General features: G+C 68.3%; 55 protein-coding genes, 1 pseudogene and 1 riboswitch (2 of these 57 cut by a window edge). Of the genes and pseudogenes, 33 read left to right on the top strand and 23 right to left on the bottom strand.

Going from position 1 to position 56,489, the window contains the following annotated elements:
* From GVL05_RS04565 to GVL05_RS04525, 9 genes are all read left to right on the top strand, one after another.
* Positions 1 to 810: the 3' portion of a CoA-acylating methylmalonate-semialdehyde dehydrogenase gene (locus tag GVL05_RS04565; protein WP_200849151.1), read on the top strand. The gene continues 702 nt to the left of window position 1, outside the view; the window shows 810 of its 1,512 coding nt (coding positions 703-1,512); the start codon falls outside the window, past its left edge; the stop codon is at positions 808 to 810.
* 8 nt (positions 811 to 818) lie between these two features.
* Positions 819 to 1,751, top strand: coding sequence for a 5-deoxy-glucuronate isomerase (iolB, locus tag GVL05_RS04560; RefSeq protein WP_159571691.1), 933 nt, complete (start codon positions 819 to 821; stop codon positions 1,749 to 1,751).
* Between the two features lie 17 nt (positions 1,752 to 1,768).
* Positions 1,769 to 3,676 carry a 3D-(3,5/4)-trihydroxycyclohexane-1,2-dione acylhydrolase (decyclizing) gene (iolD, locus tag GVL05_RS04555; RefSeq protein WP_200849156.1) on the top strand — a complete coding sequence of 636 codons (1,908 nt, stop codon included), beginning with the start codon at positions 1,769 to 1,771 and terminating at the stop codon, positions 3,674 to 3,676.
* A 50-nt stretch (positions 3,677 to 3,726) separates the two neighbouring features.
* Positions 3,727 to 4,653: a sugar phosphate isomerase/epimerase gene (locus GVL05_RS04550; RefSeq protein ID WP_159571685.1), complete on the top strand. Its 927-nt coding sequence runs from the start codon at positions 3,727 to 3,729 to the stop codon at positions 4,651 to 4,653.
* A gap of 50 nt (positions 4,654 to 4,703) precedes the next feature.
* Positions 4,704 to 5,735: a Gfo/Idh/MocA family protein gene (locus GVL05_RS04545; protein ID WP_123294146.1), complete on the top strand. Its 1,032-nt coding sequence runs from the start codon at positions 4,704 to 4,706 to the stop codon at positions 5,733 to 5,735.
* A gap of 3 nt (positions 5,736 to 5,738) precedes the next feature.
* A complete protein-coding gene (locus GVL05_RS04540) occupies positions 5,739 to 6,608 on the top strand; it encodes a sugar phosphate isomerase/epimerase (protein WP_123938993.1) in 870 nt (289 codons plus the stop codon).
* Positions 6,605 to 7,717, top strand: a complete 1,113-nt coding sequence (locus GVL05_RS04535; protein WP_159571682.1) for a transaldolase family protein — start codon at positions 6,605 to 6,607, stop codon at positions 7,715 to 7,717. Before GVL05_RS04540 ends, GVL05_RS04535 begins: the two co-directional genes overlap by 4 nt.
* A 146-nt stretch (positions 7,718 to 7,863) precedes the next feature.
* A complete protein-coding gene (locus GVL05_RS04530) occupies positions 7,864 to 9,057 on the top strand; it encodes a Gfo/Idh/MocA family protein (protein ID WP_123340671.1) in 1,194 nt (397 codons plus the stop codon).
* A gap of 122 nt (positions 9,058 to 9,179) precedes the next feature.
* Complete coding sequence (locus GVL05_RS04525; protein ID WP_159571679.1) at positions 9,180 to 9,587, top strand: tautomerase family protein; 408 nt, start codon at positions 9,180 to 9,182, stop codon at positions 9,585 to 9,587.
* A 167-nt stretch (positions 9,588 to 9,754) separates the two neighbouring features.
* On the opposite strand, the gene GVL05_RS04520 is transcribed toward GVL05_RS04525, so the two are convergent.
* From GVL05_RS04520 to GVL05_RS04505, 4 genes are all read right to left on the bottom strand, one after another.
* Positions 9,755 to 10,513, bottom strand: a complete 759-nt coding sequence (locus GVL05_RS04520; protein ID WP_123294141.1) for a GntR family transcriptional regulator — start codon at positions 10,511 to 10,513, stop codon at positions 9,755 to 9,757.
* Between the two features lie 95 nt (positions 10,514 to 10,608).
* Positions 10,609 to 11,067 carry an SRPBCC family protein gene (locus GVL05_RS04515; protein WP_123340673.1) on the bottom strand — a complete coding sequence of 153 codons (459 nt, stop codon included), beginning with the start codon at positions 11,065 to 11,067 and terminating at the stop codon, positions 10,609 to 10,611.
* A 92-nt stretch (positions 11,068 to 11,159) separates the two neighbouring features.
* Positions 11,160 to 11,798: an exonuclease domain-containing protein gene (locus GVL05_RS04510; RefSeq protein ID WP_123294211.1), complete on the bottom strand. Its 639-nt coding sequence runs from the start codon at positions 11,796 to 11,798 to the stop codon at positions 11,160 to 11,162.
* A gap of 64 nt (positions 11,799 to 11,862) precedes the next feature.
* Complete coding sequence (locus tag GVL05_RS04505; RefSeq protein WP_132099571.1) at positions 11,863 to 12,327, bottom strand: hypothetical protein; 465 nt, start codon at positions 12,325 to 12,327, stop codon at positions 11,863 to 11,865.
* Positions 12,328 to 12,461: 134 nt separating this feature from the next.
* Between GVL05_RS04505 and ychF the strand changes: the two genes are divergently transcribed.
* A complete protein-coding gene (gene ychF, locus GVL05_RS04500) occupies positions 12,462 to 13,535 on the top strand; it encodes a redox-regulated ATPase YchF (protein ID WP_123313302.1) in 1,074 nt (357 codons plus the stop codon).
* 27 nt (positions 13,536 to 13,562) lie between these two features.
* Here ychF and GVL05_RS20105 read toward each other — a convergent pair whose 3' ends face one another.
* From GVL05_RS20105 to GVL05_RS04490, 3 genes and pseudogenes are all read right to left on the bottom strand, one after another.
* On the bottom strand, positions 13,563 to 13,994 hold the full coding sequence (locus GVL05_RS20105; protein ID WP_235035851.1) for a tyrosine-type recombinase/integrase: 432 nt from the start codon (positions 13,992 to 13,994) through the stop codon (positions 13,563 to 13,565).
* A gap of 30 nt (positions 13,995 to 14,024) precedes the next feature.
* Positions 14,025 to 14,543, bottom strand: coding sequence for a tyrosine recombinase XerC (gene xerC, locus GVL05_RS20100; RefSeq protein WP_235035850.1), 519 nt, complete (start codon positions 14,541 to 14,543; stop codon positions 14,025 to 14,027).
* 168 nt (positions 14,544 to 14,711) lie between these two features.
* A pseudogene (locus GVL05_RS04490) lies at positions 14,712 to 15,861 on the bottom strand (IS3 family transposase).
* 576 nt (positions 15,862 to 16,437) lie between these two features.
* Here GVL05_RS04490 and GVL05_RS04485 point away from each other — a divergent pair.
* Both GVL05_RS04485 and GVL05_RS04480 read left to right on the top strand, forming a co-directional pair.
* Positions 16,438 to 17,397 carry a hypothetical protein gene (locus tag GVL05_RS04485; RefSeq protein ID WP_159571662.1) on the top strand — a complete coding sequence of 320 codons (960 nt, stop codon included), beginning with the start codon at positions 16,438 to 16,440 and terminating at the stop codon, positions 17,395 to 17,397.
* Between the two features lie 199 nt (positions 17,398 to 17,596).
* Positions 17,597 to 17,932, top strand: a complete 336-nt coding sequence (locus GVL05_RS04480) for a hypothetical protein (RefSeq protein ID WP_159571659.1) — start codon at positions 17,597 to 17,599, stop codon at positions 17,930 to 17,932.
* A gap of 687 nt (positions 17,933 to 18,619) precedes the next feature.
* On the opposite strand, the gene GVL05_RS04475 is transcribed toward GVL05_RS04480, so the two are convergent.
* The gene (locus tag GVL05_RS04475) at positions 18,620 to 19,123 is read right to left on the bottom strand and encodes a hypothetical protein (protein ID WP_159571656.1); all 504 of its coding nucleotides are present in this window, start codon (positions 19,121 to 19,123) and stop codon (positions 18,620 to 18,622) included.
* 486 nt (positions 19,124 to 19,609) lie between these two features.
* Positions 19,610 to 20,698, bottom strand: a complete 1,089-nt coding sequence (locus tag GVL05_RS04470) for a hypothetical protein (RefSeq protein WP_159571653.1) — start codon at positions 20,696 to 20,698, stop codon at positions 19,610 to 19,612.
* An 801-nt stretch (positions 20,699 to 21,499) separates the two neighbouring features.
* Here GVL05_RS04470 and GVL05_RS04465 point away from each other — a divergent pair.
* The 3 genes from GVL05_RS04465 (at position 21,500) to GVL05_RS04455 (ending at position 23,757) form a co-directional block, all read left to right on the top strand.
* A complete protein-coding gene (locus GVL05_RS04465; protein ID WP_159571650.1) occupies positions 21,500 to 21,994 on the top strand; it encodes a hypothetical protein in 495 nt (164 codons plus the stop codon).
* Entirely contained in the window at positions 21,984 to 22,829 is an 846-nt protein-coding gene (locus GVL05_RS04460; protein ID WP_235035849.1) for a hypothetical protein, read from the top strand. Before GVL05_RS04465 ends, GVL05_RS04460 begins: the two co-directional genes overlap by 11 nt.
* A 538-nt stretch (positions 22,830 to 23,367) precedes the next feature.
* Positions 23,368 to 23,757 (top strand): DUF2510 domain-containing protein, encoded by a 390-nt coding sequence (locus tag GVL05_RS04455; RefSeq protein ID WP_159571644.1) that lies wholly within the window; start codon positions 23,368 to 23,370, stop codon positions 23,755 to 23,757.
* A 30-nt stretch (positions 23,758 to 23,787) separates the two neighbouring features.
* Here the strand turns inward: GVL05_RS04455 and GVL05_RS04450 are convergent, their stop codons facing one another.
* Positions 23,788 to 24,267: an XRE family transcriptional regulator gene (locus GVL05_RS04450; protein WP_235035848.1), complete on the bottom strand. Its 480-nt coding sequence runs from the start codon at positions 24,265 to 24,267 to the stop codon at positions 23,788 to 23,790.
* 86 nt (positions 24,268 to 24,353) lie between these two features.
* Here GVL05_RS04450 and GVL05_RS04445 point away from each other — a divergent pair, with 86 nt between their 5' ends.
* Together GVL05_RS04445 and GVL05_RS04440 are read left to right on the top strand one after the other, a co-directional pair.
* Positions 24,354 to 24,818, top strand: a complete 465-nt coding sequence (locus GVL05_RS04445) for a phage tail protein (RefSeq protein ID WP_123294134.1) — start codon at positions 24,354 to 24,356, stop codon at positions 24,816 to 24,818.
* A gap of 277 nt (positions 24,819 to 25,095) precedes the next feature.
* Complete coding sequence (locus GVL05_RS04440; protein ID WP_146249716.1) at positions 25,096 to 25,413, top strand: hypothetical protein; 318 nt, start codon at positions 25,096 to 25,098, stop codon at positions 25,411 to 25,413.
* 79 nt (positions 25,414 to 25,492) lie between these two features.
* Here the strand turns inward: GVL05_RS04440 and GVL05_RS04435 are convergent, their stop codons facing one another.
* Complete coding sequence (locus tag GVL05_RS04435) at positions 25,493 to 25,780, bottom strand: hypothetical protein (RefSeq protein ID WP_111084949.1); 288 nt, start codon at positions 25,778 to 25,780, stop codon at positions 25,493 to 25,495.
* Between the two features lie 271 nt (positions 25,781 to 26,051).
* Positions 26,052 to 26,663 carry an HD domain-containing protein gene (locus GVL05_RS04430; RefSeq protein ID WP_159571639.1) on the bottom strand — a complete coding sequence of 204 codons (612 nt, stop codon included), beginning with the start codon at positions 26,661 to 26,663 and terminating at the stop codon, positions 26,052 to 26,054.
* A gap of 137 nt (positions 26,664 to 26,800) precedes the next feature.
* On the opposite strand from GVL05_RS04430, the gene GVL05_RS04425 reads away from it, so the two are divergent.
* The 3 genes from GVL05_RS04425 to GVL05_RS04420 are packed head-to-tail and all read left to right on the top strand — an operon-like array spanning position 26,801 to position 29,463.
* The gene (locus GVL05_RS04425; RefSeq protein ID WP_159571636.1) at positions 26,801 to 27,622 is read left to right on the top strand and encodes a hypothetical protein; all 822 of its coding nucleotides are present in this window, start codon (positions 26,801 to 26,803) and stop codon (positions 27,620 to 27,622) included.
* Entirely contained in the window at positions 27,619 to 27,999 is a 381-nt protein-coding gene (locus GVL05_RS20095; RefSeq protein WP_235035847.1) for a dockerin type I domain-containing protein, read from the top strand. Before GVL05_RS04425 ends, GVL05_RS20095 begins: the two co-directional genes overlap by 4 nt.
* A gap of 6 nt (positions 28,000 to 28,005) precedes the next feature.
* Entirely contained in the window at positions 28,006 to 29,463 is a 1,458-nt protein-coding gene (locus tag GVL05_RS04420; RefSeq protein ID WP_235035846.1) for an amidase family protein, read from the top strand.
* Between the two features lie 82 nt (positions 29,464 to 29,545).
* Here the strand turns inward: GVL05_RS04420 and GVL05_RS04415 are convergent, their stop codons facing one another.
* Positions 29,546 to 30,322, bottom strand: coding sequence for an isocitrate lyase/phosphoenolpyruvate mutase family protein (locus tag GVL05_RS04415; RefSeq protein ID WP_159571633.1), 777 nt, complete (start codon positions 30,320 to 30,322; stop codon positions 29,546 to 29,548).
* A 141-nt stretch (positions 30,323 to 30,463) separates the two neighbouring features.
* On the opposite strand from GVL05_RS04415, the gene GVL05_RS04410 reads away from it, so the two are divergent.
* From GVL05_RS04410 to GVL05_RS04400, 3 genes are all read left to right on the top strand, one after another.
* The gene (locus GVL05_RS04410; RefSeq protein WP_235035845.1) at positions 30,464 to 31,732 is read left to right on the top strand and encodes a hypothetical protein; all 1,269 of its coding nucleotides are present in this window, start codon (positions 30,464 to 30,466) and stop codon (positions 31,730 to 31,732) included.
* Positions 31,733 to 32,166: 434 nt separating this feature from the next.
* Positions 32,167 to 33,099, top strand: coding sequence for a DUF4041 domain-containing protein (locus GVL05_RS04405; protein WP_235035844.1), 933 nt, complete (start codon positions 32,167 to 32,169; stop codon positions 33,097 to 33,099).
* Between the two features lie 176 nt (positions 33,100 to 33,275).
* Positions 33,276 to 34,463: a MalY/PatB family protein gene (locus tag GVL05_RS04400; protein WP_228504723.1), complete on the top strand. Its 1,188-nt coding sequence runs from the start codon at positions 33,276 to 33,278 to the stop codon at positions 34,461 to 34,463.
* A 9-nt stretch (positions 34,464 to 34,472) separates the two neighbouring features.
* Here GVL05_RS04400 and GVL05_RS04395 read toward each other — a convergent pair whose 3' ends face one another.
* Positions 34,473 to 34,658, bottom strand: coding sequence for a hypothetical protein (locus GVL05_RS04395; protein WP_159571624.1), 186 nt, complete (start codon positions 34,656 to 34,658; stop codon positions 34,473 to 34,475).
* Positions 34,659 to 34,708: 50 nt separating this feature from the next.
* On the bottom strand, positions 34,709 to 35,197 hold the full coding sequence (locus GVL05_RS04390) for a GNAT family N-acetyltransferase (protein ID WP_159571621.1): 489 nt from the start codon (positions 35,195 to 35,197) through the stop codon (positions 34,709 to 34,711).
* A gap of 68 nt (positions 35,198 to 35,265) precedes the next feature.
* On the opposite strand from GVL05_RS04390, the gene GVL05_RS04385 reads away from it, so the two are divergent.
* Positions 35,266 to 36,150, top strand: a complete 885-nt coding sequence (locus GVL05_RS04385; RefSeq protein WP_159571618.1) for a LysR substrate-binding domain-containing protein — start codon at positions 35,266 to 35,268, stop codon at positions 36,148 to 36,150.
* 54 nt (positions 36,151 to 36,204) lie between these two features.
* Here the strand turns inward: GVL05_RS04385 and GVL05_RS04380 are convergent, their stop codons facing one another.
* From GVL05_RS04380 to GVL05_RS04365, 4 genes are read right to left on the bottom strand one after another with little or no spacing between them, the layout of a single operon-like run.
* Complete coding sequence (locus GVL05_RS04380; RefSeq protein WP_111084959.1) at positions 36,205 to 36,459, bottom strand: hypothetical protein; 255 nt, start codon at positions 36,457 to 36,459, stop codon at positions 36,205 to 36,207.
* Positions 36,456 to 36,938: an FBP domain-containing protein gene (locus tag GVL05_RS04375; RefSeq protein ID WP_123673093.1), complete on the bottom strand. Its 483-nt coding sequence runs from the start codon at positions 36,936 to 36,938 to the stop codon at positions 36,456 to 36,458. The genes GVL05_RS04380 and GVL05_RS04375 overlap by 4 nt, the downstream gene beginning before the upstream one ends.
* A 40-nt stretch (positions 36,939 to 36,978) precedes the next feature.
* Positions 36,979 to 37,716, bottom strand: coding sequence for a M48 family metalloprotease (locus GVL05_RS04370; protein WP_111084961.1), 738 nt, complete (start codon positions 37,714 to 37,716; stop codon positions 36,979 to 36,981).
* Positions 37,717 to 37,729: 13 nt separating this feature from the next.
* Complete coding sequence (locus GVL05_RS04365) at positions 37,730 to 38,104, bottom strand: BlaI/MecI/CopY family transcriptional regulator (protein ID WP_111084962.1); 375 nt, start codon at positions 38,102 to 38,104, stop codon at positions 37,730 to 37,732.
* 96 nt (positions 38,105 to 38,200) lie between these two features.
* Positions 38,201 to 38,303, top strand: a riboswitch (glycine riboswitch).
* A 151-nt stretch (positions 38,304 to 38,454) separates the two neighbouring features.
* Here GVL05_RS04365 and gcvT point away from each other — a divergent pair.
* Genes gcvT through gcvP form a run of 3 tightly spaced genes read left to right on the top strand, consistent with a single transcriptional unit; the run spans position 38,455 to position 42,891 of the window.
* Positions 38,455 to 39,573, top strand: coding sequence for a glycine cleavage system aminomethyltransferase GcvT (gene gcvT / locus GVL05_RS04360; protein ID WP_159571615.1), 1,119 nt, complete (start codon positions 38,455 to 38,457; stop codon positions 39,571 to 39,573).
* Between the two features lie 4 nt (positions 39,574 to 39,577).
* Positions 39,578 to 39,955: a glycine cleavage system protein GcvH gene (gcvH, locus tag GVL05_RS04355; RefSeq protein WP_123938974.1), complete on the top strand. Its 378-nt coding sequence runs from the start codon at positions 39,578 to 39,580 to the stop codon at positions 39,953 to 39,955.
* Positions 39,952 to 42,891 (top strand): aminomethyl-transferring glycine dehydrogenase, encoded by a 2,940-nt coding sequence (gcvP, locus tag GVL05_RS04350; protein ID WP_159571612.1) that lies wholly within the window; start codon positions 39,952 to 39,954, stop codon positions 42,889 to 42,891. Before gcvH ends, gcvP begins: the two co-directional genes overlap by 4 nt.
* Here gcvP and GVL05_RS04345 read toward each other — a convergent pair.
* Positions 42,888 to 44,885 carry a S9 family peptidase gene (locus GVL05_RS04345; protein ID WP_159571609.1) on the bottom strand — a complete coding sequence of 666 codons (1,998 nt, stop codon included), beginning with the start codon at positions 44,883 to 44,885 and terminating at the stop codon, positions 42,888 to 42,890. The genes gcvP and GVL05_RS04345 overlap by 4 nt on opposite strands.
* Positions 44,886 to 45,191: 306 nt before the next feature.
* Here GVL05_RS04345 and GVL05_RS04340 point away from each other — a divergent pair, with 306 nt between their 5' ends.
* From GVL05_RS04340 to GVL05_RS04320, 5 genes are all read left to right on the top strand, one after another.
* Positions 45,192 to 46,817: an ABC transporter substrate-binding protein gene (locus GVL05_RS04340; protein ID WP_159571606.1), complete on the top strand. Its 1,626-nt coding sequence runs from the start codon at positions 45,192 to 45,194 to the stop codon at positions 46,815 to 46,817.
* A gap of 228 nt (positions 46,818 to 47,045) precedes the next feature.
* Entirely contained in the window at positions 47,046 to 47,975 is a 930-nt protein-coding gene (locus GVL05_RS04335; protein ID WP_123938970.1) for an ABC transporter permease, read from the top strand.
* Positions 47,965 to 48,915, top strand: a complete 951-nt coding sequence (locus GVL05_RS04330; RefSeq protein ID WP_123938969.1) for an ABC transporter permease — start codon at positions 47,965 to 47,967, stop codon at positions 48,913 to 48,915. The genes GVL05_RS04335 and GVL05_RS04330 overlap by 11 nt, the downstream gene beginning before the upstream one ends.
* Positions 48,912 to 50,654: an ABC transporter ATP-binding protein gene (locus GVL05_RS04325; RefSeq protein ID WP_131878322.1), complete on the top strand. Its 1,743-nt coding sequence runs from the start codon at positions 48,912 to 48,914 to the stop codon at positions 50,652 to 50,654. The genes GVL05_RS04330 and GVL05_RS04325 overlap by 4 nt, the downstream gene beginning before the upstream one ends.
* A 62-nt stretch (positions 50,655 to 50,716) precedes the next feature.
* Positions 50,717 to 51,223 (top strand): PH domain-containing protein, encoded by a 507-nt coding sequence (locus GVL05_RS04320; protein WP_133936894.1) that lies wholly within the window; start codon positions 50,717 to 50,719, stop codon positions 51,221 to 51,223.
* 181 nt (positions 51,224 to 51,404) lie between these two features.
* Here GVL05_RS04320 and GVL05_RS04315 read toward each other — a convergent pair whose 3' ends face one another.
* From GVL05_RS04315 to GVL05_RS04305, 3 genes are read right to left on the bottom strand one after another with little or no spacing between them, the layout of a single operon-like run.
* The gene (locus GVL05_RS04315; RefSeq protein ID WP_123294114.1) at positions 51,405 to 53,549 is read right to left on the bottom strand and encodes a dipeptide ABC transporter ATP-binding protein; all 2,145 of its coding nucleotides are present in this window, start codon (positions 53,547 to 53,549) and stop codon (positions 51,405 to 51,407) included.
* Positions 53,542 to 54,480, bottom strand: coding sequence for an ABC transporter permease (locus tag GVL05_RS04310; protein ID WP_123340697.1), 939 nt, complete (start codon positions 54,478 to 54,480; stop codon positions 53,542 to 53,544). Before GVL05_RS04310 ends, GVL05_RS04315 begins: the two co-directional genes overlap by 8 nt.
* Positions 54,481 to 54,483: 3 nt before the next feature.
* Positions 54,484 to 55,464 carry an ABC transporter permease gene (locus tag GVL05_RS04305; RefSeq protein WP_159571603.1) on the bottom strand — a complete coding sequence of 327 codons (981 nt, stop codon included), beginning with the start codon at positions 55,462 to 55,464 and terminating at the stop codon, positions 54,484 to 54,486.
* Between the two features lie 256 nt (positions 55,465 to 55,720).
* Here GVL05_RS04305 and GVL05_RS04300 point away from each other — a divergent pair, with 256 nt between their 5' ends.
* On the top strand, positions 55,721 to 56,489 hold the 5' portion of the coding sequence (locus GVL05_RS04300) for an ABC transporter family substrate-binding protein (protein WP_159571600.1). It continues 950 nt past the right edge of the window; 769 of the gene's 1,719 nt are visible here — the first part of the coding sequence; it begins with the start codon at positions 55,721 to 55,723; its stop codon lies off the right edge, out of view.

The following is a 56,489-nucleotide window of genomic DNA, read 5'->3' as shown; positions in this document are numbered from 1 at the left end:
CCGATCGCGCAGTACGTCTACGAGACCGGCACGAAGCACGGCAAGCGCGTGCAGGCCCTGGGCGGCGCGAAGAACCACATGCTGGTGCTGCCGGACGCCGACCTCGACCTGGTCGCGGACAACGCCATCAACGCGGGCTTCGGCTCCGCCGGTGAGCGCTGCATGGCGATCTCGGTCGTCGTCGCCGTCGAGCCGGTGGCCGACGAGCTCATCCAGAAGATCAAGGACCGCGCGGCCACCCTGCGCATCGGCGACGGTCGTCGCGGATGCGACATGGGCCCGCTCGTCACGAAGCAGCACCGTGACAAGGTCGCCTCGTACATCGAGGTCGCAGAGCAGGACGGTGCGGTGGTTGTGGTGGACGGCCGCACCGTCCGACCCGACGGCGACGAGAACGGCTTCTGGCTGGGCCCGACGCTGATCGACCAGGTCCCCACCACGAGCCGCGTCTACACCGAGGAGATCTTCGGCCCGGTGTTGAGCGTCGTCCGCGTCGCCACGTACGAAGAGGGCCTCGAGCTCATCAACAGCGGTGCGTACGGCAACGGGACCGCCATCTTCACCAACGACGGCGGCGCTGCCCGTCGATTCCAGCGCGACGTGCAGGTCGGCATGATCGGCATCAACGTCCCGATCCCCGTGCCGGTCGCGTACTTCTCGTTCGGCGGCTGGAAGAACTCGCTGTTCGGTGACCACAAGGCGTACGGCGCCGACGGCGTGAGCTTCTTCACCCGCCAGAAGGCGATCACGAGCCGCTGGCTCGACCCGTCGCACGGCGGCATCAACCTCGGCTTCCCGTCGAACAACTGAGCCGCAGCATGGCGAACGAACAGCACGAGCACGACCAGTGGTTCATCCCGAAGGGGAGCCGGCCGGAGGCCGGCTGGACCGACGTCGTCGACGGCCGCATCGCAGGATGGGCGCACACCGGGCTCCGGACCGGCACCCTGACGGACGGTGACCCGACCGGTACGCGCGAGTTGCGCCTCCCGGCCGACGCCGTGGAGCGCATCGTCGTGCCGCTCGCCGGGTCGTTCCACGTGACCTACGCGGGCGCCGCCGGGGACGGCGAGCAGACCCTGCAGGGGCGCGCGAACGTCTTCGAGGGCCCCACCGACGTCCTGTACCTCGGATCGGGCACCGCGGCGACGATCACCGGCGCAGGCCGGTTCGCGGTCGCCGAGGCGCCCACCGACACCGTCAAGCCGACCACGTACGTGGCCCGGCAGGACGTGCCGGTGGAGCTCCGCGGCGCCGGGCAGTCCAGCCGCCAGGTGCACAACTTCGGCACGCCTGCGGCCCTCGACGCGGACAAGTTCATCGTGTGCGAGGTGATCACGCCGGCCGGCAACTGGTCGTCGTACCCGCCGCACAAGCACGACACGAACGTGCCGGGCGAGGAGTCGAACCTCGAGGAGATCTACTACTACGAGTCCGCGGTCGCACGCGGCCTCTCCGCTCCGGCCACCGCCGACCCGTTCGCACTGCACCGCACGTACGCCTCGGACGACCGTCCGATCGACGAGTTCCGCGAAGTGCGCACCGGCGACGTCGCGCTGGTGCCACACGGCTGGCACGGCCCCGCCGTCGCTGCTCCGGGCTACGACATGTACTACCTCAACGTGATGGCCGGGCCCGACCCGGAGCGCGTCTGGAACATCACCGACGAACCAGCCCACGGCTGGGTCCGCCAGGCCTGGGCGAGCGAGCAGCTCGACCCGCGCCTGCCCTACGAAAGGAAGCACGCGTGACCACCAACACGCGCCGGATGACCGTCGGCCAGGCGCTCGTCGAGTTCCTGGCCAACCAGTGGACCGTCGACGGCGACGTCCGCGAACGCACCATCCCGGGGATCTTCGGCATCTTCGGGCACGGCAACGTCGCCGGCGTCGGACAGGCCATCAAGCAGCTCCACGTCGAACAGCCCGGCCTGCTGCCGTACCACCAGGCGCGCAACGAGCAGGCGATGGTGCACGAGGCCGTCGGCTTCGCCCGCATGCACCGCCGCCGTGCGACCTTCGCCGCGACGGCGTCGGTCGGCCCGGGCGCCGCGAACATGCTCACCGCCGCTGCGCTCGCGACGACGAACCGCCTGCCCGCTCTGCTGCTGCCGTCGGACACGTTCGCGACACGGACCACCGACCCGGTGCTCCAGCAGATCGAGCTGCCGCACGACACCTCGATCCAGGTGACGGACGCGTTCCGTCCGCTGTCGCGCTACTTCGACCGCGTCGAGCGCCCCGAACAGCTGTTCTCGATCGCCCTCGCCGCGATGCGCGTGCTCACCGACCCGGCCGAGACCGGTGCCGTGACGATCGCCCTGCCCGAGGACGTGCAGGCCGAGGAGTTCGACGTCCCCGTCGCGTTCCTGCAGCCGCGCGAGTGGCACATCCGTCGGCCGCTGCCCGAGCACGGGCCGCTGGCACGTGCGGTCGCCGCGATCCGGGGCGCGCAGCGTCCGGTGATCGTCGCGGGCGGTGGCGTGCTGTACTCCGGCGCGGAGCACGAGCTCGCCGCCTTCGTCGAGGCCACCGGCATCCCGGTCGGTACCTCGCAGGCCGGCGGCGGCTCGCTCGTCTGGGACCACCCGCAGTACCTCGGTGGCATCGGCGCGACCGGCACGGCCGCCGCGAACGCGGTCGCCGCGCAGGCGGACGTCGTGATCGGGATCGGCACGCGCTACAGCGACTTCACGACCGCGTCGCGGACCGCGTTCCAGAACCCGGACGTCACGTTCGTGAACGTCAACGTGGCCGCGTTCGACGCGTACAAGCACGGTTCGCAGCTGCCGCTGATCGCGGATGCCCGGGAGGCCCTGGTCGTGTTGACCGCGGCGCTCGCGTCGTCCGGGTCGTCACCCGCAGAGCCCGCGTTCGTCGTCGACGCCGCCTACGCTGCGGAGATCGCGTCGCTGAAGGCGGCGTGGGACGCGGCCGTCGACGGCGCGTTCGCGCCGTCCGGCGCCGACCTGCCCGGTCAGCCGGAGATCATCGGCGCCGTGCAGTCGGTGTCCGATCCGCGCGACGTCGTCATCCAGGCGGCCGGCTCGCTGCCCGGCGACCTGCACAAGCTCTGGCGTGTGCAGGACGCCCTCGGCTACCACGTCGAGTACGCGTTCTCGTGCATGGGCTACGAGATCGCCGGCGGCATCGGCGTCCGTCGTGGCGCCCCGGACCGCGACGCGATCGTCATGGTCGGCGACGGCAGCTACCTCATGCTGCACACCGAGCTCGTCACCGCCGTGGCCGAGGGCATCAAGATCATCGTCGTGCTCATCCAGAACCACGGGTACGCGTCGATCGGGCACCTGTCCGAGACCGTCGGGTCCGAGCGCTACGGCACGAAGTACCGCTACCTGGACGAGACCCAGTCGTTCGACAACGGCGACCCGCTGCCGGTCGACCTCGCGGCGAACGCGCGGTCGTACGGCGTCGACGTGATCGAGGTCCAGCCCGGCCCGGACAGCATCGAGGACCTCAAGGCCGCGGTGCGCCAGGCGAAGGCGAACGACCACACCACCCTCGTGCACATCAACTCGGACCCGCTGGTCTACGCCCCCGAGGGCGACGGCTGGTGGGACGTGCCGGTGGCGCAGACCTCGACGCTGTCGAGCACGCAGACCGCCCGCGCCGAGTACGAGCAGCAGGTCGCCGCACAGCGCCCGCTGCTCGGCTGAGCACCACCGTCCACCACACGCACCACACCCAGAAAGCAGACGACGACGTCATGACCGACACCGCCACCGCCACCGACGCCATCCGGATCGGCACCGCTCCCGACTCGTGGGGCGTCTGGTTCCCCGACGACCCCAACCAGGTGCCGTGGAAGCGCTTCCTCGACGAAGCGGCCGCAGCCGGGTACGAGTGGATCGAGCTCGGACCGTACGGCTACCTGCCGACCGACCCGTCGCAGCTGTCGGACGAGCTCGAGTCGCGCGGGCTGAAGCTGTCCGCCGGAACGGTGTTCACCGGGTTCCACAAGGGCGAGGACCAGTTCCAGCGTGCCTGGGACCAGGCCGTGGCGGTCGCGGGTCTGGCGGCGAAGCTCGGCGCCCAGCACCTCGTGACGATCCCGGACCTGTGGCGCTCGGACGCCACAGAGGAAGTCCTCGAGTCGCGCACCCTGACCGACGAGCAGTGGGACCGCCTCGGCAAGGGCCACGACCAGCTCGGCAAGGCGCTGTTCGAGGAGTACGGCGTCCATCAGCAGTTCCACACCCACGCGGACAGCCACGTCGGCACCTACAAGGAGACCGTGCGGTTCCTGTCGGAGACTGATCCGGCGTACACGAACCTCTGCCTCGACACCGGGCACTTCGCGTACTACGGCGGCGACAACCTCAAGCTCATCGCCGCGCACCCGGAGCGCATCGGCTACCTGCACCTCAAGCAGGTCGACACCGACCTGCTCTTCGACGTGCTGAAGAACGACGTCCCGTTCGCCACCGCCGTGTCGCAGGGGATCATGACCGAGCCGCCGCACGGCACCCCGGAGCTCGCCCCGATCATCGAAGCCGTCGCGAAGATCAACCCGGACGTCTTCGGCATCGTCGAGCAGGACATGTACGGCTGCTCGGTCGACGCCCCCGGCCCGATCGCCGAGCGCACCTTCCAGCACATCTTCGGTTCCACGTCCGCCGCCCGCGTGTCCTGACCGGCCCCAGCAGCCGTCCACGCAGCGTCATCTACCCCAGGAGCACCGCCATGAGCACCACTGACAACCTCCGCGTCGCCGTCGTCGGCGCGGGCGCCATGGGCAGCGACCACATCCGTCGCATCACCTCGACCATCGCCGGCGCCGACGTCGTCGCGATCGTCGACCCCGACACCGGCCGCGCGACCGCCGCCGCGGCGAAGGCGCCCGGCGCGATCACCGCGGCCTCGTTCGAGGAGGCGCTCGACGCCACCCCGATCGACGCCGTCATCGTCGCGACGCCCGGCTTCCTGCACGAGCCGGTCCTGGTGCCGGCGATCGAGCGCGGTCTCGCCGTCCTGTGCGAGAAGCCGCTGACGACCTCGGCCGAGGACTCGTTGCGGATCGTCGAGCTCGAGCAGGCGACGTCCGACCGTCCGAAGATCCAGGTCGGCTTCATGCGCCGCTTCGACAAGGGCTACCAGGAGCTGCGCGCGCTGCGGGAGTCCGGGGCCAACGGCGCCCTGCTCGCGCTGCACCACGCGCACCGCAACCCGACCACGCCGCCGAACTTCAGCGAGTCGATGCTCATCCACGACTCGGTGATCCACGAGATCGACATCATCCCGTTCATCACGGGCGAGGCGATCACGAGCGTCGAGGTCAAGAAGCCCCGCAAGAACTCGCTCGCGCCGGCCGACCTGCCCGAGCCGCAGTTCGTGCTGTTCACCACCGAGTCCGGCACCATGGCGATCGTCGAGATCAACGTGAACGCCCAGTTCGGCTACCAGGTCACGACCGACGCGGTGTTCGAGTCCGGGGTCGCGTACATCGGTCGCGAGACCTCGCTCAACCTCGTGTCGCAGGGCGTCTCCGGCCAGGGCGTCACCCCGTCGTTCGTCGAGCGCTTCGGTGCCGCGTACGACGAAGAGGTGCAGCGCTGGGTCGACGCCGCGCGCACCGGTGGCATCGACGGCCCGAGCGCCTGGGACGGCTACACGGCGTCGGTCGTCGCCGAGGTCGCCGTGCGTGCGCAGCAGTCCGGTGCGCTCGAGCCGATCACGTACGCCACCGCGAAGCCCGCGTTCTACGAGACGGCCTGATCGATGCCGAAGATCGCGCTCGACCCCACGCCGTACCACCACGACCTGTCGCTGCTGGAGTTCCCGCAGAAGGTCGCCGATCTCGGCTACGAGTACCTGCAGCTCACCCCGCACAAGGACTTCATCCCGTTCTACCGGCACCCCACGGCCGACGACGACCTCGTCGACGCGTTCGCCGCGGCGTGCACGACGGCCGGGGTCCAGGTCGCGTCGGTCCTGCCCGTCCTGCGCTGGGCCGGCCCGGACAAGGAGGCCCGCGAGGCCGCCGTCAAGAAGTGGAAGCGGGTCATCGAGATCACGAAGCGCCTGGGCGTGGACACGATCAACACGGAGTTCTCCGGCCGCCCCGAACGCGCTGAGGAGTCCGAGGACCAGTTCCACTGGGCGATGGAGGAGCTCCTGCCGATCATCGAGGACTCCGGCATCCGGGTCCTCATCGACCCGCACCCCGACGACTTCGTCGAGGACGGGCTCGAGGCGCTCCGCGTGATCCGCGGGCTGAACTCGAAGAGCATCGGCTTCGTCTACGTCGCCTGCCACACGTTCCACTACGGCGGCAACATGGACGAGATCATCGACGCCGCGGGCGATTCGCTGCAGCTCGTGCACGTCGCCGACGCGTACGACCACCACCGGTCGCACGGCCTGCGCTACATCACCAACCCGCCCGGCAACCCGGTCCGCGTGCACCAGCACCTGCCGGTCGGCCAGGCGGACGTCGACTTCGACGCCTTCTGGGCCGCCCTCGACCGGGTCGGCTTCACGGCGCGCGAGGACACCGTCGCGGTGTCGAGCGTCTTCGCCGAGGACGAGAACGCCGACGAGGTCTCGCGCTTCCAGCTCGACACGATCAAGAAGGGACTCACACGATGACCGACACCCTCTCGTCACCGGCGACCACCGACGCCGACGTCCGACCCGTCACGCTGCAGGCCGCGTCGCAGACCGTGACCGCCCTGTGGAACGACTCCGCCGACCCGCGCGAACTGTCCACCGCGATCCACGAGTACGGCGCCGTCGGGGCGACCTGCAACCCGGTGATCGCGTACACCTGCATCAAGCAGGACCCGGAGACCTGGGTGCCGCGCATCCGCGAGATCGCCGCGGAGCACCCGACCGCGGGGGAGTCCTGGATCGGTTGGAAGGCCGTCGAGGAGCTCTCCATCGCGGCGGCCGAGCAGCTGCTGCCCGCGTTCGAGGCGTCCGGCGGCCGCAACGGTCGCCTGTCGATGCAGACCGACCCGCGGTTCCACCGCGACGCCGACGCCCTGGTCGAGCAGGCCGTGCGGTTCTCGCAGCTCGCCCCGAACATCATCGTGAAGATCCCCGCCACCAAGGTCGGCATCGCCGCGATCGAGGAGGCCGCGTACCGCGGGGTCTCGATCAACGCGACGGTGTCGTTCACGGTGCCGCAGGTCGTCGCCGTCGGTGAGTCCATCGAGCGTGCGCTCGACCGTCGTGCCGCCGACGGGCTGCCCGACCAGGAGTTCGGCCACGTTGTCACGCTGATGGCCGGCCGGTTCGACGACTGGCTGAAGACCGTCGTCAAGCGGGACCACGTCATGGTCGACCCCGGCATCCTCGAGTGGGCCGGCGTCGCCGCGGTGAAGAACGCCTACCGGGTGTTCCAGGAGCGTGGCTTCCGGTCGCGCGTGCTCGTCGCCGCCTTCCGGAACGCCTTGCAGTGGTCGGAGTTCCAGGGCGGGGACCTCGTCGTCTCGCCGCCGTTCCAGTGGACGAAGGACATCAACGCGAACGCGTTCCCGTTCCGTCCGGACGCCATCCACGACGAGGTGCCGGCCGACGTCATCGCGGCTCTGCGCGCGGCGACGCCCGAGTTCGCGCGCGGGTACGACGTCGACGGCATGACGATCGACGAGTTCGACCGGTTCGGTGCCACGGTGACGACGCTGCGCCAGTTCCTCGACGCCGACGCGCAGCTCGACGCCCTGGTGCGGGACATCATCTTCCCGCCGAACTGAGCCGAGCCACTTCGTGAGCAGAAGACGTCGGGTCGCCCCAGTTGACCCGACGTCTTCTGCTCACGGTCTTTGTACTGACAAACCACGAACGATCCCGTACGATGGTTGGCGCGCTCCAATCGGCGCCCACGAACGAAGGAGTTCCCATGGACAGCATCGGTGTCGGCCTCATCTCGGTCGGCTGGATGGGGCGGCTGCACTCCCGCGCCTACCGCGCCCTGCCGGACCACTTCCCGGAGCTCGGCGTGCAGCCCCGGCTCGTCGTCGCCGCGGACCCGATCGAGGCCGCACGCGACCAGGCCGTCACCCGCCTGGGCTACGAGCGGGCGGTCGCCGACTACCACGAGGTCCTCGCCGACCCAGCCGTCGACGTCGTGTCGATCTGCTCGCCGAACTTCCTGCACCGCGAGATGGCGGTCGCCGCTGCCGAGGCCGGCAAGCCGTTCTGGATCGAGAAGCCGATGGGCCGCTACGCCAGCGACTCCCGGCAGATCCACGAGGCCGTCCAGCGCGCGGGCGTCATCACGAGCGTCGGGTTCAACTACCGGCACGCCCCCGCGATCGAGCGGGCGCGCGAACTCGTCCGCAGCGGCCGCCTCGGTCGCATCACGAACGTGCGCGGCTCGCTGCTCGCCGACTACTCGTCCGACCCCGCGGCGCCGCTGACCTGGCGCTTCGAGCGGGAGCGTGCCGGTTCGGGCGTGCTCGGCGACCTGCTGTCGCACGGCCTCGACCTGGCGCAGTACGTCGTCGGCCGGATCGCCAGTGTGAGCGCGCTCGCCGAGACCTTCATCCAGGAGCGCCCGAAGCCAGCCGCGGGCATCGTCGACCGGAGCGCCGCCGCCACCGGCGACCTCGGCCGCGTCGAGAACGAGGACTACGCAGCCCTGCTCTTCCGCTTCGAGGACGGCGCCGTCGGCACCATGGACTCGAGCCGTGTCATGCGGGGGCCGCACGCCGAGTACACGCTCGAGATCTACGGCACCAGGGGTTCGGTGCGGTGGGACTTCCAGCGTCTCAACGAGCTCGAGGTGTACCTCGACGGCCAGGAGGTCGACGGCTACGCCACGCACTACGTCGCCGCGGGTGACGGCGAGTTCGCGCGCTTCCAACCCGGCGCCGGCACGGCCATGGGCTACGACGACCTGAAGACGATCGAGGCCGCCCAGTTCATCGCGAGCGTCCGTCGCGGGGAGCAGCTCGCCCCGTCGGTCGCTGACGGGCTGGCTGCTGCGTCCATCGTCGAGGCGGCGGAAGCGTCCCTCGCCGACGGTGCGTGGCACGACGTCGCGCGTGTCGACGGACCGCTCACCTACGCGGCGGCGACCCCCGTGCTCTAGACGGTCGCGGACGACGGACGGGAGGCGCGGTGCCAGCTGGCGCTGCGCCTCCAGTCCGTCTGTTGCTGCGTCTCGATCCATGTTAGTTTGTCAGGACAAAGTCCCGAACTGCAGGAGGCACCATGCCGCTCGTCCGTATCGACCTCGCCACCGGCCGCACGCCGCAGGCAGTGCGCGCCATCGCCGACGCGATCCACCGGGCCATCGTCGACGTGTACGCGATCCCCGTGCGCGACCGGTTCCAGGTGATCACCGAGCACCCGGCGCAGCAGATCATCGCCGAGGACGCCGGCCTCGGGTTCGAGCGCACCGAGGGCGTCGTCATGATCCAGGTCTTCACGCAGCGCGGGCGCACCGACGAGGCGAAGACGACGCTGTACGCGGCGATCCACGACGCCCTGGCGGCGATCGGTGTCGCGTCCGAGGACGTCTTCATCGGCTACGTCGAGAACGGCCCGCAGGACTGGTCGTTCGGCTTCGGCCGCGCCCAGTACGTGACCGGCGAGCTCGGCGTGCCCGCGCCAGCCTGAGCGGGGGTCCGTCCGTCTGCCGGTCCTGCGCCCGCTCGCTCCGTCTGCCGGTCCCGAGGTTCCGAAATCTCGGCATCTCGAGGCGTCCAGCGGCCATCCGTGGAACCTCGGCGTCACGCGTGCGGCAGTTCGTGGAACCTGGACGTCACGCGGTCAGCGCGAACTGCCTACTTGTCGACGAGGGTGACCTCGAACGAGTAGCGGTCGGGGCGGTAGCAGTGCACGCCGTACTCGACCGCGCGGCCCGAGGCGTCGTACGCGGTGCGGCTCATGGTGAGCACGGGGTCGCCGTCCTCGATCTCGAGCAGACCGGCTTCTTCGTCGGTGACCGCGCGGGCACCGATCCGCTGCTTCGCCACCCGCATCGTCACGCCGCGACCGCGGAGCAGCTGGTAGAGCCCGTGGTCCTGCAGGTCCTGGTCGGTGATCTCGAGGAACTCGGGCGGCAGGTAGTTCTCGAGGATCGCCATCGGGACGTCCTCGGCGAACCGCACGCGGCGGATGTGCGCGACGATCGTGCCGGGCTCGATGCTGAGGGCTGCGGCGACCTCGTCCGAGGCAGGGACGTCGTTGCGCTCGAGGAGCTTCGTCGCCGGTGCCTGTGACCCCTGGGCCAGGTCGTCGTACAGGCTCGTGAGCTCGACCTTGCGGGTCACCGGGCCGTGCACGACCTGTGTGCCGATGCCGCGGCGGCGGACGAGCAGGCCCTTGTCGACGAGGTCCTGGATCGCCCGGCGGATCGTCGGGCGGGACAGCCCGAGGCGTTCGCCGAGCGCGATCTCGTTCTCGAGACGGGCGCCGGGAGGCATCACACCGGAGCGGATCGACTCCTCGATGCGCGAGGCCACCTGGAAGTAGAGGGGCATGGGACCCGACCGGTCCAGGTCCATGAACAGGTCGGACGGCAGCTGGCCTTCGTTGGTCATCGCGGTCCTTCGGGGAATTGCGGGTTCGGCATCGATGCCGAGGGATTGTCGTGACAATACCACCGGGTGCCCTGCTCCCCGGTGTGCCACTCCCGTCAGTGCTCGACCGCGGCCTTCAGCTTGGCGAGGCCCTTCTCGAAGTCGCCGCCGAGGAACTTGTCCATGTTGACGAACACCCCCATCACGCGCGACATCAGGTTCTGCGGGCTCGTCATCGACCAGACGACCCGCGTGCCGTCGGTCGCTTCGTGCAACCGGAACGCCACCGCGCTCGACGACTTGAACGGTGCGGTGAACTGCAGGTCGACGTCGACCTCGGTGGCATCGACCCGTGTGATCGCCATGGACCCGGCGCCGGCCTTGCGGTTGCCCTTCCAGGCGTACGTCGAGCCGACCGTCCCCGGTTGGCCGGTGTACGTCCGCTGCAGCGCGGGATCCTGCCCCTCCCACGGCGACCACTCGACCCAGCGGTGCAGGTCTGCCAGGTACGGGGTGATGTCCGCGGCGCGAGCCGTGATGACGGTCTCGCGTTCGATCGTGGTGGGCGCAGCCATGCGCTGAGCGTAGTGCTGCTGTCGAGGCCGCGACAGGGACCTTCGGCTCGGCCGGCTCGGCCGGCTCGGTCGGCTCGGCCGGCTCGGCCGGCTCAGTCGGCGAAGACCATCGGGCGGTTCGACAGGCGGGGCTGCGGCGTCGAGGCCTTGGGCTTCTCGGCACGGGCACGGACCGGGGCGATCGTCACGCGGGTCGCCGCACCCAGGGCCTCGACCGTGTCGGTGCCGTGGTGGCCGGCGGCGTGGATGACGATCGCGGCGCACGCCTCGGCATCGGCGGCGGCATCGTGGTGCTGGAAGCCCTCGAACCCGGCGGCCATGGCAGCCACGGGCAGTCGGTAGGAGTCGAGCGTGTAGGTCTTGCGGGCCACCGCGAGCGAGCACATCGAGTGGTGCTCGGCGAGGTCGATGCCCGTTGCCGAGCACCCACCGGCGATGACGCCCATGTCGAACCGGGCGTTGTGCGCGACCAGGACGTCACCCTCGGCGAAAGCCACGAGGTCGGGGTACTGCTGCTCCCACGTCTTCGCGCGGACGACGTCCTCGGCGACGATCCCGTGGATCCGGGTGTTCCACTCGAGGAACGCGTCGTGTCCGAACGGTGGGCGGATGAACCACGACGCCCGGTCGACGACCCGGCCCGCGCGGACCTTGACCAGTCCGACGGAGCACGCACTGGCGGGCGAGCTGTTCGCGGTCTCGAAGTCGATCGCGGTGAAGTTCAACGGCACGGTTCCGATCGTCGCACGGGGCGCCGACATCGCTGGAAGCCGCCTCGGCGTTGCGGCCGGACGCTCAGCGGCGACGTGCCGAGCGGGAACCGCTGCGCCGACGTCGCGCCGTTGCGCGCCAGGTCGCCGTCCGACGGGCTCGTTCGCGCTTCCAGTACGGCGCGAGCAGGGTCCCCACCATCTCGAACGCCACCGCGACGCCGTCCAGTCGCCAGCGCAGCGGCAGGCTCTCGACGTGTTCGGTGAGTCCGGCGGTCAGGTCGCCGGTGATGACCGGGAAGCCGGAGTCCCGGGGGAGGGGGATCCCGCGGAAGCGGTCCTCCTCGGCGTAGTCGATCGTGTCGTCCTCGGGGTCGTAGACGACCAGGACGTCCGCCTCGAGCTCGGCCATCGCGTCGTGCAGCTGCTCGAGCTCAGCGCGGGAGGCCTGCTCGAGTGCGGCGAGGGTCTCCGGTGCGAAGCGCTGCCGGAGCCCCGGCGCTCCCATGCCCACCGAGTGCACACCGCGCTCGTCGCGTTCGAACCACATCGACGTCCTCCTGTTCCGTCGCCCGGTCCGGACGACGGGGACCACGCTGCCACGACCGGCTCACGCTGGTTCTGACGGACGGACTGGAGGCCCGGGTCGGCTCCGGCGGGCCGCCGCCGGTAGGCTCTTCTTCCGTGGCTCTCACCATCGGAATCGTCGGTCTCCCGAACGTCGGCAAGTCGACCCTGTTCAACGCCCTGACCAAGAACCAGGTCCTCGCCGCGAACTACCCGTTCGCGACGATCGAGCCGAACGTCGGGGTGGTGAACCTGCCCGACTCGCGGCTCGACCAGCTCGCCGAGCTCTTCCACTCGGAGAAGACCGTGCCCGCGCCGGTGTCGTTCGTCGACATCGCCGGCATCGTCAAGGGTGCGAGCGAGGGTGAAGGGCTCGGCAACAAGTTCCTCGCCAACATCCGCGAGGCCGATGCCATCGCGCAGGTCGTCCGCGGCTTCACCGACGACGATGTCGTGCACGTCGCGAACAAGGTGTCCCCGAAGGACGACCTCGAGGTCATCAACACCGAGCTGATCCTCGCCGACATGGAGACGATCGACAAGGCGCTCCCGCGGTACGAGAAGACCGTGAAGCTCAAGCAGGCCGAGCCGATCGTGCTCGAGACCGCTCGCGAGGCCCGTGCCGCGCTCGAGCAGGGCACCCTGCTGTCCGCGACGAAGATCGACCTCGCGCCGATCGCCGAGCTCGGACTCCTGTCCGCCAAGCCCTTCATCTTCGTGTTCAACGTCGACGAGGCGATCCTGACCGACGACGCCCGCAAAGCCGAGCTGGCCGCGCTCGTCGCCCCCGCCCAGGCCGTGTTCCTCGACGCCCAGGTCGAGTCGGAACTCATCGACCTCGACCCAGCCGACGCCGCCGAACTGCTCGAGTCGACCGGGCAGACCGAGTCCGGGCTCGACCAGCTCGCGCGCATCGGCTTCGACACCCTCGGGCTGCAGACCTACCTGACGGCCGGCCCGAAGGAAGCCCGCGCGTGGACGATCGGCAAGGGGTGGAAGGCACCCCAGGCTGCCGGCGTCATCCACACCGACTTCGAGAAGGGCTTCATCAAGGCCGAGGTCATCTCGTTCGACGACCTGGTCGAGACCGGCTCCATCGCCGAGGCCCGCGCTGCCGGCAAGGCCCGCATCGAGGGCAAGGACTACGTCATGCAGGACGGCGACGTGGTGGAGTTCCGCTTCAACAACTGATAGACCCGCCAACATGCGGATCGGGACTCAGTGTGCGGTGACGTGCTGCATGGGTGCCGCATCTGCTGCCGAAACCTGCCTCATCAGGCTCGAAGTCGCGGCGCGCGTGCGGTCCTCCGCGTTCGGCAAGAGGTGCGCGTAAGTACTGAGCGTGACGGTCGCTGAGTGGTGTCCAAGGGCGCGTTGAACGGTCACGACGTCACACCCCTCGGAGATGAGACCGGAGGCAAAGAAGTGCCGGCAATCGTGCAGCTTGAACGGCTCGACACCGGACGTCGCGATCGTCTTCGTCCACCAGTAATGCACGGTGTTCCCATGCGGCGGGTTGCCACCTGAGCCCACGAAGAGCCACTGCTCGGCTCCGCGGATGCCAATGTCGGAGACGTGGCCGGAGATGGCTTCCGTGAGTTCGGAGGGGACATAGGTGTCGCGCTCGGAGCCGTACTTGGGAGGGGACACCCGTACGTCCTGTCCCGTCCCTCGATGAATTTAGCGTCGACTCTGGAGACGCCGCTCGAGGAACGCCACGTCGCCCAGTTGCAAGCCTGATGCTTCTCCGAGGCGGAGTCCTGCAAAGGCGCACAACCGGACGTACGTCTTGAACCAGTCGTCCGCGGCATCGATTACCGCCCCCATTTCTGCGGGCGTTGGGATCCGCATCGGCTGAGCGGCACGGCGACGGCGCGGAAGGACCACACCATCGGACGGATCCGCGGCGAGATACTTGTGGCGGACAGCAGCCCGTAGCACGATGCGAACATTATTGACTCGACTGTGAACGGTCGAAGCGGCGAGGTCCGCCGACATGCGCTTGACCCACTGCTCGACGTGCGACCGACGCAGCTTGTCGAGTCGGACAGACCGGAAGCTGCACTTGTTCACGGCGAGTGTCATGGCAGTGACGGTGGTCGGCTCCCAGGCCTGCCGCGGTGCCCACTGGTCGAAGAACTGCTGCAGCGTGGCGACACTCACGTTCGGATCTACCCAGCCGCCTGACTTCCACGCCACCCGCTGACCGTCGAGCCAGCGTTGCGCGTCTCCCTTGAGGCGGAAGACCTTCGTCTTTTCGCGGCGACGGTCCTCATCGTCCCGCCACTCGAATTGTGCGCGGTGGCTCCCGTCAGCCCGCTTGTAAACGTCATTCGGGACTGCTGCAGGTTTCGTTGACTCGTTGGTTTAGGCCGCGAGTGCGACCTGTGGGTTGATGATCGCTTCGTACTCGACGGGCGTCAACTTCCCGAGCCCGCGCTGACGACGTTTCCGGTGGTAGGTGCCCTCGATCCAGTGCACGATCGCGAGGCGAAGCTACTCCCTGCTCGCCCACTGGCACCGGTTCAGGACGTTCTTTGCAGCAGGGCGAAGAAGGACTCCATCGCCGCGTTGTCCGCGCACGCGCCGACCCGACCCATCGACCCCACGAGCCCTGCGTCAGAGAGCACTCGGACGAACTTCGTGGAACGAAACTGGCTGCCTCGGTCCGAGTGGACTACCGTTCCTGATGGGTTCCGTCTGGAGATCGCCATCTGCAGTGCCGCGACAGCGAGCGAGGAACGCATCCGAGAGTCGATGGAGTAGCCCACGATCCGTCGGGAGCACGCGTCCTTGACCGCGCACAGGTAGAGCTTGCCCTCGGCAGTGTTGTGCTCGGTGATGTCGGTCAACCAGAGCCGGTCCAGGTCCGGCGCAGTGGACGCTCGTCGAACCCGGTCGTCGTGCACGGGTGGTCCCACTTTCCGGTTCAGGCCCCGTTTCTTCGCGTGCAGTGACCAGAGCCGCTGCTGCGAGCACAGTTGCCAGACGCGCCGTTCCGACACGAGGTGGCCAGCTGCGGCGAGGTCGTCCGCGATGAACCGGTACCCGAATGTCGGGTCGTCGCGATGCGCATCAACGGCGGCGTTGGTCAGATGCGCGTTCTGCCAATCGCGACGGCTCACCGGGTCCTTTCGCCAGGCGTAGAACGCCTGCTTTGTGAAGCCCAGCACCCGGCAGGCCACCGCGACCGGGATCCGGTCGGCGGCGAGTTCAAGGACCAGCGGGTACATCATTTTGGGAGGTGCGCTTGGGACAGATACGCGGCCGCACGGCGGAGAATCTCGTTCTCGTGCTCCAGCAGCCGGTTCCGTTTCCGCGACTCTCGCAGCTCCGCGTTCTCCACGCTCGTGACGCCGGGCTTGACGCCGTCGTCGACGTCCGCACGGCGCAGCCAGTTCGTTACCGTCCCTTCAGCGATCCCGAAGTCTTTCGCGACCTGCGTCAGCGGGATCTCGCCCCGACGAGCGTCCGCGATCACGTCGCGTCGGAACTCCTCCGGATAGGGCTTGGCCATGATCGACATCCTTCCAGCGAGGACCAGATCCTCACAGGTCAGGACTCAACGAAACCTGCAGCAGTCCCACCTCCCGCGATGCGAGGACTGCGATCAGCTGAAGCATCAGCGCCAAAACCGCCACAACCGCGATTACGAACAAGATCCGCGCAGGCTGGCTGCCCAGTCCTCCGTTCAACAGCCTGCTTAGGGCTACCAGGGCGCCAACGCCACTGAGGCTCATCGGCAGCAGCACAAACCACGTCCGTCACCAGGTCCGCTGACGGATCTTCCTGCTGACTGCGCTCTGCTCCACCACGCTCGCGATCAACAGCACCGGAAAGATCTGCGCAAAAGTCGCGCATGCCTGCTCATCCACGCCGGCACCTATCGACCGCCTACCCCTTGGAGGTAACCCATGCCCGACCGCAACGACCTCGCCAGCCGCGACGCCGAGCGGGAGCGGCAGGCGGAGATCGCAGCAACGCGCCTTTTGTACCGCTGACCGCGTCACTCAGCCACACGAGCCAGGTGTGCAGTGCGTAGAAGTCGGGCCCCGGCTTCCGGCAGTGGTCGATCGTATGTAAGAGTTCCGGCATGACCGACGTGCCGGGCAACGTTGCCCCCTACTTCCTAGCCCATCCGATTTACCTCGACGAGAGCATGATGCTCAGCTTCTTGGCTCACCTCGATGGAGGGGTCGCTGCCCAAAGCGATGAGGAAGAAGCATCGACTTCGAGCAGTACGTCAGGCGGCTCTTTGCGAGCAGGCATTAGGGCCAAGCTTATGCAGTTTGCTTCTGCAGAACTATCCGCCGAAGGTAGAACCGAACGCACAAATGCGGGACAAACCCAGATACGGCGCTCCCGCCAGCACACTGCGGCAAGCCTGTTCAATCTGCTGTATCAGTACCTGCACGAGGATGCTGCTTTGAAAGTGGTTTCTTCGAAAGCAGACCTCGATGATCTGCGGGCCGGCAGCTTGGTTCAGTTTGAAGGGTCGTACGAAGGGAACCCTCTCGAAGAGGTAGTTCGCCTCATGGACAGTTTCCTTCAGCTCGAAACCAAGAAAGAAGAACAGAATACTTCGAGTAAGCCTTCAGCGAAGTCAGGAAGTCCCGCCAAGCGCGCCGCAGCTGCGGCCCTCGAAGCGCACGTGAAGCAAGCGAGCGGGGAGGCGGCGGACACCAATGCGTCCGGAGTTGCGATCATTAGGCAGATGGTCGTCGATATCGACCAGGGGCCAATGCATGATCTTCTGCTCGAGGTGGACGACGAACTGCAGGCGGTTGTAGTTGCTTCCTCTGAGTACTTCAGCAATGCGACGAACGAAGCCCTCCGCTCCGGTCGGGTGCAAGTCCTCGGCAAGGTGACCCGCATTCTTCACGATGAAGAAACGATCAATCTGACTCGACGCACGATCCTTGGTGCTGGCGGGCCTGACCTGGCTACGCAGACGGTCGTCGGGGTGAGCAGCGCGATGCCGGGACTGAAGGTTACAAGCCCGATTGTGACGGCCCCGGCCATGCAGGTGGTGCCGATGGCGATCTTCGTTTGACTAAATGAGGGGTGGGGGCGACTCCCTGTATCAGTACAAAAACCGCCGGATAGCACCCCCCTCAGCGAGCGACAAAGCCCCGTTTTTTTCGACCATTCGGGCGGTCGATGCGTCGTGGTCTGCTCGAGCCCGCTCGCTACCGTCATGCAATGGTGAAGCGGCGCATCCCTGTGCCTAGGTCGCGGAGTTCAAGCTGGCGTTGAACACGTTGCAGAGCTCGTCGATCCCCGGCGTTTCGAAGGGCATCGAGTCGATGCGTGGCGCGGTGACTCGTTCTGGTGCGGCACTGAAGTCGGTTGCGACGTTCCTTGCCGGCCCGTGGGGTATCGCGCTTGCTGTGGCGACGCTCGGTGTCGACCTGCTCGGCAAGTACATCGAGTCGTTGGATGCAAGTTCGGACGAGCTCACCAACAGCCTCGACACGGCCATTTCGACCGTGCAGCCGGCGGCACCGTACTTTTCGATGCCGGCGCAGACAGCGGGCTGTGAGGGCCCGCAGTCGGTGGCGTTCTCATTCCCGTCTTCGGGTAATTAGAAAAACCACATGGACCAGGCGATGTTCATTTACCGTACGAAAAGTCGAGGGGGACGCTGACCGTCTGATTAGTCGCGCTGGCTCAGTCTCAGCCGGGCCAGCGAGGCTTAGGTCGCTTTTCTCCTGCCGAGATACGGCGCTACACTGGCCGGGTCATAGGCCCAGAAAGGATCCCATTGGAAGTAGTCGACCCAATCAGGATCCTTATCGCGGACAATATCGGCGGGAGTGGCATACGTGCTTTCGGCACGGATTGGAAGCATACTGCAGTAGTAACGCTTCCCGCGGCTATACCAAGTTAATCGGAAGGCAAAACCCTCACTGGAGATTTCGAACGAATTTGATTTGCCCCGCCGCATAGTTTGCCGTTGCCATCTGTATTCCGGGGTGGGATCGTCTAGCCCGAACGTTTGCAGGTCATTTAGTGTGACGAGGCTTGGGCTTGCGGGTCCCGCTCCCCAGGAAGTGGCTTGAACGCGCTCGGCCCTTGGGCCGACCAAGCGTTGAAGTGTCCAGATGTCGTCGTGAAGGTGCGTCAGCTTCCAGGCGGGAGCTCGACGATTGTAGTACACCCAACGAGACACGCCCCATACAAGAAGGGACGTAATCAGATTGGTTCCGAAGCCGAGGACTGCGCCGAGCCAGATGTCGGTACTCAAGCTACGGTCCCTTGGTATATCGCGCTGTCTAAAGGTACGGTGACCATGCGGAGAGCTTTGCGTCAAGCTGTTGGTACAGTGCGAATCGATCACCAAGGGCGGCGGTGCATGCCTTGTCGTCTTCTTCGCTGCCATTCCAGCCATCGTCGCCGCATAAGGCTGAGAGGTCGTCCGCCGCAATTCTCTCTAGAATGGTTACCGTTTCTGAAACAAGGGATGACATTGCCCCGGGAATTTTAAGTTCGTCGAGGCTCCGAGCCGCGAGTCCCGCGGTTATACCCATTGTCTCTTCGCTAGTTCTGCACACGTATGAGCGGGCAGCGTCAGACCCCGTCACAAATTCGAGTCGGCATCCTGACGCATTATCAATGACATCTTGCCAGTCCGGCGCGTACTCTGCGACGACCGAGGCCACCTCGTTCTCCGAGGCGGTTGTTGCGGTGGGGGTTGGCTCCTCGTGTCCTTGCGAGGCGCAGCCAGTGATGAGCGTACCGAGTGCAGCGATGAGGATGACTGCCGTGGGTGCTTTCACAGTAGAAGCATAGGGCGGCTCACCTTCGCCGTCGCCGCCCCTCTTCGGGAGGCGTCGCCCATCGGGAGCGCCTTGTTCGTAGTGGTGCGCCCGTGCGACCAGCTTGGCATGAGGACGGCATGGAGCTTTTGGCGATAGTTCTCTTCATCTCCGGCATGCTCGTCGCCTACTCGGAGTGAACCGGCCGTCCTAGGCGCGCTCAGCGAGCACTACACGACGCACGCACACTTCGAACCGACAGGGGAGTGGAAGCCAGGGCACTGGAACAGCCAGCTTGTGCTGGAGCGCGTAGATCCCTAGCTGAGTTCGAGGAGCTGCCCGAGGACCTCATCGTGTGACACCTACGTCTATCCAACATGTGCAGGTGTGCATGACAATTACCTTCAGGCAGTTGATCGCATACGACCTCACGGCAGACGCCGTTTTGGAGCAGCCGACGCCCCGCCCCTCGCGCCGAAGGGCGGGGCGTGTCGTCGTGCTCTCAGACTATTTGGTGAATCCCTGAACGACCTTCATCAACTGGGTAAGTGAGGCGATGTTCTCAGCCGTGAGATCAGGAGAGCCTTGCGAATCGTCGTCGTGGTCTTCTCCGACTCGGGCAAATATACGCTCGCCCATCACCATCCGCAGCTTGGATCGTTCCTCGTCACTCATATCATGTGTGAACGGCGGCAGCGCCAGTAGATCTAGAGCGCGATAGGTCGCTTCGACTGAATTCCGATGGCGCAGAGTCGCCTGACGGAACGCGAAAGCAGTAAAACCAAATATTGGGATAGATAGCGCGGCTCTCGTTATCGTAACCGCGACATCCAACCCTGAAATGTCCTGGAAGTGCCAGACTAGATAGGCTATACCGCCCAGCGCGGTTACGGCTCCTAGTACGTTCCACAGCCTGTATGCGTTCAGTTCCGACTTCGCATACTTCCCATAGCCGCCGGACACAGACCCGTCTGAGACAAACGCTAGGAGCTTCTTCGCGGTGTCACGATCGCCTTTGAGCTCTTCGATGGCGGATTCGCTGGTCTTGCGTATCTGCTCAAGGATCTCGCTGGCAGAGTCTTGGATCGAGTCACGCTGTTCCTGGGCTAGTCCTTCGTTGAGAGCGGCAAAGTTTCGGCGCTGCGATTCGGCTTTCTCACGGATCTCATCAAGCACTGAAGACATATGATCGAGGGCGTCGCGGGCGTTATCGGCGGTAGCGTTCGTGCGGCTCTGCGTTTCCGCTGCCGCCGCCCGCAGGGCGGCAAGCTCACCATGTGCCTGCTGAACATCCTCGAGCAGGCCGTCGAGCGCGGCCGAGGCAGCAGCTTGAGAGGCTTCTTCGGCCTGCTCGTTGGCTCGATCCCGCTCTGGTTTGGGAAGAGGTGGCCATGCGTCAGCGTTTTTAACCAGTCGATCCGCATAGTTGTCAATTGCTTGTACGGTCGAGACTGGCATGGCGCCGGCCTGATCCCAGCCCTCAAGAATGTTCGAGAGCTGCTGCGCAGAATTGTTCACCTGCTCTAGGACACTCAGCCGATTAGAGGGCATCAATCGGAGGTTCGCGTATTGGTATCGCCGCACGTACTGCGCCACCGCGACGAGTCGAGAGACCGTCTCGCGGTCCGTGGAAGATCGAGGATGTGTCGATTTAGCGCGGTCAATCAGCTCGTCAAGTGCTGTCCATGCTGCGTGATGGCGGGCGAGTCGAAGTTCGTCTTGAGTAGTCATCAGAGATCGGGGGACACGGTACGGATCTTGAGAGCCGTTCCGCGCCCCCCGTTACGGGGGCCACCAGGAGGCCGCTATTGGCTCACAGCGTCACGCCAGACCCACGCGGTGTCGGCAGCTTGGCCGATCCCCCCCCCTTCGACGAGTACAGCACGCTCCGTGTATGCGATGACCTGCGCTTGCACCTCGAGAGACCGGTTGGGCAACGACACCCGAGCCAACACCGGATCGGGAACAGGGAGGTCGTAGACGGGGCCACCGTACGCAGCCTCTAGGAGGCTCAACGCGGGACCAAGAGACCGTCGATCGCGCCGTCTACGTGCCATCACCGTGTCCGCGGGTGGAGTGCACGCCGCGTCACCCTGTCGCGTGACACGAGAACCTGCTGTAGCCGACCCTGCCAAGCGGTCTGCACGAGTACGGCGGTGTCTGACTCAGCAGCGGCGAAGCACTTCAGGTGCAGCCCCCCGACCCCCGCGAACTCGATGTCAGCCCAGGCGGATGCGGCCGGATCGAGCGGTCGGAGCGCGCCGGCTGCCTCTGAGGTCAGCCCCACGGGCTGGTGCAAGGCGACGTCTGGATGCTCCGGGGTAGCCCACTTGTGCTCGGGCCTAGTGTGATGTTCGTTCAGCCCACTGACATCACTGCCCGGAAGGATTCGTGCTCATGACGACGTATGAGGTCGCGATGAAGTTGACCAGAGAATTGCGCAGCGTCAATACGGCCTGGGACTCGGCAGATGTGTTCACGGCCAGGTCTGTGCTGAAGTCCAGCCTTGCCTCCCTGCTCGCACACTCTGTTGGCGAATCAAATGTCTGTTTCCTTCACGCGACCATCTCCGAAGTGAACACGGCCGATGCTCTTGTTCGCGTCATAGCTTTCACGGACGAAACCCTGACGATCGTTTTTGACGACGGTGCCCCGTCCGCACTCGTACTTCCTCGACGCGCGCTACGTGGCATCACGTTGCACGATGCCCCGAACCTGTTGGGCAACGACCCGGGGTCTCACGATGCGCTACGACTTTCGCTCGACTACGGCGACGCAAGTGGAGACGCGATTATTACCCTCGGACATGCTCTCCAAACTCCGCGGAACATCACTGAGCTCCAGGCGTTTATGCCGTCCTTGCAGTCGGATCTTCTAGCAAATGGTTCATAGCCCGGGCGAGAGGTGGGCGTTTCGAACTACGCGCGAGTCGGGTGCTTTTCACGAGGCGCGGATCCTGAAGGTTGGGAGTGGGCGTCCGCGGCGGATACACATCGAGCTGGTAAGCGAGGAGTGGGAGGGCGAACGACGATGGGTGCCGGCATCCCGTCTCGAGGTGCCGTGGGACGACAGGTACGACTACATTGCCCTCGACAGGGAGCTCCGAGCCGTCAAGGCTTGGCGGCCGTCGCGACTCGATCGTCGGACCGCTGAGCACGTCTTCTTCAATCTAATTCCGCTTGACGTCGCGGAGTTCAACGCTGACGGCGCAGGTACGTCCGTCGTATACGACGTGCCTGCTCTAGCTCAAATCTCCGGGCTGCCCCAGGAAGAGCTTCGTGCTGTCCCGGCCTTCCTGCACGATCAGGAACTCACCCTACCGTGGCCGACCACTGAACAAGTCGGACGTGCTGTCGCAGCACTGCGACCGCATCTGCTGTTGAGCGAGATCGAGCGCGAAGAACGTGAGGCCAACGAACGTGCGCTGAACGGCGTGACCCTGACGGACTTCGACGGCGAATATCACCACCTCAGTCCTGCAGATGCACTTGAGCGGTTCGAGCAGCGGCAGAAGCCGTATCTCGACAAGCTGCGTGAGTGGATCGGTGTCGAGCGCTCCACGGATCTGCTCGAGCGCCGGGAACTGCTCATCCGCCTCAGGCAGGCAGTGTCTGTGGTTGTTCGCGCGCTCGATGCCCTTGAGCCGACCCAGAAGCGCCTCATGAAGAAACTCCGTGGAGAGCTTGCCAGAATCACCGACGGCCTGGACGCGCTCCCCTCGAGCTGATGGGGCGGGTGGGCGTCAAAGACATGCCGACTGTCTTGGGCGTCCGTTGGGGCCGGTCGGCAGGCCCGCTGGTCGCGCGGCATGGACGAGCAAGCGTTGACGGTGATGGAGCTCACTGCGTGGCTGCAGATCTCTGCGTGGAAGGCGCGGGAACTGGGGAGCGACCCATTGTCCCTGTCCTTCCGCAACGGCAACCAGCATCGCTTCTAGCCCTCCGAGGTCAAAGCCTGGACTCAGCAGCCACGGGATCCGTGGAAGCAGTTGGCGCAGTCTCGGGCGTCGCCGCAAGAGAGATGGTGAAGCGCCGTCGCAGGTCAGGCAGATGCCGTCCTAGTTCGCAGGCAGTCCTGCACCAGCCCCGCATCGTGCCGCACTTGTGCCGCAAACGTTCCTGAGATGGCGTGCTCTCACGTGAAGCTGGAGACTCCAAATAGCCCCGTCGTTCCGGGGATCGCTGCACAAGCGTTAGCTCAAGTGAGAGCACGCACCCGTTCCGCTTCGACAACTGACTCTGCCGCGGGTGCGCCAGGATGAGCGCATGACGAACCCACAGGCAGGTTTGTACGACGATGGTTCCGGCACCATGCGGTGGTGGGACGGCTCGGCGTGGACGGAACAGGTACAGCCGAAGGCACCGAGCGCGACAGGCATCGGCGGAGTGATCGACCGTATCCAAGCGGAAGCCGCGGCGGGCGGGCAGCCTCGTCCAGCGCAGAACGGCATGAGCTACGTAGTCCTGCAGGTGGTGCTGCGGGAGAAGTTCTTCGGGACGGGGTCCGGCAACCTCACCGAGCTGGAGAAGGCGATCAACGCGCAGGCTGCGCTCGGTTACCGGCTCCACACGATCACGACTGCTTCGTCGGGCAGCACCGGATTCGGCGGCGGAGACCGGCTCCAAGCCACCATGGTGTTCGAGCGGATCAGCTGAGTCGGCGAGTTCGGCTGACGGCGCGCGTCGTCAGAGCGGCACGGCTTCGGTGAGAACATGCGCGAAGAACTTGTCGTGTTCGATGTCATCAGTGAGGACGTCGACCTCGAACCCGGTGAGGCGCTCGACCACATTGGCGAATCCGCCGAGGTCGAACAGCGAAGCCGCGGGCGTCAGGCTGACCAAGAGGTCGATGTCGCTGTGCTCGGTGTCGTGACCGCGAACAGCCGATCCGAACACACGGACGTACTCGTGGCGGAAGCGCTCCGCCTCGTTGAGGATCGTGTCCGCAAAGACCACGAGCGGGATGCTCGGTCGGGCGCGAGCAGCGGTGAGGATGCGATCGAGCGACTCTGGGCGAGGTCGACTCCGTCCGCTCTCGTAATCGAAAATCTCCAGGAACTCCACTCCCGCGGCTTCGGCGAGGTCGGCCTGCGAGAACCCGATGTCCTCGCGCGCAGCACGGATCAGTTCCGCGGCGTGGTCGAGTCGCGTCGTCAGTTCCTCCACGTTCATCGACTGTAGGGGGACCGCGGCGGCTTCGGGAGGGAGTCGAGGGGCTAGATTCAGACCGTCCGAGCGCCCGAGGAGGCCCCATGTCGTACGTCGTCGACTTCGTGAACGTGTCCACGGTGGGTCTCGAGTCCTCGCCGGTCGCCGACGCACTCGCCGGGCTCCGGGCCAACGAGGCGCGGTACTTCGCGAACAAGTACGACCACGTGTTCACCACCCACGCCGCAGCTGACGTGCCGGACCTGGTCGCATACGTGCGGCGGGTGCTCGAGGAAGAACGCGGGCTGGTCATCGCGTCGCCACCGCTCGAAGCCACGGAAGCGCTCGTCGACGGCGTGCGCTGGACGTACGTGTTCTACGAGTCCGGCCTGGCGATCAACGTGCTCTACACGCTCGAACCGGGCGGCAAGCGTGCGGTCGGCTTCAAGCTGTCCGACGGGATGGACGTGCCCGAGGAACTCGCCGACAAGTTCAAGTTCGCGCGGCAGAAGTCGAAGCTCGCCGGCACGATCCGCGGCTCGTTCTTCGTGGTGAAGGGCGAGTACTGACGTCGTGAAGTTCCCGTGCATGCAAAATGTTTGGTACGGCGGGCCGCGCTGATCGACCCTGGTCACCACGACCGGTGATGAAGGGCAGGGCATGGGCCATGACGGCGACTCTGGTGAAGACTGCGGTGATGCACGGCCTGTACGTCGGGTTCACGGGGGACAGCTCCCGAGCGCGGGCGATGCGGGAACTGTTGAACGAGAGGCGGGCGTCAGCGGCGCAGCGAGCGGCAGCCGAGGAGAGGCGGACGCCGACGTCCTCAACATCGCTGCAACGGAGATGTTCAGTGGACCGGTAGCGTCTCCACGCGTCCTGGCCGAGTACGAGCGGCTCGTTCCGGGAGCGGCCGAGCGGATGATCGGCTGCCACCTCCGCTCCGAAGCGGTCGCTGCTGACGCCGTCGAGCGTCTGAGCAGAGCGGAGGCAGTCGCCGTCCTGACGGGTGTCATCGGTGCGCAGGTGCTCACCGTCGGAGCGCTCATCGCGGGGGCGATCCTCATCTCGGCCGGTCACACCGTCGGAGCGCTCGCAGCGATCGTGCCCGGCGTGCTCGGGGCGGCATCGCAGGTCGTCGCTGCCGCCCGTCGAGGTGTGTGACCGTCGCACGGCCGGTCGCAGGTACGACGAAGCGCCGCCGGGACAGCCCGGCGGCGCTTCGTGTTCGTCCTGGTGGAGCCTAGGCCGCGAGGGCCATGTCGCCTGCGTGCACGGACTGTGCCTGCAGCAGGGTCCGGCTGGCCTCGCCGGCCCAGGAGCGGCCCGGGACGGTCCAGCCGGCCTCGCCGACGGCATCCAGACGGGTGCCGCGGGTGACGAAGGTCTGCAGGTCGTCGGCCGCGATGCGGACGAGGTACTCGCGCTGCGAGCGGTCGTCACGCACGGGGAACTCGGCGATGCGGTCGGGGGTGATCGTCGGGGCCGCGAGTGCGGTCCCGAACACGGTGATTCGTTCGTTGCTGGTCATGGTGCTGTACTTCCTGGTCATTCGGCGCCAGGGCGACTCGGTGTCGGCGGACGTCTCAGTCCGGCGCGACGCATCGAGTGCGGGGCGCGCACGTCGAGTTTCAACGTGCTGCTGATCCGTTCGGATCAAGCGGTGGTCTCGGTTGGAATGCGACTCGGGTGAGTCGGTGTCGAGACGTTGGTGTGCGCGAGTCAGATGGGTTCGCTGCAGTGCACCAAAGAAACACTATACGGGCCCGATGCCGAGAAGTCCAGCGGACCGGCAGATCGACTCAGGAGGGCAGGAACGCGTCCCATCGCGAGCCACCCGCAGCCACGTTGCCGGAGCCGTCGAGCCGAGCGGCGGCCGAGGACGGCTTGCGCGAAGCCTGCGCGTGGATGAGTTCGTCGAACGTGCCGGAGAACCCGAGGCGGGGCAGTGCGGTGGCGACGGCGTGCAGGTCGTCGGTGGACCACCGCGAGAACCCGGCCCCGGAGACGTCGAGCGAGGTGGCGACCTCGAGCAGGTGCCCCTCCACGTCGACCGCGGGGTCGACGGAGGTCCACATGTGCCGCTCGATGACCTCGCCGACGCGTCGAGCGCGCGCTGCGTCCCACCCGGCGCCGAGGGCGAAGACGGAGCCCACGGCACCACCAGCGTCTTCGAACGGCACGTCGTGGGCATCGAACGACGGTGTGACGCCGAGGTCGTGCAGCATCGTCGCGACGAACAGCAGCTCGGGGTCGGGCTCGAGGTCGACGGTCGGGGCGAGCAGGACCGCCCACGCCCACGAGCGCAGGCAGTGGTTCACCAGGGCGGGGGAGGACCAGGTGCGGACGACGTCCAACGCCCGTGCGGCGACGGGGGAGGGCGGGGTGAGCAGAGCTTCGACGTCGAGCGACATGGCACGACAGTAGCGGTGCGACGGAGCCGTAACGGCGCGGAAACGTGCCGGGCCCGAGCCGGAAACAGCGCACCGTTAGCTTTCGGATCACTGAGTACCCGCTCAGCACCCGACCTCCTCCCGAAGGACCTGCACCCATGCAGCACCGCCTCCGGCTGCGCCCCCGCGCGACGATCGTGTCCTCGACACTCGTCGCCGCCGGGGCGATCGGCCTCGCCGCCCTGACCGCCTCGCCGGCCCAGGCAGCACCGACCGCGACGACCGCCACCATCGACGCCCCCACCACCGCGACCGTCGGCACCGCCTTCGACGTCGACCTGACGATCCCGGCGACGACCGACGTCTACGCCTACGAGATCACCCTCGACGCCGACGCGGACTCCGTGTCGTACGTGGAGGACAGCGTCACCGGTCCCGACGGCGGCTTCGACAGCGTCGAGCAGGACGGCGACGCCCTGACGATCGTGCACACCCGCCTCGGGACGTCCCCGGCGCTCGACGGCGACCTCGGTGCCTCGATCGGCCTGACGCCGACCGCACCGGGCAGCGTCGACCTGGCGGTCACGAGCATCACGCTCGTCGGCTCCGACGGCACCTCGACGACGCTCACCGACCCGGCGAGCATCTCGATCTCGATCGCTGCAGCGGCGACGGCTACCCCGACGCCCACCCCGACGGCCACGCCCACCCCGGGCGCCACGGCCGACCCGGGCGCCGGCGCCGGCGACCCCGACCCGACGACCACCGCCGGCCCGAGCGACCCCTCCGGCCCGACCAGCGGCGCCACCGCCGTGGCCGCAGCCGGTGGTGACCGTCCGACCGGCGGCGAACTCGCCTGGACCGGCGCCGACGTCGCCCCGTGGATCGCCGCGTCGCTGGCCCTCCTCGCCGCTGGCGGGACCCTGATCACCCTGCGTGCGCGCCGCGCCCGCCGCGAGCGCACCGGAGCAGCAGAATGACCGCCACCAGCCGGAAGCGCACGGCCGTCGCCGGCGCCTCGCTCATCGCCCTCGTCGGCACCGTCCTCGCCGCGACCCCCGCGATCACGGCCGCAGCCGCTCCGGCAGCCGTCGACACCAGCCCCGCCGCGATGCTCGCGCCGTACTACACGGACCTCGACCTGACCGGCGACGACCAGGTCACGAAGGCCGACCTCGCGGTGCTCACCGAGCACCTCGGGGCCACGAGCGCCAGCGGTGACTGGGCGACGGTCAGCGCCGCGGACACCGACGCCGACGGCACGATCACCGTCGCGGACATCGCGGCGCTGTCCCAGCGGATGATCTACGACGACGGCCCGTTCACGCTCGTCGAGGCGTCCACCATCGACATGTAGGCTGCGATGAACGCCGGGGTCACCACCTCGGTCGCCATCACGCAGGACTACCTCGACCGCATCGCCGCGTACGACCGCACGAAGGTCGACTTCGCGTCGACCGGCCGTGCGCTCAACTCGATCGTCACGACGAACGCCGAGGCCCTCGCCGCCGCGAAGACGGCGGACACCGAGCGTGCCGAGCACGGCATGACGAGCATGCTGCTCGGCGTGCCGATCGCGGTGAAGGACAACTACGACACCAAGGACATGCCGACCACGGGCGGCTGCGGCTGCTGGGACGACAACCAGACCGACACCGACGCCACCATGGTCGCCGGACTGCGCGGTGCCGGTGCGGTGATCCTCGCCAAGGCCAGCCTCGACGAGTTCGCCTACGGCTTCGTCTCGGAGTTCTCGTCGAACCAGCCCGCCGGTTCGTCCCTGCTGGTCGCCAGCCCGTACAACACGGCGCAGACCGCCGGTGGCTCCAGCGGTGGGACCGGTGCGGCGATCGCGGCGAACCTCGCCGGCATCGGGTTCGGCACCGACACCGGTGGCTCGATCCGCATCCCGTCGACGTATAACCAGCTCGTCGGCATCCGCCCGACGGTCGGCCTGGCCAGCCGCGACGGCATCATCCCGCTCGCGCTGTCGCAGGACACCGGCGGGCCCATCGCCCGCTCGGTGACCGACGCGGCCGTCGCGCTCGACGCCGTGACCGGCGTGGACGCGGCCGACCCCGTCACGAGCGCGCAGTCCGGCAAGGTGCCGACCTCGTACACGTCCTCGCTCGACGCGGACTCGCTCGAAGGCGCCCGCATCGGCTACGTCACGAGCATGGTCGGCACGAACGCCTCGGCCAAGCGACTGTTCGACGCGTCCGTCGCGAAGCTCGAGGCCGCTGGGGCGACCGTCGTCCCGATCACCGCGACGACGGCCTTCAACCGGGTCCTGTCCGAGGGCAGCGGCAGCACGAACGAGTTCAAGCACGACCTGGACGAGTACGTCGCGAAGCACCTCGACCCCGACGTGACCGCCCGGTCCCTGCAGGGCATCCTGGCCTCGGGCGAGTACGTGCCGAGCCGCAAGTCGACCTACGAGTCCCGCGACCTGATCACCGACGCGCAGTACCAGGCGTGGGCCGGGCCGACGGGGTCGCACACGACGCAGCTCGCCACCGGCAAGCAGCTCGTCACGCAGATGCTCGACGACCAGGACCTCGACTCGCTCATCTACCCGTCGGGCACGCCCTACGGCACGCAGTCGACGAACATGCGTCTGAGCCCGAACACCGGCATGCCGGCGATCACCGTCCCGATGGGGCAGGCGACCGCGGCCGACGGCACGATCACCGGCGCCGGCGTGAACCTCGAGTTCCTCGGCCGCTCGTTCGACGAGAGCACGCTGATCGGCCTCGGCTACGCCTTCGAGCAGGAGACGAAGGCGCGCACCACGCCCGCGCTGTACCCGGCGCTCGGCTGAGCTGAGCGGGTCGCGATCGCGACCACATGCAGACGGGAGGCCCGGTGCCAGCTGACACCGGGCCTCCCGTCCGTCCGCTCCGTCAGTTCAGGGTCGGGGTGTCCTCCGGCACGACGCCGTCGGCGTACAGGTCGGTCGCCAGGTCGCGGAGCGCGCGCAGCGCGACGCGCTGGGTGAGCGGACCGTAGGAGATGCGGGCGACGCCGAGGGCCTCGTACTCGGCGGCGGGCAGGGCTCCCGGCAGGCCGATGACCGACAGCTTGCCGCGGCCGAGGCCGGCGACGAGCTGCTCGACGACGTCGCGCTGGATCGCGCCGGGCACGAAGACGAGCGCGGCGCCGTTGTCGAGGAACGCCTTGCCACGTGCGATGGCGTCCGCGATGCTCTCGTCGATCGGACGGTCGCCGCCGCGGGCGATCGCATCCGTGCGGGCGTTCAACTGGAAGTCGACGCCCTCGGCCTGGGCAGCGGCCGTGATCGCGGCGACCCGGGCGACGGCCTCGTCGAAGGGACGCAGGCGGTCCTCGACGTTGGCGCCGACGATGCCCGAGCCGATCGCGCGGCGGATGGTCTCGGCCGGGTCCTCGTAGCCGTCGTCGAGGTCAGCGGTGACCGGCAGGTCGGTCGCGGCGGCCACGATCGCGGCGCCCGACAGCGCGAGGTCGAGGGGCATCCCGCCGTCCTCGTACCCGTACGACGCGGCGATCGAGTGCCCGGCGGTGGCGATCGCCTTCGTGCCGGGCAGGTCGCTGACGACCTTCGCGGTGATCGCGTCCCACACGTTCACGACGCGGAGGATCTCCGGGCCTTCGTGCAGCTGCTTGAGGGTGGTGGCCTTGTCGGCGGTGCTCGTGCTCATGGGACCGACAGTAGGCCGACGGACTGTGGCTCGGCGAGACAGTCGAGCGTCCAGGAGGCCGACGATCACTCGCGTCATGAGGTGGTTGAGATTTCAGTTTTCGGTAGGGTTTGGGTGTTGTCGGCAGGGAGAGGTCCAGTAATGGCAAGAAGGCGCGGTTTCTTCGCGGAGATCCAACATCAGCAGCGGGTCGCGCAAGCGAACGCCGCTCGAGTTCACCGGCAGCAAGCGACGGCGGTCCGTCAGCAGGCTGCGGCGGTTGCGGCTGTGGAGCGAGCTCGGGCGCAATCCGAGCGTGCGAATGCTGCCGCAGCTCGCGCCACGGACGCCGAGCGGAAGCGTCTGGAACGCGAGGCGCTGGCTGCCTATGGTGAGGCGCGAAAAGCCGAGTCCGAGGAGAAGAACGCACAGATTCAAGCGACCAACGAGGACATCGCAGGTCTTCTCGCCGCGACGCTTGACGTCGACGACCACATCGATCTGGAAAGGCTCAAGCGCACGGCGAACCATCCTCCGTTCCCACACCCGGACCTCGAGGTTCCGCGCCCTCGTCCGCTTCCCCTTGTTCTTCCGCCGCAGCCGGTGTGGCAGGAACCACCGGTGCCCAAGGGCATGTTCGGTAAGAAGAAGAAGCACGAGCAGCTGAAGCAAGAATGGTGGGCCGGTTTCCAGGTCGCGTCTGCGGAGTGGGAGGCGCTCCGCGCCTCCCTCCCTGAACGGCAGGGTGAGGCAGACAGACAGCACGATGCGATCGAGCGGCGTCGGATGGAGCTCCTCGGCGCCGAGCGCGAGCGCTACGAAGCGGAATGCCGACTCCGCGAGGCTGAGGTCGCGGAGCACAACGGTGAGATAGACGCGTTGATCGCTGGGCTCGGGTACGGCGTGACCGAGGCTGTCGAGGAGTACGTCGACATCGTGCTGGCCAACTCGGTGTATCCGGAGGCCTTCGTGGTGTCGCACCAGGCAGAGTTCGATGGAAGCACGTCTGAGGCGCTCATTCGGGCGGTGACTCCGGCGCCGGAGGCGGTTCCGGCTGTAAAGAGCTACCGCTGGGTGAAGGCCAACGACGAGATCGTCGGCAGCCCCGCAACGAAGAAGGACATCAACGAGCGGTATGGCGATGCGCTCGCGCAGGTTGCGCTGCGGACCCTCCACGAGGTGTTCGAGGCCGACCGCCGCGGCATCATCCAGACAGTGGCACTGCAAGTCGGGCCATCGACAAAGGACCCCGCAACCGGCCTGGATCGCTTCTTCCCCCTCGTTGCTGTCAGCGCGTCGCGAGACCAGTTCACTGAGTTCGACCTTGCCGGGGTCGTGCCGTCGGCGACGCTGGACCTGCTGGGAGCAGCCACGTCGAAGAACCCGGCAGGACTCGTCGTCGTCGATCCCGGCGGGGTACGTCGCTCGTGAGTACGGGACATCGGTTCAACCCGCCTCCGGGCTGGCCAGCGGTGCCATCGGGATGGTCACCGCCGCCGTCTTGGAGTCCGCCCGACGACTGGCCTGCTCCTCCTGAGGGGTGGGAACTGTGGATCGCGGCAGGTGATCCGGCGCCGGCACCGGCTTCCCGAACACCCTCCGCCGCACCCACGACTCCGCTCCCTGTCGAGCCCACCGGCACGGCTGGTGCGCGCGAACGCCGGTCTGCACGCCTGCAAACTGGCGCGGACCCCCGCGACGAGAAGATCGAGTCGCTCGAGGCCACGATCCGGGATCTTCGTGCTGCTCTCAGCTCGGACTCCGATGCGCAGGTCGTGCCGCTTGATGATGAACAGGTCCTCCAAGCGGTTGGTATTTACCGCTACCACCATCCCCTCGAAGACGCGGCTGCTTACAAAGAACAGTTGAAGGACATCGAGGTGCGGATCGCGGACCTCGTCCGCTCCGGTAGGGCGATCGAACGCTCGAACATGTTCACCTTCGACAACTCTCTTGCAAAGGGGCGGAAGATGACTGACGACCTGTCGAAGCTCATGCTCCGCGCGTACAACGCCGAGGCTGACAACTCGATTCGGTCGCTTCGAGCGGGGAACGTGGAGACGGCGAAGCGGAGGCTCGAGAAGTCACGCGATGCGATCGCGAGGCTCGGTTCGATGATGGAGATGCGTATTGCTCCAGCATTCCACGCGCTTCGCGAGGAAGAGATCGAACTCACGGCCGACTGGCTCATGAAGAAACAGGAAGAACGTGAGCGGGAGCGAGAAGAACGGGCACAGCTCCGCGAGGAGCGGAGGGTCCAGCAGGAACTCGACGCTGAGCGTGAGCAGCTCGACAAAGAGCGGGCACTCATTCGACAAACTCTTGCTCAGTTGCAGAGCAGTGGACAGAGCGATGCGGACCTCGAGCAGCGGCTTCTCGCGATCGATGACGCCATCGCTCAGAACGACTTCAGGGCCGCCAACATCCGTGCTGGCTACGTCTACGTGATCTCGAACAGGGGCGCGTTCGGCCCGGACGTCGTCAAGATCGGTCTGACCCGACGACTCGAACCCTTGGACCGGGTGAGCGAACTGAGCGGAGCCTCGGTGCCGTTCCGGTTCGACGTGCACACCATCTACTTCTCCGAGGATGCCGTGACCCTGGAGACGCAGCTCCATCGGCACTTCGCGGCGCGGGCGCTGAACCAGGCCAACTCCCGCAAGGAGTTCTTCTTCGCCACGCCGGCAGAAGTGCGCGAGGTTCTCTTGCAGAAAGTCGGAGCGCTCTTGGAGTTCCGTGAAGATGCGGATGCCACGGAGTACTTGCAGTCGGTGGGGACTTGGCCGTCTCGCGGTTGAACTGACCGGTTCTCGTCAAGGGCCCGAGTTCGACGTTCCGGCGCGGGCCGTTTCACCGTAGCTGTCTCGCCGCATTCGCGGCGGGGCGACGCCCCGCGTCCCAGGGTGCACGGAAGACGACGCTGGATGACAGGCGGGCTCGCGCCGGGCCTCCCGGTCGGTGCATGCTGGGACGCATGGCGAGCGACGAGCAGGACCCGGTCGGCACGCTCCGCGGGGTCCGGACGAGCATCAAGTGGACGCGGTACGCGCCCGACGTGCTGCCGCTGTTCGTCGCCGAGATGGACCACGACGTCGCGCCGGAGATCCGGCAGGCCCTGATCGAGCGCGTGTCGCAGTCCGACCTCGGTTACCTGGACGGACCGGGGCCGCTCGCGCCCGCGTTCGCGCAGTTCGCGCTCGACCGCTGGGGCTGGGAGATCAATCCGTCCCGCATCCACCTGGCCACCGACGTCAGCGTCGGCATCGTCGAGTCGCTGCGGCTCGCGCTGCCCGACGGCGGTCGCGTCGCGATCACGCCGCCGGTGTACCCGCCGTTCTTCGAGCTCGTCGACGAGGCCCGATGTCAGGTGGAAGAGGTCCCGCTGCTCGAGCAGTGGGGGCAGTACCGACTCGACCTCGAGGGACTCGAGCGGGCGTTCGCGAGCGGGGTCGGCGTCTTCCTGCTCTGCAACCCGCACAACCCCGTCGGCCTCGTGCACGACCGCGCCGACCTGCTCGCGATCGCCGAACTCGCGGCGAAGTACGACGTGCTCGTCATCAGCGACGAGATCCACGCACCCCTGACCCACCCGGGCGTGCAGTTCACCCCGTTCGCGGCCGTCGCCGAGCCCGTCGGAGCCCGCAGCGTCTGCGTGACCTCGGCGAGCAAGGGCTGGAACCTCGCGGGCGTGAAGTGCTCGATCATCGTCGCCGGTGACGACCGCACCGCCGCACTCCTCGACACCCTGTGGGAAGAGGTCGCCTGCCGCACGAGCATCCTCGGGCTGCACGCGAACCTCGCCGCGTTCACAGTCGGGACCACCTGGCTCGACGACGTGGTGTCCCGGATCGTGGCCAACGACCGGCTGCTCGCGAAGCTCCTCGCCGAGCACCTGCCCGGCGTCGTCTACACGCGGCCGCGCGCCGGGTACCTGGCGTGGCTCGACTTCCGCGGGATCGGGCTCGGCGACGACCCGGCCGTTCCACTGCGCGAGAACGCCTACGTCGCGCTGAACTCCGGGCTCGGGTTCGGGAGCGAGGGGCGCGGGTTCGTCCGCCTCAACCTGGCGTGCTCACCGGAGACGCTGCGCGAGGCCGTGTTCCGGATCGCCTCGGCGTACCCGTCAAGTGCGCAGGAGGGGCTGGTCTGGCACGTCGCGTGAGCGCGTGGGTCAGTCGATGTACTGGTTGCGCCCGACGACGCGGATCTGCAGGTCGTCGGTGCGGTCCATCGCCAGGATCTCGCGGGCGACGAAGCCGACGGCTGGCCAGCGGTTCACCTCGGTCACCATGAAGCCGTCGATGAACACCTGCCACGCGCCGCGCTCACGGACCGCCTGCACCTCGTACGTCGCCATGCCGTGAGCGTACCGAAGCGGGCTAGCCCATCGTCGGTGCCGCTCACGCGTCAGCGCAGCTCGAGCGTCATGTGCACGTCGGCGCGGACGTAGGGGCTCGGGACGAGCTCGTCGTTGCGCAGGTGCCGGAAGCCGAACGCCTCGTACAGGTGCACGGCGCTGGCCAGCTGTGCGTTGCTCTCGAGGTCGATCCGCTGCGCGCCGAGCTCCCGGGCGCGGTCGAGTGCAGCGGCGATGAGCTTCCGACCGGTGCCGTGCCCCTGGTGACCGGGCGCGACGGCCATCTTCACGAGTTCGAACACCCCCGGGGTCGTCGGCACGATGCCGATGCACCCGATGACCTGGTCGTCGAGTCGCGCGACGAAGACGGCGCCGCCGGGCTCGACGACGTGACCGACGGGGTCGCCGAGGAACTTGCGGTCCTCGTCCTCGAGCGCGAAGAACTGCGTGATCCAGGCCTCGTTGAGGACACGGAACGCCTCGGCGTCAGCGGGGGTGGCGAGGTCGGCGATGGTGACGGTGGAGGTCGCTTCGGGCATGTGTCCATCCTCGGACCGCGATGGGGTCACGTCCAATACTCGTTCGCTTCGATCGATAGGCTGTGTGCATGGATCGGGATCCGGACGTCGACGTCCGTCAGCTCCGCGCGTTCCTCGCAGTGGCCGACGAACTGCACTTCGGACGCGCTGCCGAGCGCCTCCGCATCGCGCAGCCCGCGCTGTCCCAGCAGATCCGCCGCACCGAGCGCGAACTCGGCGTCGACCTGTTCGTCCGGACGAGCCGCAGCGTCGCCCTCACCGCCGCTGGCCAGGTACTGCAGGGGCGCGCGCGGTCGTTGCTCGGGCAGGTGCGCCGCGATCTCGACGAGACGGTCCGGGTCGGGCGGGGCGAGGCCGGCCGGCTCGACGTCGGGTTCGTCGTCTCCGCGCTGCCCCTCGGGCCGATCGAGCGCGTGCAGGCGTTCCGTGCGCGGTACCCGCTGGTCCGCGTCGACCTGACCGAGGGCTACTCGTCGACGCTCCTCGCCCGGATCGTGCGGGGCGAGCTCGACCTGGCCGTCGTGCGCGACCCGGACCCGGACCCCGCTGTGCGGCTGCTGCCGTTCCGGACCGAGGCGTTCGTCGCGGCGGTCCCACGCGGACACCGGCTCGCGGGCCGTGCGGCGATCCGCGGCACCGAGCTCGTGGACGAGCCGTTCGTGTTCTTCCCCGCCGTGGCCGGTTCGCTCGCGACCGAGCGGAACCTCGCCCCGGTCACCGCCGGTGGCCGACGGCTCGTGGTCGTGCAGGAGGCCACGACCTGGGCCACAGTCCTGCACCTGGTGGGGGCGGGACTCGGCGTGACTGTCGCTCCGGAGAGTGCCGCGCTCGCCGCACCGGACACCGTCGTGCTGCTGCCGCTGACCGACAGCGATCACCGCAGCGAGCTGTCGTGGGCGATGCGCGCCGGCGACGACCGCGAGATCCTGCGGAACTTCGTCGAAGCCGACTGAGCGACGCCGACTGAGCGATGCCGACTGAGCGACGCCCGGCGGGAAGCGCTCCGCTCAGCCGAGCGCGAGCACGGGTGCCCGGTGGTCACCGAGCTCGTCGACGTGCCACGGTCGTGCGCCGCGCAGGGTCAGCCCGAGCTGCACGAGCACGAACCCGACGTGGGGTTCGACGTCCGGGTCCCACGGCCCCTCGACCCCGAGGCCGAACGCACCGAGCTCGTCGTCGGCCTCGTCGCGAAGGGTCAACCGCCAGCGTCCGTCGCCGAGCTCCTCGACGACGGCCCAGCGGGCGGTGCCGAAGCGGCTCACGCCGACTTCATGATGTCAGCGGTGAAGTTCTGCACGCGCTGCAGCAGCGAGGCGCCGCGCATCGCGATGGTCGCCGGCGGGTTGAGGTGCGGGGGCGCGGTGCGGATGAGCATCGAGCACCCGAGGTCCTCGCAGATGTAGGTGCCGATGGTGTTGCCGTTGCGCCCGGCCTCGCCCGCACGGGGCGCCGAGAACAGCCGCACCTGCGTCGCCGGCTGCGGGGAGTGGCAGAACGAGCACATCGCGGCGATGCCGGCGCGGAGGGAGCCGCCCGCGGACCGGACGATGATGCCCACGGGGCGGTCGTCGATCCAGGACACGATGTACCCGCGGCGGGCGGCCTGCGGGTCGCGCCACCCCAGGAACTCGCGCTCGTCCCAGAGCATCTCGTGCAGCCCGGGGATCGGCAGCTGCTCGAGCTCGTCGGGGGTGGCGTTGACGAACGAGGATCGGATGTCGGCTTCGGTCAGTGGCTTCACGGTCCGATCACCATATGCCTCGCCTCCGACACGTGCTCGCTCAGGACAGCCTGGAGGCGCGGATCGCCCCGAGCGCGCTGCTCTCGTCCGCCACCAGGACGGCCCGGCGCAGGGCGTCGCGTCCGACACGTCGGGCTGCGGCGTCGTCGGCGGCGAACTCCACGAGGACGCGCGTCGAGCGCGCCATGGCGCGCGCACCGGGAACCCACGGGACCGCACGTTCGATCGATTCGGCGACCGCGACCGCAGCCGCGTGGTGCTGGGTCAGGTGGGCGCGCTCGTGGGCGACCACGGCCTCCAGTTCGTCCGTCCGCAACCGGTCTGCCAAACCGGTGCTGACCAGCACACCGCCGCTCCGCCCGGGCACGGCGCAGGCCAGGGCGTGGTCCGCATCGACGACGGCCACCGGGGTGCCGTCGATCTCGCGGTGCGGCGCGACGCCGGAGCGCATGGCCTGGCGGACGGCCTCGTGCTCGGGCCCGGGCCGGACGCGGACGGCGACGACGAACGCGATGACCGCGAGCAGTGCGACGCCGACGTTGAAGCCGTGCGTGGGGGAGCCGTCACCGCCGAGGAGCTCGGTGAGCGGGCGGTCGGCGAGCACGACGAGGGCGATGCCGGCGACGAACCCGACGACGCCGAGCAGCACCGCGAGCGACCAGCACACCAGGGCGGTGCGCGGCCGGTCGATGGTCCAGGCGGACCGGGTCAGCACCCTCGGTGCGAACACGACCACCAGCAGGGCGAGGACGATGAGCGCGATGCCGGCGACGACCACGGAGCGACCCCGGTCAGGAACGTGCGCGGGCGTCGAGGGCGCGGCGCAGGGCCTCGAGGTCGTCGGAGGCGAGCGAGCCGGTGAACTGCAGCAACGCTGCTTCACGGTCGGCCGAGGCGGCGAGCGCACTCGACATGAGGGACGCGGTCTGTTCGTCGCGACTGTGCACGGCACGGAAGCTCAGCGGGGCGTCGTCGTGCTCCTGCCGCTCCACCTGGCCCTTGCGGCCGAGCCGGTCGAGGACGGTGAGCACGGTGGTCAGCGCCGGCCGGGGCTCCGGGAAGGCATCGAGCACCTGTCGTGCGGTGAGGCCGTCGGTCACGGAGCGGAGTGCGTCGAGCACCGCTTGCTCGAGCTGCCCCCTGGGGCGTGATCGCTGTCCGGCCATCCCCGCATTCTACGAGATGTCGAAGGCCGGCACGCGACACACGTTCGTAACGCGGTCTCGGTATGCTCGGCGCGGACAACTGAACACACCGGCCGCTCATCCGTCGCGGGAGACGCCGTGCAGTGCCCATGGGCGCACGCACGGCACCGAAGGAGCAATCCCCCCGTCAATCTCTCAGGTCCCACACCGCAGCGGACAGGCCACTCTGAAAAGCAGACGCTCAGTCGTCTCGCCCACGGTGAAAGCCGCCGGACCTCACGGGCCGCGGTGAAACTCTCAGGCCCATGACAGAGGGGGAGTTCCACCCGGCGATCGTCGCCGGGCCCTGCTGATGCCAGGAGAACTCCGCCATGAGTCCGACGCCACTGCGTTCGTCCCCGCTCGAACCCGCGCACGAAGCCGCCGGTGCGACCTTCACCGACTTCGCCGGGTACCGCATGCCCGTGCGCTACTCGTCCGACCTCGCCGAGCACCACGCCGTGCGCCAGTCGGCCGGGGTCTTCGACCTGTCGCACATGGCCGAGATCGGCGTCACCGGTCCGGACGCCGTCGTGTTCCTCGACCACGCGCTCGCCGGCTCCTTCGGCGCGATGCCGCTCGGCCGCGCGAAGTACTCGCTGCTGCTCGCTGAGGACGGCGGGATCCTCGACGACCTCGTCGTGTACCGCACCGACGACGACGTGTTCCTCGTCGTCGCGAACGCCTCGAACCGCGAGGTCGCCGTCGCCGCACTGTCCGCGCGCACCGACGGCTTCGACGTCGCGGTGTCGGACGACTCGGACAGCACCGCACTCGTCGCGATCCAGGGCCCCGCGGCCGCCGGCACGCTCGACGCCCTCGTCGTCGCCGACCGCCTGCAGCCGGAGAGCCCCCTCGACGACCTCGGCTACTACCGCGCCCTGCACGCCGTGTTCGACGGCTCCGAGGTGCTCGTCGCCCGCACCGGGTACACCGGCGAGGACGGCTTCGAGCTGTACAGCGCACCCGAGGTCGCCCCGGCGATCTGGGACGCGCTGCTCGAGGCCGGCGCCGACCGCGGTGTCGTCCCCGCCGGGCTCGCGGCGCGCGACACCCTGCGGCTCGAGGCCGGCATGCCCCTGTACGGGCACGAGCTCGGTACCGACGTGCGTCCCGCCCAGGCAGGACTCGGCCGCGTGGTCGCCAAGAGCGGTGACTTCGTCGGCGCTGCCGGGGTCGCGCCGTCGGACGACGCCCGCGTGCTCGTCGGGCTCGTCACCGAGGGCCGCCGTGCCCCGCGTGCCGGGTACGACGTCGTGCACGACGGTGCGGTCGTCGGCACCGTCACCTCGGGTGCCCTCTCGCCGACGCTCGGCCACCCCGTCGCGATGGCCTTCGTCGACCCGACGCTCGCCACCGAGGGACAAGTCCTGCACATCGACGTCCGCGGAACGGCCATCCCCAGCACCGTCACCGCGTTCCCCTTCTACCGCCGTCCTCAGAAAGGCTGATCCCGTGAGCGACCAGACCGCACTCCAGTACACCGCCGACCACGAGTGGCTCCTCGTCGAGGGCGACACCGTCACCGTCGGCATCACCGACCACGCCGCCGAGCAGCTCGGTGACGTCGTCTACGTCGAGCTCCCCGCCGTCGGCACCGCCACCACCGCGGGCGAGCAGATCGGCGAGATCGAGTCCACCAAGAGCGTCGGCGAGCTCTTCGCGCCGATCGAGGGCGAGGTCGTCGCGGTCAACGACGCCGTGGTCGACGCCCCCGACACCGTCAACCAGGACCCGTTCGGCACCGGCTGGCTCGTCAAGATCAAGGTCGACGGCACCTCGTTCCCCGAGGACCTGATGGACCACGACACGTACCGGGCGTCCATCGCATGACCGGCCCCGACGACCAGCAGGGGTTCCAGAACCTGCAGACCTCGTTCGCCGACCGCCACATCGGCACCACCCCGGCCGACCAGCAGACGATGCTCGACACCGTCGGCCGGCCGTCGCTCGACGCCCTGGTCCGCGCCGCGATCCCGGAGTCGATCCACGCAGCACCCGTCACCGAATCGGTGATCCCCGTCGCCGTCGGCGAGACCGAGGCGCTCGCCGAACTCCGCGCCACGGCCGGACGCAACACCGTCCGCCGGGCCATGATCGGCCTCGGCTACCACGGCACCCACACCCCCGCCGTGATCCAGCGGAACGTGCTCGAGAACCCGAGCTGGTACACGGCCTACACGCCGTACCAGCCGGAGATCTCGCAGGGCCGGCTCGAAGCGCTCATCAACTTCCAGACGATGGTCTCCGACCTGACGGGCATGGCCACCGCCGGCGCCTCGATGCTCGACGAGGGCACCGCCGTGGTCGAGGGCATGCTCCTCGCCCGCCGCGCCTCCAAGGTGAAGGGCGACGCGTTCCTGGTCGACGACGACCTGCTGCCGCAGACCCGCGCGCTGCTCGACCACCGCGCCGACGCCGTCGGCATCACACTGCGTGCGTTCGACCCCGTCGTCGGGCCGACCGACGCGCAGCTCGACGGTGCCTTCGGCGTGATCGTGCAGTACCCCGGTGCCTCCGGCCGGATCGTCGACCCGTCGTCGATCATCGAGCGTGTCCACGCCGGCGGCGGCATCGCCGTCGTCGCGGCCGACCTGCTCGCCATGACCCTGCTCGCCAGCCCCGGTGACCTGGGTGCCGACGTCGCCGTCGGGACGAGCCAGCGCTTCGGCGTCCCGCTCGGCTTCGGCGGCCCGCACGCCGGCTACCTCGCCGTGCGTGCCGGGCTCGAACGCCAGCTGCCCGGCCGCCTGGTCGGGGTGTCCTTCGACGCCGACGGTGCGATGGCCTACCGCCTCAGCCTGCAGACCCGCGAGCAGCACATCCGCCGCGAGAAGGCGACGAGCAACATCTGCACCGCGCAGGTCCTGCTCGCCGTGATGGCCTCGATGTACGCCGTTTACCACGGGCCCGAGGGGCTGCGCTTCATCGCGAACCGGGTCGCCCGGACGACGTCGGCGCTCGCCGCGGTCGCCCGTGACGCCGGCCTCCAGGTGGTGTACGACGCGTTCTTCGACACGCTCACCCTGCGGGCCACCGGTCGCGCCGGGGCGGTCGTCGCCGCAGCGCAGGACGCCGACTTCCTGCTGCACCAGGTGGACGAGGACGTCTTCCAGCTCTCCGTCGACGAGACGACCACGCCCGACGACGTCACCCGACTGGCGGGCGTGTTCGGGGCGGTGGACGTCACCGTCCCCGCGACCGAGGCGGCCGTGCGTGACGCGGCCACGGGCCTCCCGGCCGGTCTGCTGCGCGAGAGCGAGTACCTGACGCACCCCGTCTTCAGCGCACACCGCAGCGAGACCCGCATGATGCGGTACCTGAAACACCTGGCGGACAAGGACTACGCGCTCGACCGGGGCATGATCCCGCTCGGCAGCTGCACGATGAAGCTCAACGCGGCGACCGAGATGGCCGCGGTGACGTGGCCGGAGTTCGCGAACATCCACCCGTTCGCGCCGCGCGGCGACGTCGAGGGCTACCTCGACATGATCGGTGACCTGGAGTCCTGGCTGGCCGAGGTCACCGGGTACGACACCGTTTCCCTGCAGCCGAACGCCGGCAGCCAGGGTGAGCTCGCCGGACTCCTCGCGATCCGCGGGTACCACCTGGCGAACGGCGACACCGAGCGCACCGTCTGCCTCATCCCGTCGAGCGCGCACGGTACGAACGCCGCGTCCGCGGTGCTCGCCGGCATGAAGGTCGTCGTGGTCGCCTGCGACGAGAACGGCAACGTCGACCTCGCCGACCTCCGCGCGAAGACGGAACAGCACGCCGGCACCCTCGCTGCGCTGATGATCACGTACCCGTCGACCCACGGCGTGTACGAGCACGACATCCGCGAGATCTGCGACGCCGTGCACGACGCCGGCGGCCAGGTCTACGTCGACGGCGCGAACCTCAACGCGCTGCTCGGCCACGCCCGCTTCGGCGACTTCGGCGGCGACGTCTCGCACCTCAACCTGCACAAGACCTTCTGCATCCCGCACGGCGGCGGCGGGCCCGGTGTCGGTCCGGTCGCGGCGAAGGCGCACCTGGCGCCGTACCTGCCGGGGCACCCGTTCGCGCAGCAGGCCGACCGACGGCCCGGTTCGACCGCGGCCGAGGCCGACGACCGCCTGGCGCACGCCGGCGGCCCGGTCAGCGCGGCGCCGTACGGCAGCCCGAGCATCCTGCCCATCACGTGGACCTACGTCCGGATGATGGGGCTCGAGGGCCTCACCCGTGCGACCGAGGCAGCCGTGCTCGGAGCGAACTACATCGCGGCCCGACTGCGCGACGCGTTCCCGGTGCTCTACACGGGCGAGGACGGCCTCGTGGCGCACGAGTGCATCCTCGACCTGCGGCCACTGCGCGACGCCACCGGCATCACCGTCGACGACGTCGCGAAGCGCCTGGTCGACTACGGCTTCCACGCCCCGACCATGTCGTTCCCGGTCGCCGGCACCCTGATGGTGGAGCCGACCGAGAGCGAGGACCTGGCCGAGCTCGACCGCTTCGTCGACGCGATGCTCGCCATCCGTGCCGAGGCCTCGGCGGTGGAGCGCGGAGAGTGGCCGGCGGACGACAACCCGCTCGTGCACGCCCCGCACACGGCCTCGTCGGTGATCTCGGGGGAGTGGGAGCACGCCTACACCCGCGAGCAGGCTGTCTACCCGCTGCCGGGCATCAGCGGCCGCAAGTACTGGCCGCCGGTGCGCCGGATCGACCAGGCGTACGGCGACCGCAACCTGGTGTGCGCGTGCCCGCCGGTGGAGGCGTTCGCCTAGCGACCCGCGTCCACCGGCGTGACGGGCAGGTGCTCCGCCCACCAGGCGAGGACGTGCTCGAACCGCTGCACGCGGTGCCACGGCGTGCCGGAGCGGGAGAGCTCGTGGCCCTCGCCGGGGAACACGAGGAACGACGCGTCGACTCCTGCGCGCCGGAGGGCCACGAACTGGCGCTGCCCCTGCTCGATCGGGCAGCGCCAGTCCGCTTCCGAGTGCGCGACCATGAACGGGATGGTGACCTGCGCGGCGTACGTCAGCGGGCTGCGGCGACGCTGCTCTTCCGGGTCGGCACCGACGTACGCGTCGGCGAAGTACCAACCGATGTCGGAGCTGCCCGCGAACGAGTCCCACGCGTTCACGGCGCGCTCGCTCCACGCGGCGACGAACCGGTCGCCGTGGTGGGCAGCGACCCAGCTCGTCATGAACCCGCCGTACGAGCCGCCCATGATGCCGACTCGTGCCGCGTCGAGGTCGGGGCGCTCGAGCGCTGCGTCGAGCAGGGCGAGCACGTCGTCGACGTCGACGGTGCCCATTGCCCCGATGACCGCGCGGCCGTGGTCGAGTCCGTAGCCACCGGATCCTCGCGGGTTGCCGATGACGACGGCGTACCCGGCGCTGGCGTAGACCTGCGCCTCGTCGAAGAACGCCCAGGTGTCCTGGCCGAACGGTCCGCCGTGCACCACCCGGAGGACGGGGTGCGGCCCCTCGCCCTCGGGCAGGACGACCCAGCCGTGCACCGGGGTGCCGTCGGCAGCGTTCCCGGTGAGCTCCTCGATGCGGCGGACACCGGGGGCCGATGCCTCGGACCGGAGCGGGGCCGCGTAGTCGGTGAGGACCGTGGGGACGGCATCGTCGGACGCGGTCAGGTCGACCACGTGCACCTCGCCGGGCGAGTCCGTCGTGGCAGCCGTGGCGACCAGGACGTCCCCGTCGACGTCGAAGCCCGAGACGACCAGGCGGCCGCCGAGGACGACCCCCAGCTGGTCCAGCCGGAGCGGAGCCGTCGTGCCGGCCGGGACACGACGGACGGTGACGGTGCCGCGGTCGAGCACCTGCACGAGGACGTCGTCGCGGTGGAACACCGGCGTCCCGGAGACGTCGACCGTTTCGCGGGCGGTCAGTCGGACCGGTTCGGAGTCGTGCGCGGCGACCCACAGCCCTTCGGGTTCGCCGACCAGACGCCCGTCGCGGTGCGACGCCCCGACGTAGTGGACGGTACGGTCCTGGGCGATCGCGATCGAGCTGACCGAACCCTCGGTCCGGATCGCCAGCGCCATCGTGCCGTCGGACGCGTCGACGCGGTACAGGTCGTCGTCGTGGGTCTCACGCACACCGAGGTCTCGCGGGGCGACGACGAGGAGCGCGCCGCCGTCCGGGTACCAGGCCGGTGCGGACACCGAGCAGGGCGCGCTCGTGAGCGGGGAGTCCGCCGGTGCCGCTGCCGGGTCGGTGACGTCGACGACCACGATCTGCTGCGGCTTGTCGAGCAGGTACCCCGTGCCGTCGACGTGGAAGTCGAGCCGCGACACGAGCCGCGGCGCCTCGGCGGCCGCTGCCGGGCGACGGTCGCCGCCGGGGACTGCGGAGCCGTAGCGCCCGGGTTCGGGGGACCGTGCGGTCACCGCGACACGTGTCGAGTCGGGCGACCAGACGGGGTCGCCGGCACCGAGGGGGAGCGCGGTGACGACGCGGGCCTCGCCGCCGTGCACCGGTGCGACGGCGAGCTGTGGGTGGGCGACGCCGTGGTCGTCGTCGACGGACCGGAGGAAGGCGAGCGAGCGACCGTCCGGTGACAGGACTGGCGATGAGTCGCGGTCGCCGGACGTCCAGCGGACCGCGCCCTCGCCGGTCACGCGTTCGATGGTGCTGCGGTAGGCGTCCTGTTCGAGGTCCGGACGCGAGACGGCGACGAAGGCCGCTCCGCCGTCCCTGGGATCACCGCTGACGGTGGGGGAGGAGGGGACGTGGAGATGGGGGATGTCGTTCGCGAGCACGTGTTCACGGTACGGCTGGTGCGGCGCGGATGCCCGGGTCCTGAGGGGGACTCGGGACAGGTCTTCCTTGCACAGAACTGTGTCGCAGTGCAACGAATTTCATGCAGATGCAACAAAAGCGCGAGGGCGTTCAGCAAGCGCGCGAATCTTGCATCTTCTCGCAAGGATCGTGCAAGTTGGTTACCGGCTTGTAACCGTTCGCTCCAGGGTTTGGAGGCTGCTGTCCACCTTGCCTACAGTGCAGATGTCAAACGCGCCCGGGTGACACCGCTGTGCCCTTGCGCGTCCCATGCACCAGGAGGAACCTTGATCAAGAAGCGCGCCGGGCTCACAGCCCTCGCCGTGCTCGGGGCCACAGCACTCGCCCTGACCGCCTGCTCCAGCAACAGCAACAGTGGGGGTGGCTCGGGCTCGTCCAACGCCTCCGGCATCGTCACGACCAACGGCAGCGAGCCGCAGAACCCGCTGATCCCGTCGAACACCACCGAGACCGGTGGCGGCAAGATCATCGACTCGCTCTTCGAGGGCCTCGTGTCCTACGACGCCGACGGCAAGTCCGTCAACGAGGTCGCGAAGAGCATCGACACCGATGACTCGAAGACCTTCGACATCAAGCTGAACACGAACTACACGTTCACGAACGGCGAGAAGGTCACCGCGGAGTCCTTCACTAAGGCCTGGAACTGGGCCGCGCAGAAGTCGAACGCCCAGGGCGCCAGCTACTTCTTCGAGAACATCGAGGGCTACGACGCCGACAAGGACTCGGAGCTCACGGGCCTCAAGGTCGTCGACGACGACGAGTTCACCGTCACGCTGAAGTCGGCCCAGTCGGACTTCCCGCTGTCGCTCGGCTACTCGGCGTTCGTGCCGCTGCCGTCCTCGTTCTACGACGACACCAAGGCGTTCGGTGAGAGCCCGATCGGCAACGGTCCGTACAAGCTCGACGGCAAGAAGGCCTGGACGCACAACCAGTCCATCAAGCTCGTCACCAACAAGGACTACGAGGGCAAGCGCAAGCCGAAGAACGGTGGTCTGACGATCACGTTCTACGCCTCGCAGGACACCGCGTACTCCGACGCGCAGGGCGGCAACCTCGACGTCCTCGACGCCGTGCCGGACGCAGCCTTCGCGACGTACAAGTCGGACTTCCCGGACTCGAACGTCAACCAGCCGGCCGCCATCTTCCAGGCGATCTACCTGCCGTACTACCTCGACCACTGGAAGGGCGAGGAAGGCACGCTGCGTCGTGAGGCCGTCTCGATGGCCATCAACCGCAAGCAGATCACCGACAAGATCTTCGACGGCACGCGCACCCCGGCGAAGGACTTCACGTCGCCGGTCATCGCGGGCTGGAACGACGACCTCGACGGCTCCGACGTCCTGGACTACAACGAGTCCGAGGCCAAGAAGCTGTGGGCCGAGGCCGACAAGATCTCGAAGTACGACGACACCCTCACCATCACGTACAACGCCGACGGTGGGCACGAGGCGTGGGTGACCGCGGTCACGAACTCGATCTCGAACACGCTCGGCATCAAGGCCGAGGGCAACGCGATCCCGACGTTCCAGGAGGCCCTTGACCTCCAGACGAACGACAAGCTCACGGGCGGCAGCCGCACCGGTTGGCAGGCCGACTACCCGTCGCTGTACAACTTCCTCGGCCCGACCATGGGTGAGGGCTCGTCGAACAACTACTCGCGGTACGACTCCAAGGAGTACAACGACCTGCTCGCCGAGGGCCGTTCGGCCGCCACGGTCGAAGAGGGCAACAAGTCCTTCGACCAGGCCCAGGAGCTCCTGTTCAAGGACCTCCCGGAGATCCCGCTCTGGTACTCGAACGTCACCGGTGTCTGGAACGCCGACAACGTGTCGAACGTGAAGTTCGGTTGGAACTCGGTGCCGCTGTACTACGACATCGAGGTCACGAAGTAACACCGCTCTCCTCGAGAGCACCGCGTGGGCAGGTATCCTGCCTCGCGACCACCGGACGGGGGTTCGGGGACCGCACAGGTCCCCGAACCCCCGTACCTCGGCGGCAACACCTTCCCCCACCACATCGGGCGCCGCCGCCCGAACCGGACATCCGTGCCGACCCTCGGAACGTCCACCCCTCACCACAATGAACCTGATCGACATCGCTCCGGACCGGGCAGGGATCTGATGCTCTGGTACCTCGGCAAGCGCCTCCTGCAACTCATCCCCGTGTTCTTCGGGGCCACGTTCCTCATCTACTTCATGGTGTTCTCGCTGCCCGGCGACCCGATCGCAGCACTGTTCGGCGACCGCCAGCCGTCGCCGCAGGTCATCGAGACGCTGCGCCAGCAGTACAACCTGGACAAGCCGTTCATCGTCCAGTACCTGCTCTGGATCGGCGGCGTGTTCCGCGGCGACCTCGGCGTGACCTACTCCGGTCTGCCGGTCAGCCAGCAGCTCGCCTCGGCGTTCCCGATCACCGCTCGCCTGGCGATCCTCGCGCTCGTGTTCGAGGCCGTCGCCGGCATCGTCGTCGGTGTCATCGCGGGTCTGCGCAAGGGCAAGCTGTTCGACGCCACCGCCCTGGTCGTGTCGCTCCTGCTCATCTCGGTGCCGACCTTCGTCGTCGGGTTCCTGCTGCAGTACGTGTTCGGCATCAAGCTCGGGTTGTTCCGGGTCACGGTGTCCGGAGAGGCCCCCTGGTCCGAGCTCGTCCTGCCCGCCATCGTGCTCGCGACGGTGTCGTTCGCCTACATCGTGCGCCTCACCCGCGCCAGCGTCGCCGAGAACACCACGGCGGACTTCGTGCGCACCGCGACCGCGAAGGGCCTGCCCCGTCGTCGTGTGGTCGGCGTGCACATCTTCCGGAACTCGCTCATCCCCGTGGTGACCTACCTGGGTGTCGACATCGGCAACCTGATGGTCGGCGCGATCGTCACCGAGGGCATCTTCAACATCAACGGTGTCGGCGGCACGGTGTTCCGCGCCGTCAAGCTCGGCGAGGGGCCGACGGTGGTCTCCTTCGTCGCCGTGATGGTCATCATCTTCATGCTCGCCAACCTCCTGGTGGACCTGCTCTACGCCGTCCTGGACCCGAGGATCCGCTATGCCAAGTAACGCCGCACCCCGTTCGGCGACGCACTTCGTCGCCCCGCTGGAGGAAACGCCCCTGCAGGCGATCGACCAGGTCAACGAGGACGAGAAGACCCGTTCCCTGTGGACCGACGCCTGGGAGTCCATGCGGACCCGTCCGACGTTCTGGATCTCCTCGATCCTGATCCTGCTGATCATCGTCGTCGCGGTCTTCCCCGGGCTCTTCGCCCACGTCGACCCGCGGGCGTCGAACCTCGACAACAGTGACGGCGGACCCGAGGCCGGGCACATCCTGGGCTTCACGCGCCAGGGCTCCGACGTCTACGCCCGCGTGATCTGGGGCGCCCAGAACTCGCTCATCGTCGGCATCGTCGCGACGGTCCTGGTGTCGCTGGTCGGCATCGTGATCGGCGCGCTGGCCGGTTTCTACGGCGGCTGGCTCGACACGATCGTGTCCCGCATCGGCGACATCTTCTTCTCGATCCCCACCGTCCTCGGTGCGATCGTGATCATGTCCGTCATCCCCGCGCGGAACGCGATCACCGTCGCGCTCGTGCTCGCCGCGTTCGCGTGGCCGCAGATCGCCCGCATCATGCGCGGTGCTGTCCTGAGCGCCAAGCAGGCCGACTACGTCATGGCGTCGGCGGCCCTCGGCGTCAGCCGGTTCAAGACGCTGCTGCGCCACGTCATCCCGAACTCGCTGGCTCCGGTCATCGTGGTCGCGACCGTCTCGCTCGGCTCCTTCATCGTGGCCGAGGCGACCCTGTCGTTCCTCGGCATCGGACTGCCGCCGTCGGCCCTCAGCTGGGGTCTCGACATCGGCACGGCGCAGACGTCGATCCGCACCAACCCGTCGACGATCTTCTGGCCGTCGGCCGCGCTGTCCATCACCGTGCTCGCGTTCCTGCTCCTCGGTGACGTGGTGCGCGACGCGCTCGACCCGAAGGCGAGGGCCCGCCGATGAGCGAGACGCTGACCAACCCCACCGGCCGACGCACCAACGCCGACGGCGCTCCGCTGCTCGAGATCCGCGACCTGCAGGTCGGCTTCAAGACGCAGTCCGGTCTCGTGCAGGCCGTGCGCAGTGTCGACCTCACCCTCGAGCAGGGCGAGCGTCTGGCCATCGTCGGCGAGTCCGGTTCCGGCAAGTCGACGAGCGCCCAGGCGATCATCAAGCTGCTGCCCGGCACCGGCCAGGTCACCGGCGGGTCGATCAAGTTCAACGGGCGCGAGCTCGTCGGGCTGAGCGACAAGGAGATGTCCGAGATCCGCGGGAAGGAGATCGGCTACGTCCCGCAGGACCCGATGTCGAACCTCAACCCGCTGTGGTCGATCGGTTTCCAGGTCGAGGAGGCGATCCGTGCGAACGGCATGGCCACCGGCAAGAAGGCCGTCCGCGACCGTGCGATCGAGGTCCTGAAGGAGGCCGGCCTCGGCGACGCCTCGACCCGCCTCAAGCAGTACCCGCACGAGTTCTCCGGCGGTATGCGACAGCGCGTGCTCATCGGCATCGGTTTGTCGAGCCGCCCGCAGCTGCTCATCGCCGACGAGCCGACGAGCGCGCTCGACGTCACGGTCCAGCGCGTCATCCTCGACCACCTCGAGAGCCTGACCCGCGACTTCGGCACCTCGGTGCTGTTCATCACGCACGACCTCGGCCTCGCCGCCGAGCGGGCCGAGAAGCTCGTCGTGATGTACAAGGGCCAGGTCGTCGAGGCCGGTCCCTCGAAGGAGATCCTGGCCAACCCGCAGCACCCGTACACGCAGCGCCTGGTCGCCGCGGCGCCCTCGCTCGCGAGCCGCCGCATCCAGTCGAAGGTGCAGCACGAGCGCATCGAGATCGCCGACGCCGGCAACGACGACGCCGAGCTCATCGCCCGGGCGCAGGAGCGCGAGCACCGTCCCGCCGAGGACCTCATCGTGGTGAAGAACCTCGAGAAGATCTACAAGCTGCGCGGCAAGAGCCTCGCCACCCGCGAGCTCAAGGCCGTCGACGACGTGTCGTTCGCGATCCCGAAGGGCACCACCACGGCGCTCGTCGGCGAGTCCGGTTCGGGCAAGTCGACCGTCGCCAAGCTGGTGCTGCAGCTCGAGAGCATCTCGAGCGGCACCGTGCAGTTCGACGGCATCGACATCGGCGCGCTGAAGGGCAAGGACCTCTTCGACTTCCGCCGCCGCGTGCAGCCGGTGTTCCAGGACCCGTACGGCTCGCTGGACCCGATGTACAACGTCGGGAACACGATCGCCGAGCCGCTCGCCACGCACAAGGTGGGCGACAAGGCGTCGCGTCGGGCCCGCGTGCTCGAGCTGCTCGACCAGGTCGCGCTGCCGAAGTCGATGGTCAACCGCTACCCGAACGAGCTCTCGGGCGGGCAGCGGCAGCGCATCGCCGTCGCCCGCGCGCTCGCGCTCAAGCCGGAGGTCATCGTCCTCGACGAGGCCGTCTCCGCGCTCGACGTGCTCGTGCAGGGGCAGATCCTCGACCTGCTGACGGAGCTGCAGACCGAACTCGGCCTGACCTACCTGTTCATCACGCACGACCTGGCGGTCGTCCGCCTGGTCGCGGACAACGTGTGCGTCATGCGCCAGGGCAAGATCGTCGAGAAGGCGACGACCGACGAGGTCTTCGCCGCCCCGAAGGAGCAGTACACGAAGGACCTCCTGGCTGCCATCCCCGGCGCCGGGTTCGAGTTCGGACGCTGATCCTGCTGGACACGAACGAGGCCGGACGTCCCGTCGTCCTCCGCGCTGGTCGCGGAGGCGCCGTGGCGGCCGGCCTCGTCGCCGTCCTGGGCCTCTTCCTGCTGGTCGACGCGGCCGTGCGCGGCAGCTGGATCGTGGTGCTCGACGCCGTCGGACCGATCGCCGTGCTCGTCTGGGTCCTGTGGGTGCTCACCTACCGCCCGTGCATCCGCATCGACGACACGGCCGTCACCGTCGTCAACCCGCTCCGCCGCACCGTGGTGCCGTGGCACGCGGTCGCCGACGTCAAGCTCCGCTGGCAGATCGTCATCGAGACGGTCGCCGGCCGTCGCGTGCAGTGCTGGGGCGGTCCGTCGCTGCCCCGGCCGAAGCCGGCCCGGCGCGGCGAGCGTGCCGTGCTGCGCCAGCCGGACGAGATGACCGTGCTGCTCGACCGGTGGGCTGAGCAGCGTGCCGTCGCCGGTGACGGCGACGCCGTGCGCGGCTGGGACGTGCCGGCCCTGGCGGTCGGCGCAGCGGCGCTGGCGTTGCTCGCCGCCTCGCTGCTCAGCCTGTGGCTGGGAGCCTGACGCGGCTCGCGATCGCGACCACGAGACGGACGGGAGGCCCGGCGCACGACGTGCGCCGGGCCTCCCGTCCGTCCTCTGGTCACGTCCACTGCCGCGCTTGGTGAGCAGAAATGGTCGGGTCCGCGAACGGGACCCGACCATTCCTGCTCACGATGTGGAGCGGTGAATGTGACCAGCGTCGTCAGACGACCGCGCCGACCCGCTCGGTGAGCAGGTGCTCCTGGTCGGTCTGGATGCACGCGACGCCGCGGCCGTGCACGTCCTGCAGGCGTGGGTCGACGGTGCGGCACTGTTCCTGCCGGCCCTCGTCGAGGAGCTGGTAGAGCGGGCAGCGGGTGCGGAACCGGCAGCCGTCGATGCGCTCGGTGGGGGAGGGCAGGTCGCCGTCGAGCAGGATCCGCCCGCGGGCGGCCTCGGCGGACGGGTCCGGCACCGGCACGGCCGACAGCAGGGCCCGCGTGTACGGGTGCTGCGGGTCGGAGAACACCTTGTCGCCGTCGCCGTACTCGACGATCCGGCCGAGGTACATGACCGCGACGTCGTCGGCGATGTGCCGGACGACGGACAGGTCGTGCGCGACGAACAGGTACGACAGGCCGAGGCGGTGCTTCAGGTCCTCGAGCAGGTTGATCACGCCGGCCTGCACCGAGACGTCGAGCGCCGAGACGGGCTCGTCGAGCACGAGGATCTTCGGTTCGACGATGAGCGCCCGGGCGATGCCGATGCGCTGCCGCTGGCCACCGGAGAACTCGTGCGGGTACCGGTCGATGTAGCTCGGCTCGAGCCCGACGAGCTCGAGGACCTCGCGGACCCGGCGGCGGATCTCGTCCTTCGCGACCCCGTGCACCGTCAGCGGTTCACCGATCACCGAACCGATGTCGAGCCGGGGGTCGATCGACGCCATCGGGTCCTGGAACACGACCTGGATGTCGCGGCGGATCGCCAGGCGGTCCTTCTTCGACAGCGACGCGGTGTCGACGCCGTTCACCCGGATGGTGCCCTGCTGGGCGCCGGCGAGCTCGAGGATCTCCATGATCGTGGTGGTCTTGCCGCAGCCGGACTCACCGACCAACCCGAGCACCTGCCCGCGCTTCAGCGTCAGGGAGATGCCGTCGACCGCGTGCACCTCGCCGATCTGCCGGCGGAAGAGCGCGCCCTTGGTGAGCGGGAACGTCTTGACGACGTCGGTGAGCTCGAGGACGACGTCGTCGCCGTGGTCGACCGCCGCCTCGGGGATGTCCTCGGGGCGGGGGAAGATCTCCGACCGCTCGAGGGTGCCCGCCGCGATCTCGTCGCGACGGATGCACGCGGCGGTGTGGTCGTCGAGCAGCGTGCCGTTGCCGATCGTCGGGACGGTCCCGGTCAGGACCGGGTTGTCGCCGCTCTGCGGGACGGTCGGCTCGACCAGCGCGGGCTCGCCGTCGCGGCAGGCGTCGATGACCGCCGGGCAGCGGTCGGCGAACGGGCAGCCGGTCGGCTTCTGCGTGAGCAGGGGCGGGCGGCCCTCGAGCGGGACGAGTCGTTCGGTGCGGGCCGCGGTCATGTTCGGCATCGAGCGGAGGAGCCCGATCGTGTACGGCATGACGGGCTCGCGGAAGAGCGGCTCGACCGGAGCCGTCTCGACGATGCGGCCCGCGTACATCACGGCGACGCGGTCCGCGTTGCCGGCGACGACACCGAGGTCGTGCGTGATGAGGACCACGGCGGCACCGGTCATGTCCTTCGCGGTCTGCAGCACGTCGAGGATCTGCGCCTGGATCGTGACGTCGAGCGCGGTGGTCGGCTCGTCGGCGATGATCAGCTTCGGGTCGTTCGCGATGGCGATGGCGATCATCGCGCGCTGCCGCATGCCGCCGGAGAACTCGTGCGGGAACGCGTCGAGCCGCCGAGCGGGGTTCGGGATGCCGACGACGCGCAGGAGCTCCTCGGCGCGGGTGCGGGCGGCGTGCTGGGTGAGGGAGCGGTCGTGCAGTCGCAGCCCCTCGATGATCTGCTGGCCGATCGTGTACACGGGCGTCAGGGCGGACAGCGGGTCCTGGAACACCATCGCGATGTCGCCGCCGCGCAGGCGGGACATCTCGCGGTCGTTCTTGCCCAAGAGCTCTTGGCCGTCGAAGCGGATGCTGCCCTCGACGTGGGCGGACGACGGGAGCAGACCCATCACGGCCATCGAGGACACCGACTTGCCGGAGCCGGACTCGCCGACGATCCCGAGGAACTCGCCGGGGGCCACCGTGTAGTCGACCCCGCGGACGGCGTAGACGGGCTTGGTCTTCGGGTTGAACGTGACCGACAGGTCGGACACGGTCAGCAGCGGCTCAGTCACGGTTGGCTCCGGAGGTGGGGTCGATGGCGTCGCGCAGGGCGTCGCCGAGCAGGCTGGTCGAGAGCACGGTCGCGACGAGGGTCGCGGCGGGCAGGACGAACAGCCACGGGCGGGTGACGGCGGACTGGCTGCCGGCGGCGAGCAGGGTGCCGAGCGAGACGTCGGGGATCTGGATGCCGAAACCGAAGAAGCTCAGCGAGCTCTCCGCCAGGATCGCGGCCCCGACGCCGAGCGTCGCGTCGATGATGAGCAGGGACGCCACGTTCGGCAGGATGTGCCGTCGGATGATCGTGAACGCCGGGACGCCCATGAAGCGGGCGGCCTTGACGTAGTCGCGTTCGCGCAGGGACATCGTCTGGCCGCGGATGACGCGGGCCATCACCATCCAGCTGAACACCGCGAGGCCGACGATGAGCGCCACCCACGTCAGGTTCTTGAACACCGGGCTGAGGAGCACGAGCGCGTAGAACGACGGGATCACGAGCAGCAGGTCGATGACCCACACGAGCACGCGGTCCACGGTACCGCCGAAGTAGCCGGCGATCGCACCGACGATGCCGGCGATCAGCGTGGCGGCCGGACCGGCGATGAGGCCGATGAGCAGCGACTTCTGCAGGCCGACGAGCGTCTGCGCGTAGATGTCCTGGCCGATGTCGTTCGTGCCGAACCAGTGGGCGGCGCTCGGCGGCATGCCGAACGCCAGACCGTCGGAGTCGACGGCGTTCCAGTGGTACAGGTGCGGGCCGACGAAGGCCCACAGCAGGATGAGCAGCAGGGCGCCGCCACCGATGCGGGCACGCCAGGTGCCGAACACCTTGCGCCAGAGCGGCGTGCGGCCGCCCTTGACCTCGATGACGTGCGCCGGGGTGCCGGCGTTGCCGTCACCGGGGTCACCGGCAGTGGTCGTGGTCGTGGGGTCGAGAACAGACACGGGTCACACCCTCACTCGCGGGTCGAGCGCGGCGTAGAGCAGGTCCGCGAGGGTTCCTGCGATGAGCACGAGGATCGCCGTGAAGAGGATCGTGCCCGAGGCCGCGTTGATGTCGTTGTTGGTGATGCCCTGGACGAAGTACTCGCCCATGCCGTGCCAGCTGAAGACCAGCTCGGTGATGCTCGCGCCGGTCAGGATCAGCCCGAACGAGTACGCGAAGAACGTCGACATCGGGATGAGGGCGACGCGGACGCCGTGGCGCATGATGGCCGATCCACGCGTCCGGCCCTTCGACCGCGCGGTGCGGATGAAGTCGTTCGACAGCACGTCGAGCATCGCGGAGCGCTGGTACCGCGAGTACGTGGCGACGGCGCCGACGGTCAGCGAGATCGTGGGTAACAACAGGTGGATCAGTCGGTCGCCGAGCACCGGGAAGAACCCGTTCACCCCCGGCGTGTACTCACCCGTGAACCGGATCACCTGGGTGCCGAGCCCCTGGTTCATCGCGGTCGCGAGGATCATCAGGACGACCGCGATGACGAAGGTCGGGGTGGCGAGCACGGCGAACGACAGGTACGTCGAGACCTGGTCCGACGCGCGGTACTGGCGGACGGCGTTCCACACGCCGAGCAGCACCCCGAGGATCGCGCCGAGCAGGGTGCCGATGACCAGCAAGCGCAGGCTCGTACCGGAGCGGGCGACGATGTCGGCCGTGACCTCGGTGCCGCGGGTGCTCATGCCGAGCGACCCGTGCGTGACGAGGTTCGACCACCAGGTCCACGTCCGGACGATGAGCGGGGTGTCCGGATCGGCACCGAGCTTCCGCAGGGACGCGTCGATCGTGCCCTGCGGCACGGCCGGGTTGCGGCCCAGGAACCGGGCAGCCGGGTTGAGCGTGCTGCTGGCGAGGATGTAACCGAGGGTCGTCGCGACGATCGTCAGGACGATGTAGTTGACGATCCGCTTTGCGATGAAGGCAAGCATGTACTGGGACCTCGTGGGGTGCGGCCGTCCGTCCGGACGGCGTTGTCGGTGGCGACAGGTTAGCCGCTCGCGACGGAGGGGTGGGACTTCCGTTGTGACGCTATGCAACATTCGTTACGAGCATGTTTCGATTCCCCACATCAACCCTTGTGGAGCCTTCGGATGTGACTAGGGTTCTCAACCAACAGGCGTGGCGGCGGGGGTCGCCGCGTTCCAGCGCGAACTGCGCGAACCACAACGAAAGGGAATCCTCGCCATGCGAAAGAGGATCAAGGGCATCGCCGTGCTGGCCACCGCTGCGGCTGCGGCCGTCGTGCTGGCCGGCTGCTCCGGCGGTGGACAGGCGGGCAACAGCAGCTCCGCAGTCGCCGAGTCGACGCTGAAGTCGACCGGCTGGACCGTCGCGGACCGCGCGGACGTCAAGGACGGCGGGTCGATCACCCTGCCGATCGACACCGCACCGGCGAACTTCCAGATCAGCAACCTCGACTCCGGGACCGTCGACGACAACACGATCTCCGGTGCGTACCTGCCGGGCTTCATCCAGTTCAAGGAGAACGGCGAGTGGGAGGCGAACAAGGACTACGCGACCTCGGTCGAGCTGACCAAGGACTCGCCCCAGACCGTCGAGATCAAGATCAACCCGAAGGCCGTGTGGTCTGACGGCACCCCGATCAGCGCGAAGGACGTCATCGCCAACTGGAAGGCGTTGAACGGCACGAACAAGGCCTTCGCGCCCCTCGCCACCAACGTGTGGGAGGACGTCGACTCGGTCAAGCAGGGCTCGGACGAGCGGGACGTCATCATGACGTTCTCGAAGACGAACGCCGATTGGGCGAGCGTCCTGACCGCGATCTACCCGTACTGGGCCGTCGACACCCCCGAGCACTTCAACACCGCCTGGGCCAAGGGTCCGTACGCCGCTGACGGCAAGACCTACGTCTCCGGTGGCCCGTACATCGTGAAGTCCTTCGACGCCAACGGCGGCGTGCTCACGTTCGAGAAGAACTCGAAGTGGTGGGGTG

Source organism: Curtobacterium sp. 18060, from assembly GCF_902706105.1.
Lineage (GTDB): Bacteria > Actinomycetota > Actinomycetes > Actinomycetales > Microbacteriaceae > Curtobacterium.
Note: the sequence above shows the minus strand (reverse complement) of the source record. Positions and strands in the feature narration are given on the sequence as shown.

Coding starts and splice junctions, on each gene's coding strand:
- GVL05_RS04505 (WP_132099571.1), bottom strand. CDS start 12,327: ATGTGGTTCGAACGCGACGAGCGCGGTGTGCACTCGGTGGGCATGGGA.
- iolD (WP_200849156.1), top strand. CDS start 1,769: ATGACCGTCGGCCAGGCGCTCGTCGAGTTCCTGGCCAACCAGTGGACC.
- GVL05_RS04390 (WP_159571621.1), bottom strand. CDS start 35,197: ATGCCCGAAGCGACCTCCACCGTCACCATCGCCGACCTCGCCACCCCC.
- GVL05_RS20095 (WP_235035847.1), top strand. CDS start 27,619: ATGACCGCCACCAGCCGGAAGCGCACGGCCGTCGCCGGCGCCTCGCTC.
- iolB (WP_159571691.1), top strand. CDS start 819: ATGGCGAACGAACAGCACGAGCACGACCAGTGGTTCATCCCGAAGGGG.
- GVL05_RS04550 (WP_159571685.1), top strand. CDS start 3,727: ATGACCGACACCGCCACCGCCACCGACGCCATCCGGATCGGCACCGCT.
- GVL05_RS04420 (WP_235035846.1), top strand. CDS start 28,006: ATGAACGCCGGGGTCACCACCTCGGTCGCCATCACGCAGGACTACCTC.
- gcvP (WP_159571612.1), top strand. CDS start 39,952: ATGACCGGCCCCGACGACCAGCAGGGGTTCCAGAACCTGCAGACCTCG.
- GVL05_RS04395 (WP_159571624.1), bottom strand. CDS start 34,658: ATGGCGACGTACGAGGTGCAGGCGGTCCGTGAGCGCGGCGCGTGGCAG.
- GVL05_RS04445 (WP_123294134.1), top strand. CDS start 24,354: ATGTCGTACGTCGTCGACTTCGTGAACGTGTCCACGGTGGGTCTCGAG.
- GVL05_RS04520 (WP_123294141.1), bottom strand. CDS start 10,513: ATGACCAACGAAGGCCAGCTGCCGTCCGACCTGTTCATGGACCTGGAC.
- GVL05_RS04385 (WP_159571618.1), top strand. CDS start 35,266: ATGGATCGGGATCCGGACGTCGACGTCCGTCAGCTCCGCGCGTTCCTC.
- GVL05_RS04515 (WP_123340673.1), bottom strand. CDS start 11,067: ATGGCTGCGCCCACCACGATCGAACGCGAGACCGTCATCACGGCTCGC.
- gcvT (WP_159571615.1), top strand. CDS start 38,455: ATGAGTCCGACGCCACTGCGTTCGTCCCCGCTCGAACCCGCGCACGAA.
- GVL05_RS04325 (WP_131878322.1), top strand. CDS start 48,912: ATGAGCGAGACGCTGACCAACCCCACCGGCCGACGCACCAACGCCGAC.
- GVL05_RS04305 (WP_159571603.1), bottom strand. CDS start 55,464: ATGCTTGCCTTCATCGCAAAGCGGATCGTCAACTACATCGTCCTGACG.
- GVL05_RS04545 (WP_123294146.1), top strand. CDS start 4,704: ATGAGCACCACTGACAACCTCCGCGTCGCCGTCGTCGGCGCGGGCGCC.
- GVL05_RS04465 (WP_159571650.1), top strand. CDS start 21,500: ATGACGACGTATGAGGTCGCGATGAAGTTGACCAGAGAATTGCGCAGC.
- GVL05_RS04440 (WP_146249716.1), top strand. CDS start 25,096: ATGTTCAGTGGACCGGTAGCGTCTCCACGCGTCCTGGCCGAGTACGAG.
- GVL05_RS04430 (WP_159571639.1), bottom strand. CDS start 26,663: ATGTCGCTCGACGTCGAAGCTCTGCTCACCCCGCCCTCCCCCGTCGCC.
- GVL05_RS04365 (WP_111084962.1), bottom strand. CDS start 38,104: ATGGCCGGACAGCGATCACGCCCCAGGGGGCAGCTCGAGCAAGCGGTG.
- GVL05_RS04425 (WP_159571636.1), top strand. CDS start 26,801: ATGCAGCACCGCCTCCGGCTGCGCCCCCGCGCGACGATCGTGTCCTCG.
- GVL05_RS04330 (WP_123938969.1), top strand. CDS start 47,965: ATGCCAAGTAACGCCGCACCCCGTTCGGCGACGCACTTCGTCGCCCCG.
- GVL05_RS04410 (WP_235035845.1), top strand. CDS start 30,464: ATGGCAAGAAGGCGCGGTTTCTTCGCGGAGATCCAACATCAGCAGCGG.
- GVL05_RS04415 (WP_159571633.1), bottom strand. CDS start 30,322: ATGAGCACGAGCACCGCCGACAAGGCCACCACCCTCAAGCAGCTGCAC.
- GVL05_RS04435 (WP_111084949.1), bottom strand. CDS start 25,780: ATGACCAGCAACGAACGAATCACCGTGTTCGGGACCGCACTCGCGGCC.
- GVL05_RS04540 (WP_123938993.1), top strand. CDS start 5,739: ATGCCGAAGATCGCGCTCGACCCCACGCCGTACCACCACGACCTGTCG.
- GVL05_RS04455 (WP_159571644.1), top strand. CDS start 23,368: ATGACGAACCCACAGGCAGGTTTGTACGACGATGGTTCCGGCACCATG.
- GVL05_RS04525 (WP_159571679.1), top strand. CDS start 9,180: ATGCCGCTCGTCCGTATCGACCTCGCCACCGGCCGCACGCCGCAGGCA.
- GVL05_RS04335 (WP_123938970.1), top strand. CDS start 47,046: ATGCTCTGGTACCTCGGCAAGCGCCTCCTGCAACTCATCCCCGTGTTC.
- GVL05_RS04460 (WP_235035849.1), top strand. CDS start 21,984: ATGGTTCATAGCCCGGGCGAGAGGTGGGCGTTTCGAACTACGCGCGAG.
- GVL05_RS04530 (WP_123340671.1), top strand. CDS start 7,864: ATGGACAGCATCGGTGTCGGCCTCATCTCGGTCGGCTGGATGGGGCGG.
- GVL05_RS04485 (WP_159571662.1), top strand. CDS start 16,438: ATGACCGACGTGCCGGGCAACGTTGCCCCCTACTTCCTAGCCCATCCG.
- GVL05_RS04535 (WP_159571682.1), top strand. CDS start 6,605: ATGACCGACACCCTCTCGTCACCGGCGACCACCGACGCCGACGTCCGA.
- GVL05_RS04400 (WP_228504723.1), top strand. CDS start 33,276: ATGGCGAGCGACGAGCAGGACCCGGTCGGCACGCTCCGCGGGGTCCGG.